Here is a 54,262-nt window from a genome sequence, read left to right on the forward strand (position 1 = left end):
TCCGAGCAAAGGGGACGGATCGGGATGATGACGCAGCAGCCAGAGAGGATTACGCCAAATTTCCACCTCGGAAAGACGATCTACATCGGAGTGAAGTGCACAAATAGCGCAGTCTTCCAAGCCAACAGGCAAATCATGAGAAGCGGCTCGATTCGGATTGGATGCCATGAAGTCATGACAGAGATCCACTCATCATCCAATCCTCTGGGAATGGGCGTCATGGCTAAAGCATTGCCGCGTCCATGAGTGAGCCCATCCAGCAAGACTGACACCTCAATAACAGGGCTGTGTGGTTGGTTGATCTCCAACCACCCCTAATGCTCAAGGCCCATCGATTCGGCTCCTAGCTGTTGTGCTGGATCATGAATCCACCGTCAACCAGCAGCATTGAGCCGGTGATAAAAGCTGCCTGATTGGACAGCAACCAGATCACCGCGTTGGCAACATCGCTCGTCGAAGCCATCCGACCCAGGGGGTGCAGCGCAGAGGCCCTCTCCCTGAGGCGCTCTGGGTTGTCGCTTGCTGCAAGGGCCTGATGGGTGAAACCGCCATCCACCCATCCCGGCGCCACGTTATTCACGCGGATCCCCCTTGGCGCCAGTTCTCCGGCCGCTGCGTAACTGAGGCTGAGCACGGCACCCTTGGAAGTGGTGTAAGCCCCTCCATCCGCTGAGCCGATGAATGCCGAGACACTACCCAGGGTCACGATTGAGCCGTGCGTCGATTCCAGATGAGGAATGGCAGCCTGCACGGCATGGAGAGTACCGTCCACATTCACAGCCATCACACGCTGCCAGTCTTCATGGCTCTGGCTGGAGAGAGGGCCAGTGCGCAGCACTCCCGCAGCGGTGACAAGTCCTCGAAGCGGGCCGAGCTCCTTGACGGCGCGGTCCATCACCTGTTTCACCACCACCTGATCGGTGACGTCCATCTCGAAGCTCTTTGCGACTGCACCGTTGGTTCTGATCTGGGCAGCAACGGCTTCCACCTCCTCGATGTTGGTGTCGCAGACGGCGATGGAGGCACCCGCTTGAGCGGCCTGCCTGGCGATGGCACGGCCAATGGATCCTGCTCCGCCGGTCACCACCACCAACCCGCCGCTGAGATCAATTGAGATCATCTCTCTGAATCGCTGACGATTAGTCAAAGGATGAATGCAACCAAAATCACTGTCATCACATGCTGTGTTGGCTTAATTAATCGGCTGATGGTTTATTTGTGATTGCAAGATTTGATGTGGTGGATGTAAGCATTCAACGTTGATTGAATCTTGTTTGGTGATTGGTGTTGGTCTGTTTGCTATCCATGCAACGTGCTTCTCGAGTCGTCAGCCAACGTCAGCCAAGACCGGACCAGGACAAGCCACAAAAAAGCCCCCGCCGAAAGGCGGGGGCTTCCTCGTTCAGTTGACCTGAACTTGGATTGGGTTCCGGATCAACCGATGGCAGGTGCCTGAAGAGCCACAGGTGTGGACTCAGCAGCAGCCAGGTCGAGGGGGAAGTTATGAGCGTTGCGCTCGTGCATCACTTCCATGCCAAGACCAGCTCTGTTAAGAACGTCGGCCCAGGTGTTCAGGACGCGGCCCTGACCATCAAGGATCGACTGGTTGAAGTTGAAGCCGTTCAGGTTGAAGGCCATGGTTGACACGCCAAGGGCGGTGAACCAGATGCCGACCACAGGCCAGGCTGCAAGGAAGAAGTGAAGGCTACGGCTGTTGTTGAAGGAGGCGTATTGGAAGATCAGGCGACCGAAGTAGCCGTGAGCAGCCACGATGTTGTACGTCTCTTCTTCTTGGCCGAACTTGTAGCCATAGTTCTGGGACTCGGTCTCGGTGGTTTCACGCACCAAGGAGGAGGTCACCAGTGAGCCGTGCATGGCGGAGAACAGTGAACCACCGAAAACACCAGCCACTCCCAGCATGTGGAAGGGGTGCATCAGGATGTTGTGCTCAGCCTGGAACACCAACATGTAGTTGAAGGTTCCAGAGATGCCCAAAGGCATGGCGTCAGAGAACGAACCCTGACCGAAGGGGTAGACCAGGAACACTGCAGATGCAGCAGCAACAGGTGCGCTGTAAGCAACACAGATCCAAGGGCGCATGCCCAAGCGGTAGGAGAGTTCCCACTCACGTCCCATATAGGCGTAGATGCCGATCAGGAAGTGGAACACAACCAGCTGGAAAGGACCGCCGTTGTAGAGCCACTCGTCGAGTGAGGCAGCTTCCCAGATGGGGTAGAAGTGCAAGCCAATGGCGTTGCTGGAAGGAACAACAGCACCAGAAATGATGTTGTTGCCATACATCAGTGAACCTGCAACAGGCTCGCGGATGCCGTCGATATCAACCGGAGGTGCGGCGATGAAAGCGACGATGAAGCAGGTGGTAGCGGCAAGCAGGGTGGGGATCATCAACACACCGAACCAACCGACATACAGACGGTTGTTGGTGGAGGTGACCCACTCACAGAACTGCTGCCAGCCATTAGCGCCGGAGCGCTGCTGGATGGTGGTAGTCATGAGAACGGAAAAGAAGGTCTCGCAAGGAGACGGTTACGGAAGGGCAGGATGCCCTGCCACACGCAATGTAAAGCAAGATTGCGCTTTGTGTTCGATCCTTAAGAACGAGGCTCCCGTTTCGCTCCGAAGCAAGCGCGACCTCGAAAGAGCAGCTTTAGAAAGGCTTAAGATTTAAACGGACCCCTCAAGGACAGTCTCGTGGTTTTGATTCGATGGCTTCAGGCTGGCCGGCGCACTGAGGAAACTGTTCCGGTGGCCATGGCCCGCCATCGGCGGAATGAGCTTGAAGCCCAAGGAGCGGTTGTGTACTGGAGCGAACGACTAGTCAACGCCTTCTAGCCATCCAAACTGGTTTCGTCGCAACAGGAACAATGACAATCAGCTCAAGGGCATCTCGCTTCCAAAGTGGTGTCATCACTGTTGCTTTAGCAAGTTGTGCAGCAATAGCTCTCAGTGCCTGCGCGTCAAAAACGGTTCCTGTCAACAAGACCCAGAGCGAAGCGATCAATCGCTTGGAACAACGCCTAGAGCAGCTCGAACGCCAAGTCGGAGAGCAGCTACCACCGCCTTCAGACAACAGCAACAAGGTTCCTGCAGGCCCTGTCAGTTCGCTCACGCTGAGGACTGGAACGAGTGATGACAGGTTGAGGATTTACTGGGCTGATGGCACACGCAGTGATCTTCCCTGCACCAAAGAACAAAACACCTGGGCCTGTGGGTAGAGCTGTGCCTGAGAAGCCAGTCACAACCTTTGACACCTGTGACCTGTTGGAAGCCTTGAACCAGTGATTGATCGCGTCAAAATGACGGGATGAATCAGTTCAAAATAGGGTTGGCGCTCATCAGCGGTATTTGGCTCTTCACGCCGAATGCAACGGCCCAGTCCACCAAGCCATTACCACTGGCCCAACCGAAGGCAGCCAATCTCGCGCGCATGCGCGCGGAGTCTCTCAATGGGGGCTTAAGTCAATACCGAGCAGCAAGCTGCATGTACGAAACCGGTGCAGGGTCCTGTCTCGAGTCCATCAGCGATGGAGGGTTCCTGTTCCGATTCCAAGGTGGTGCTCCAGGTTGGCAACAGCAAACCCCTCCCAACCCAACCATCGAGACATCGGTGCTTGTCTCCAGAGACGGTGAGCGAATCCTTGAGGTCTCTTACAACGGAACGATCCGTTAAGTGCAAAATCCAGTTGACAGATCACGTCACCGTGATTCCGATGTGGATGCAACACATGGTTCTGCATGAATCTCCATACCCTCTCGGCCATGGCCGTTATCACTGGTGCAAGCGTGATGGGCGCAACGCCTGGTCTCGCTCAAGGCACCATCCCAGCGTCACAAGTCAGGGCGATCAATTTGGCTCGCAACACTGCCGTTGCCGAAAATGGTGGCCTCAGTGTCTATCGCCCTCAGCCCTGCATGTTTCAGACCAGTTCTGGAGGGGGGGATTGCCTAGTGAATCAGGACGGCAACGGATACACCTTTCAATTTCTCGGGGGAGATCCCGGCTGGCCTGAGGACGGCAGTGCACCCACCACGGAAACAGAGATCCAGATTGCTCCAGATGGCCGATCTGTGAATGAGGTCATCTACAACGGATCACCCCGCTGATAGCTGCGCTTGCAGTGCCTCTGTCCATTCCAAAGACAGAGGCCAGCACTCCCTGAGAGTGAGGCTCAACGCAATGGCCTTCTCGGCATAAGCCGCTTCGTTAATAAAGAGCGGGATCTGGCCATCAGATCCCTCATAAACAACGCAGCTGCCATCAGCCTTCTGAAAAAGCGGATCGCCGATACGCAGGGGCTGCCAGTCCGAACCCTGCCGCCGAGGATGAAGGAAGGCGTCGGGTGAACCGGATGGGGAGCGTGGGAGATCAAGACTCCCTAGATGGCGATGAACCACCAATTGCCTTGGATAGCGGGCTCGGCAGGCCAACACATCAGAGCAGGCCTCAAGAACGGCCTCGAGAGCTAGACGAGTTTGCGTCAGAATTTTGTGGTGACGCACCATCTGAGGAACGGGCCCCACTTCGATCACCAGGCCGCAGGGCCAACTCTCCACCAGATATCCCTGCTGAACTGGATCGGCTTCATGGAGATAAATGGGTAGGCCCAAACGTCCCTGAACGAGGGCCGCCAACGCCAAATCAGCAGGGCGACGCCCATAGACCACCAGTGAGTTCCCCATCGAGGACGTGGTGGTGTGGAGATCAATCACCACCCCACAGGCATCGATGCCCCCTACTCCGTAACGGCTAACCAGATCGAAGGCACGCTGAACTTCGCGATCCACCTTGGAGGATGGAATCCGCTCTGCACCAACCTGCTGCAGAAGATCAGGCCGAAAAGAGCGATTGAGATCACGGTCGAGATAACGACAACCCTCTGCATAGGCATCGGGATTGCCGATCACCGGGAGAACCTCGCATCCATGGGTCTGAATCAAATGCGGCTGCTGCTGCCACTGTTCCAACAGCCAAGGCGCATTGATCTCATTCCCATGGGTTGCGGCCACTACAAGCACTCGAGGGCTTGGCATCAACTCTCAGCAGCCACAAACAATCTGAAGGAAGATAAGTGGAAATGGAAGAACGATGGCGATCCATCCACTGATTGTGCGCGGCGCTCGTGAAGGATGGCGCTGGCAATGGCTCCGCTTGATGGGAGGCCTAGGCCCTGCCGATCAAGAGGGCCACTATCGGCGCCCGAACAGCACGCCGATGCAAACCCTCGTCTTGGAGAAGAAGGCGCTCGAAGCGAGAACCAGCACGACCAAACCCCATTTGATTGTTGGCCGAAGTTGTCCATGGGCCCATCGTGTCTGGCTGGTGTTTCAACTGAGAGGACTCAGCTCAAGCATCAACCTGTTGAAGGCCGAGGCCAGTCACGACGAAGGGCGTTGGCGACTAGAGCCGACCTGGCTTGGTTGCAAGAGCCTGCTTGATCTTTACAAGCGGTGCGGCGCACCTCCCAGCTACCGAGCCACGGTGCCAGTCCTGGTTGATCCAGGTGCAAGCCCATCCGATCAACCCCGATTGCTGGGGAATGACAGCACCCCCCTCAGCGCAGCGCTGTGTTCATGGCCAGCAGAGGAGACAGCCCTCAATCTCGCCCCAAGTGACTTGAAACCTGCCATCGAGTCCTGGCAGGAATTGATCCAACCCTCGATCAATGACGGCGTGTATCGATGTGGATTTGCGCGGAACCAACGCGCCTTTGATCAAGCCAGCCAAGCCCTGTTCTCCGCTTTGGAGCAAGTGGAGGAGAGCTTGCAAGCCAAAGGGCCATGGCTCTGTGGCGAACAAATCACGCTGGCGGATGTCCGTCTTTTCCCCACGTTGATCCGTTGGGAACTGGTCTATGCCTCGCTCTTCGGCTGTAGTGCCAAACCGCTTTGGATGTTTCCAGCACTGTGGAGTTGGCGTCAACGCTTTTTTGTGCTTCCTGGGGTCCGTGAGAGTTGCGACAGCAAAGGGTGGACACAGGATTATTTCGGAGCACTCTTTCCCCTCAACCCCAGCGGAATTGTTCCAGATAGCCCTGACCTGAGCAGACTGATAGGGGCGGGAGTGGCACAACCGGAATGACAACCAACATCAATGCAAGAGCAGATCAATCAGAACCCTGTTTTGAAGGGGTCTATGGCACTTATTGCATCACCCTTCAGGATCAGCAGGAGGTTCAGCGCTACCGAATCTGCTTGCTGATCTGTGGCCTGAGCTTCAGTGCTGGACTCGGGCAATGGATCCTGGTAGGGCCCCAACTGGCGCCCCTATGGCTATTGCCCCTGGCCCTCTCGCTAGGCCTGGCCTTGCGCTGGATTCACATCTATTTGCGCCCTCTCCATCAAGCCCTTCAATTGTTTTGGGCTGCTGGATGCATCGGCTGGCTGGTCTTAGCCATCCAGTCAGGTCCATCTGAGGTTTTCAACGCAGTCGAGAGCCAACCGCTATGGACCCTTGCGATTGGTCCACTCTTTGCAGCCCTGGCAGGCATCGGCTTCAAGGAATTCTTTTGCTTCAGACGCCCAGAGGCCATCGGACTCACCCTGCTTCTGCCAGTGGCACTCCTTGGTCATTTGAGCGGCCTGCTTGCGGGTCCTGCAGCCATGAGCATGATGGCGATTTGCTCAGCTCTTCTAGTGCTTCTTGCGTTGCGCAAATTCGGAATGGAAGCCGCTGCCGACGTTGGAGATAAGAGCGTATTTGCTTATCTGGAAGATCTGCGTAAGGCCAAGAGCACGTGAGCCTGATCAGTCTTGTCGATGCATCCAAAGACTTCGGCATCCGCACGCTGTTTGCCGACCTCACCCTGCACATTCGCGAGGGCGACCGTCTTGGACTGATTGGCCCTAATGGGTCAGGCAAATCGACCTTATTGAAAGTGCTTGCAGGAGAGGAGCCGCTTGGGGAAGGAGAACGACGTTGCTCGTCGCGGTTGAGCGTTGAGCTCGTGGGTCAAGAGAGCAGCGTGGACCCAGGTCTCACCGTCTTGGAACAGGTGTTGGCCGGATGTGGGGAGAAACGAGACCTGCTTCTGCGTTTCAGTGAGCTCAGCGAAGCCGTTGCCGACAATCCAGACAACTCAACGCTCCTGGCTGAGCTAGGCGTACTCAGTCAAAAAATGGATGAATCCGAGGCGTGGAGTCTCGAACAACAGTGCCAGGAAGTCTTGCAAAGGCTTGGAATCACTGATCTTCATAGCCCTGTGGAAGCGCTGTCAGGGGGATATCGCAAACGGGTTGGACTGGCATCGGCCCTTGTGGCTTGTCCTGATGTCCTTCTTCTCGATGAGCCCACCAACCACCTCGATGCCGCAGCGGTGGAGTGGTTGCAAAGCTGGCTGGATCGCTACCCAGGAGCGGTCGTCCTCGTCACGCACGACCGCTATGTCCTGGATCGCGTGACCCGCAGGATCGTGGAAGTTGAGCTGGGGGAAGCACGGAGCATCGACGGCAATTACAGCGCTTATTTGCAGCGAAAAGCCGAACAAAATCTCGCCGATGCCGCAGCTGCTGCCAAATTCAAAAGCGTGCTCCGACGCGAATTGGCTTGGTTGCGTCAGGGGCCAAAGGCCCGTAGCACCAAACAAAAAGCGCGTCTGCAACGCATCGACGACATGCGGACCGCGCCTACAAAACAGAGCCGCGCTCAGCTGGAGATGGCCAGTGTGAGTCGTCGCATCGGGAAAGTCGCGATCGAGGCTGAGCATCTCTCCGTTTCGGCTAATGGCAACAAAGACGGTCCGTTTTTGCTCTCAGACTTCAGTTACAGCTTCAGCCCAGAAGACCGTGTCGGAATCATTGGTCCCAACGGCAGTGGCAAATCAACCCTGCTGGACCTCATTGCGGGACGGCGTCAGCCAACCTGCGGGTCCCTTCAGATTGGAGAGACCGTTCATCTCGGATATCTCGACCAACACACCGATGTCCTCAGCGATGGGAAAGGGTTGGAGCGCAAAGTGATCGACTTTGTCGAGGAAGCGGCATCCACGATCGACCTAGGCCATGAGCAGCTCAGTGCCTCCCAGCTCTTGGAACGGTTTCTCTTTCCGCCAGCTCAACAACACAGCCCCCTCAGCAAACTCTCTGGCGGAGAACGAAGGCGCTTAAGTCTTTGCCGCATGTTGATTCAGGCACCCAATGTGCTGCTGCTCGACGAACCAACCAACGACTTGGATGTCCAAACCCTGAGTGTGCTCGAAGACCTCCTCGAAGACTTCCGTGGCTGTGTTGTCGTCGTGTCGCACGATCGGTATTTCCTGGACCGTACCGTCGATCGTCTTTTCTGTTTTGAAAGCGGACGCTTACAGCGTTTTGAAGGAAACTACAGCGAATTTCTTGATCACCGTCGCGATCTGGAGAAAGCGCACAACGAAACACTGGCAGCGCAGGAAACAGCCCAACGCCCTGCAAAATCAGCCTCCAAACGGGTCTCACTTCAAGACAACAAGCCGAAACGGCGCACTTTTAAGGAATCGAAGGAGTTGGAGCGCCTCGACAGCAACCTACCCGCGCTCGAGGAGAGAAAGCAGGAGCTGGAACAGGCCATTGCTAGCGGGAGAGGAGATCTCAGTTCTCTGAGCTTGGAACTCGCAGCGTTGTTGGACTCGCTTCATGCCAGTGAGGAGCGCTGGCTGGAGCTCAGCGAACTGGAGCCATAAGCCCTTGTGGCCAATGATTCAGGGAGGGGTGGTGTGTTGTTACGGAAACTATTTCGCCTACAAGATCACTGGTTTTAGAAGAAACCAGCCGTAAAATAGTTGTATCGCAACTGGCTTCACGAGCCGCCGATTCCATGAAATCCATCGACGAGCACATCAAGAAAGATCAGTCTGAGATTGAAGCCGCTCGTGCTTCAGGCGACGAAGCCAAGGTGCGTCACCTGACAGAGGAACTGCATTCACTTGAGGAATACAAGGAGCACAACCCTGGGGACAAGCACGATCCAACCTCTCTGGAGCTTTATTGCGATGCAAACCCAGAAGCCGACGAGTGCCGCGTCTACGACGACTGAGCCACTAGGGGCTGCTTGGTGATGAACCTGCCCATAAGGCAGGTTTTTTTTATGCACTCTCGATCCGGCGGCAAGCCCTAAATCCCCAATTCGCTCCAGACACGATCCAACATGTCGTCCAGTCCGCGGCTCATCGCCGCCGATATCAAAAGAGGCGTGCGTCCACTGACCTCAGTCAGGGCGGAAACAATCCCGTCAAGATCCTCTTCCTGGATGAGCTCCTGTTTGTTGATCACCAGAATTCTTGGACGCTCCACCAGCCCATGTCCATAGGCTTCAAGCTCTTTTTCAACTACGCGAAGATCGAGCAAGGGATCTTCGGCACCGCCATCCACGAGGTGAATGAGTAGTCGCGTGCGTTCGATATGGCGAAGAAAATCATGGCCCAACCCCGCGCCTTGGGCTGCACCAGCAATCAAACCAGGGATATCAGCGAACACCGTGCCGTCTCCTGTCGGGCGGCGCACCACCCCAAGATTCGGAATCAGGGTTGTGAACGGGTAATCGGCAATTTTGGGGCGGGCGGCAGACAAAACGCTGATCAGGGTGCTCTTCCCTGCATTCGGGAGCCCAATAATCCCAACTTCAGCGAGAAGCTTGAGCTCCAGCTGCAACGGCCATTCTTCGCCGTCGCGACCCTCCGTACATTTTTCAGGAGCACGGTTTCGATTGCTGAGGTAGTGGGCATTGCCCAGTCCTCCACGCCCACCAAACGCCACGGTGAGGCGTTCTTCATGGGTGGTGAGATCCCCGAGCACGATGCCCGTACTCAGATGTCGGACCTCAGTGCCACAAGGCACCTTGATCACTAGGGGCGGACCTGACGCTCCAGTGCAGCGATTGGGGCCTCCCCGTCGCCCATCGATCCCCGCGAACAGACGCTTGTATTTGAAATCCAAAAGGGTTTGCAGGTTGGAATCGGCCTCCAACACCACATCCGCGCCCTGGCCTCCATCACCACCGGAGGGACCTCCCGCTGGGACATATTTTTCTCGACGGAAGGCCACGATGCCATCGCCACCACGGCCACCCCGCACGGATATGCGCGCTTGGTCGATGAACTGCACAGCAAGCCTCAGTTGGGGCCAATTCCCAACCCTAGGATCGAAGAGTACGAGGACAAGAGCTTGGCCGGGGTTCGCTTCGAAGCACTCAGCAAGAACTATCCCGGCCGTGGGGGGGGCGAGCCTGTAGAGGTCATTCGGGATCTCTCCCTGAGCATCGCTGACGGCGAATTTCTGGTGCTCGTTGGCCCTTCTGGCTGCGGCAAAAGCACGCTTCTTCGACTGATGGCAGGCCTGGAATCCCCCAGCTCTGGAGAGATCCTGGTGGGGAACCAACCCGTGTCTGGACTGAGGCCAGCGAAGCGCAATGTCGCGATGGTGTTTCAAAGCTATGCGCTCTATCCCCATCTGAGCGTTCGCGACAACTTGGCCTTCGGTCTTAGGAGAAGCCAGCAGCGCACGCGTTTGCAGCAGCTCCAGGACCAACTTCACCGCAACACACGCCGTCTCCCCGCGGCTCTAAGAATTCCCTCGCAACGAGAGCAGCAGCTCGAGAAACGCATCCAGGATGTGGCTCAATCTCTTGAATTGGATCAACTCCTCGATCGCCGCCCCAAAGAACTCTCTGGTGGACAAAAACAACGGGTAGCCCTGGGCCGGGCCATGGCCCGCAAACCAGAGGTCTTTCTCATGGATGAGCCGCTGAGCAATCTCGACGCAAAATTGCGCGGAAGCACTCGCGCGCGGATCGTTGACCTTCAGCGGCAACTCGGGACCACCACCCTTTATGTCACCCATGACCAGGTGGAAGCGATGACCATGGGCCACCGAATCGCCGTGCTCAATCAGGGACACCTCCAGCAACTGGGCACTCCGATGGAGCTGTACCGCTGGCCATCCAATCTGTTTGTGGCCCAATTCATTGGCAGCCCACCGATGAATGTGCTGCCCGTGCATGTTGGACCTGGCGCCACGTTGATGCTTCAGGACAAACGCCTCAACGTGGAGGGTCCCACTAGGGCCTTGCTGGAGACCCTTGAAGGTCAACAGATCAGCGGAGGGATCCGTCCGGAGCAGCTTCATGTTGCACCCGCAACCAACCGAAACCTCGCAGCGGAAGTGAGTCACAGTGAGGTTTTAGGGAACGAACAACTGCTCACCTGCCGCCTACTAGACGGGGACCATTTAGTACAGGTGAGAGCCGATCCAAGCCTCAACGTTTCGATTGGAGGATCGATTCATCTAGAAGCCGATCCAGATGGCTGGCGGTTATTCGATGAGGCTGGGGACGCCATTGCTTTACCAGAGCCCCCACCAGCCGATACCGATGAACCTCAACTCCCCCTGCTGAGCTGAACACAGCGATCAGCGCACCCAAACAACGCTGCAACCTGGACCACCATCTCCCTGATCGGCATCACCAACTCGTTCCACATAGGGAAGGGAATCAAGCCACTGACGCAAGCCGCGCTTGAGGCGACCAGTTCCGATCCCGTGGATGACCCAAACCGGACCATTCGCTCCACGAAGCAGCTCTTCCACAGCCGCTTCCGCTTCATGCACTCTCTGGCCGCGAACATCCACCGTGTTCCGAGCCGTACGCACCTGGGAGCCACCCACTCCTCGCCGCGCTTTCACCTGAACCACAGGCTTTTCAGAGGGTGCAGCTCGGCGGCCATCCAAGCTTTCCACCGACTGAAGGTCCACCATGCTGCGCATCACGCCACAACGGACACTCAGCTGCTGACCATCGTCTGATACCTCCAGCACCTCGGCAGCTTTGTCGAGGGCAAGCAAGCGAATGCGTTCTCCCACAGAGGGCCGCCATTCCGGATGAAGGCGACGCTCAGGAGCGGAGCGATGCTTGGATTCCAGTTTGCGCAGCCGCTGACCTGCACGGCGAGCGGTTTCACCATCGGCCTTCTGATCCCGCAATCTGCGAATCAGATGGCGCACTTCTTTTTGCCCATCTCGAATCGAGCTCTCCAAACGCTGACGTCCCAACTCCTGCTGCTGAGCGGAGTTTTTGCGTTGCTGCTCCCACCGCTGAAGGAGCTCCTCATGCAGCAATTCAGTCCGAGCCAAGAGTGCAGCCGCATCTTCAGCCGCAGCCTGTTGGCGTTGCCGCTGCTCCTCTAAGCCACGGATCACAGCGTTGACATCGCCATCGCCACTGGGCTTAAGCAGTTGCCTGGCTTGTTCGATCACGCCGCTGTCAAATCCAAGACGTGTCGCAATCGCCAACGCATTGCTGCGTCCTGGAATCCCCCAAAGCAGCTGATAGGTCGGCGACAGGGAGTCGCTATCAAAGGAGACGGAGGCGTTTTCAAAGCGTGAATCGCTGTACTTGAGTGCTTTGAGCTCCCCAAAGTGGGTTGTAGCGATCGTGAGTCGGGCGCAATCGGCCAATTTGCGCAGCAAAGAAATCGCCAAGGCCGTGCCTTCACTGGGATCTGTGCCAGCGCCCACCTCATCGAGCAGCACTAACGCCGGCGACGGTCCAGAGGCAATGGATTGAAGGATGCTGCCGATTCTTTTCACATGACCACTAAACGTGGACAAACTCTGCTGAAGCGATTGTTCGTCGCCGATGTCTGCAAGAACCTGCGCGCACCAAGGGAGTGAGGGACTGCCGTTGCAGGGAATCCACATACCGGCTCTGGCCATCAATGCCGCCAAGCCAATGCTTTTCAAGGTCACTGTTTTTCCACCGGTGTTGGGTCCAGTGATGGCAACAACCCGCAGCTGCTCCGACACCTCGACGCTCACAGGCACCACAGGAGCGCCGCCCTCCTTGCGCTGCTGCCAAACCAGAAGTGGATGGCGCAACTCCAGAATGTGGAAGGATGCATCCGCTTCAGCTTCAAGCCGAGGTGGTACGGCACCGAGCCATTGGCCATAACGGCCTCTTGCCAAGGCCAGATCTAACTTCAACAGCATGGCCATCAAGCGATTGATCACATCGTTTTGCTCTGCGACGGCAGCACTGAGCTCCGCTAGAACCCTGCGCTCCTCGTCTCTGATCCGGCCATCGAGAGCCGCCAGATGATTGCCGAGACCGATCACACTCTTCGGCTCAATGAAGACAGTATTTCCAGACGAAGAACTGTCGTGAACCATGCCCGGACATTGAGACGCAGCACCAGCCTTCACCGCCAAAACCGGACGATCGTGGCGTTCCGCGATCACGGTGTCTTGCAACAGAGTCGCCCAACGCCGCACGACCGCCTGTAAACGATCACGCCTCTCCTGCCGTGCGAGCTGCCATTGGAGACGCAACTCTTCCAACGATTCACTCGCTCGGTTCGCAACGCGCCCGCCCTCTTCCAGCGCAAATTTCAAACGCTGCTCGAGCTCCGGAAGCGTTGCCACGTTGTCCAGCAGAGCTGAACAGCGAGGTCTCAAGTCAGGGTCATCGATCTGACGGCGAAGGCGCCGGGCTGCAGCGAGTGTGTGCGCCACAGACAACAACTCCTCGCCTGAGGCTGTTCCGCCTTTGCAACAGCGGAGCAAGACCATTTCGAGGTCATACACCCCTTGAAAACTCAATCCGCCGTCAAGGAGCCCGTCCAGACTGGCGAGCTCCATACTCCTGGCTTGATAGGTCAGCGTGGTTTCCAGGTCAGCTGGCAGCTGCCCCATTAAGCAGTGCTGGCGCCCCTGTGGGGTGCTCGCAAATGTTGAAAAGTGCTGGCACAACCGCGGCCACTCCAGCAATTCCAGGGTCTCTTCCAGAATCGAAATCGAAGGAGATGCCGATGTCGCACGGGGTTCGGATGTCATCAGGAGAGACCCGCTGATGCCTCCATCTGGTTAGAGGGGATACCACCAGGAGGTTCATACAGCATCTCGAGCCAGTTCCCATCTGGATCACGGAAGTAAAAGGAGGCTGTTCCATCTCTATGGTCATGCACCGCTCCAACGCTGACCCCAGACGCTTTGAGGTGGTCATGAACCACATCAACCTCAGCGCGATCGCGAAAGTGAAAGGCAAAATGCGGCCCAGCTGCTTTGTAGTTGGGTCCCAGAAGAGCTAACCCATCTCGGCCCTCTCCCGCCTCGAGATAGCACCAGTCATCCGCCTTCCAGACCAAGCGCATGCCGAGATCACAATAAAAAGCGATCGCACGTGACATGTCCTGCACACGGATGGCGACGTGGCCAAGGCGCTGTACCGCTGGCATAGAGGCTGCGAAAGAAGACGGTCATTCTGGTCTGTCAATCGCCATCTGTGAGCGACTCCACGACCGAGACCGTCTATGGCCTAGTCGTCTTCAACGCGTCCGTAGCCACTCGGCGGCATCACAAGCGTGATACGTGAGGATTAAATCGGCACCCGCCCGCTTGAAGCTCAGCAAAGTCTCGAGAACCACGGCACGTTCATCAATCCATCCCCGTTCTGCGGCCGCTTTCACCATGGAGTATTCGCCACTGACGTTGTAAGCAGCGATCGGAAGCTCTGACTCATCCCGCAGGCGGCAGATGATGTCCAGATAAGCCAAACCTGGCTTCACCATCATGATGTCGGCACCTTCTTGCTCATCAAGCTGGGCCTCCGTGATGGCCTCGCGAGCATTGGCCGGGTCCATTTGATAGGTGTCTTTGTTCTTAGGGATCACCTTCTCAGTCGTCGCGCGAGGAGCGGAATCCAGCGCCTCGCGAAACGGGCCGTAATAAGCGGAGGAATACTTTGCGGTGTAGCTGATGATGCCGACGTGCTCGAAACCGGCGTCATCAAGCGCTTCACGTATGGCGCCAACGCGACCATCCATCATGTCGCTAGGTCCAATCAGATCAGCCCCGGCCTCCGCCTGCATCACAGCCTGCTTGCACAACTGCTCGATGGTTTCGTCGTTCAGCACGACACCTGCCTGGCTCACAATCCCGTCGTGGCCATCACAGGAGTAAGGGTCGAGGGCAACGTCGGTCATGATCGCCATCTCAGGGATCTCTTGCTTCAACTGACGGATCGCACGCGGGATCAGACCGTTCTCGTTGAAGCACTCAGCACCGTCTTCTGTCTTGAGCCCTTCAGCCACCTTGGGGAAGAGCACCACGCAGCGAATGCCCAGATCCCAGGCTCGCTGAACTTCAGAACTCAAGCGATCGAGGCTCCAGCGACTTGCGCCTGGCATGGCACCGATCGGTTCAACCTCAGCACCTTCGTGCACAAATAGAGGATAAATAAAATCGGATGGGAGCAATTGGTTTTCGCGCACCATGGCCCTGATGGCCGGAGAGCGACGCAAACGGCGGGGGCGATAGGAGATATCCATTAACAAGGGTCTGACTGGAGATGTTGAAATCGTAAATCCCGCCTCAAAGGCTGGCGTTCTGCATCCACTGTTGACGAAGGTCTCCGTCTCGGCTGCTCTGTAGCTGTTCAAGCAGCTGACGCTGTTTGTCTGACCACTGCTTCGGCCATTGAAGATCAAGGGTGAGCAACAGATCTCCACGGCCAGACTTTCCTGGCCAACCTTTTCCCCGTAGGCGAAGGCTCTTTCCTGGAGCAGTGCCAGGGGGAATGGTGACATCAGCTTCACCATCAGGCGTCATGACCTTGACCATTCCACCTAGAGCCAGTTCGTCGAAAGCAACAGGCAATTCAGCACGCAACTGATCACCATCCAGAGTCCAGATCGGATGCGCTTGAACCTCAATCACGAGATAAAGATCACCGCGACGACCAGTCCCCGGTTGAACATTTCCCTTGCCCTTAAGCCGAAGCTTCGAACCACTTTTCACGCCAGGAGGGATCCGGACCTGAACCCGCTCATCATTCACAGACAAGGTGCGCTCCCCACCTCGAAACGCTTCCGAGAACGTCACTTTGACCGCTGCTTCTGCATCAAGATTGAGGGGTGCTCTCGATCCACCTCGGGGGAAGCCGCCTCCAGGGAAGCCACCGCCGGGGAAACCTCCGCCGTATCCGGCGGGACCTGTGCCACCTCCAGCCCCACCACCAAAACGGCCCAGGAGGTCATTGATGAAGTCGTCAAAATTGCCGTAGCGGCCAAAGTCAACATCAACTCCTGCGGGGCCTGAGCCACCGCCAGGCATTCCTGCCTGGTTCCAATATTGGCCAAATTGTTCGTATCGACGGCGTTTCTCAGGATCAGAAAGCACCTCATAGGCTTCGCTCACTTCTTTAAAACGAGCTTCAGCGTCCTGATCGTCCGGATTCACATCGGGGTGATATTGACGCGCCAACTTGCGAAAAGCACGTTTCACCGTGTCGGCGTCTGCACTGCGTTCCACACCCAGCACTTTGAAGTAATCGCGGTAGCCACTGCCGGCCATGGAATTCATCAGCCCTTAAAGCTGCGTATCAGATCCGAAGCACAGTTTCGTCCGTGGATGCGGACCGGAGCAATGGCGGGATGCCCGAACGGCTCCCCGTTCTTAGATTTAGACGATGGTTGAACTCAGCAAACTGTTGCCTGTATTGGCATCCCTGGCAGCGCTCGCGCTTCCATTTCATGCAGAAGCGTCACCCGATCCGGCAGAACTGGCTGACCATCTCAGGACAAGCAAGGCGATGTACTACGGATCTTGGCGTTGTCCTGCCTGCATCACGCAAACCAAGTTGTTTGGCGATGCAGCCAACAAACTTCCATACGTGGAATGCGCAAAACCCAAGGAACTTCCAATTCAGGCGGCAGCCTGTCAAACAGCCGAGATTCGGGCCTATCCCACCTGGATTCTTGAAAACGGCGAGCGACGCGAAGGAGTTCAAACCCTCGAGCAACTCAAGGCATGGACATCCATGCCAGCCCGTCCTTAATCCATGGCGCGTCAACGACTTGCTTTCGTGCACGGCTTCAGCTGGAGACACTGGAGAGGCGATTTACTAGGCGGCCTCACGGCAGCCGTGGTGGCCTTACCCCTAGCCCTTGCGTTTGGAAACGCAGCACTGGGTCCGGGCGGAGCGATTTACGGGCTATACGGAGCGATCATTACGGGCTTTCTGGCCGCTCTCTTTGGAGGGACACCTGCACAAGTCTCAGGTCCTACAGGCCCGATGAGCGTCACCGTTGCCGGGGTGATTGGAACACTCGCAGCCGTTGGGATTTCTCGGGAACTTGGGAGCAATGAGCTACTCCCACTCGTCATGGGAGCCGTGTTGATTGGCGGGCTCATTCAGATCCTGATGGGAGTTCTGCGGCTCGGTCGGTACATCACCCTGGTTCCTTATTCCGTGGTTTCAGGCTTCATGTCTGGAATTGGGGTGATTATTCTCTGCCTACAAATAGGACCCTTATTAGGAATCAAAAGCCAGGGCGGAGTTATCACCTCGCTCGGGACTGTTTTTAGTCAATTTACACCTAATACAGCCGCATTACTGGTTGGTGCATTGACATTGGCAGTGGTTTTTTTAACACCCAAGAAAATCAGCACCTGGGTGCCATCGCCACTCATTGCCTTGGTGATTATTACACCTCTTTCAATGCTGTTATTTCAAGACGGCATACCCCGAATCGGAACCATTCCGGAAGGGGGGTTGAATTTCAGCATGCCTAATATCAGAGAGCATTTTCCCGTCTTATTACGCGCTGGTCTTGTACTTGCGGTGCTTGGTGCCATTGACTCGCTGCTCACATCACTTGTAGCTGACAACATCAGCCAAAGTCGTCACCACTCCAACAGAGAGCTGATCGGGCAAGGGATTGCCAACAGTGTGGCTGGTCTTTTCAACGGACTCCCAGGAGCTGGAGCAACGATGCGAACGGTGATCAATATCAAATCAGGAGGCCGAACTCCCATCTCAGGGATGGCGCATTCAGTGTTTTTACTTGTACTGCTCCTGGGCGCTGGGCCGCTTGCCGAGGGCATTCCAGAAGCATTATTAGCCGGAATATTAATCAAAGTGGGCCTGGACATCATCGACTGGGGATTCCTATTAAGAGCCCACCGTCTCTCCATCAAGACAGCACTAGTGATGTGGGGCGTTTTACTGATGACCGTGTTCTGGGATCTCATCGGCGCGGTCCTTGTTGGCATGTTCGTTGCCAACCTTCTGACCATTGAATCAATTACAACGCATCAGCTGGAAAGCATGAATTTAGAACACAGTTCTCAGCTCGATCAAGAAGAGCAACATCTCCTCAATCGTTGCGGAGATGCACTCATGCTGTTTCGCTTGCAGGGACCACTGAGTTTTGGGGCAGCGAAAGGAATCAGCGAACGCATGAACCAAATCAGGCAATACAAAATACTTTTACTCGACGTGACAGACGTTCCGCATCTTGGAATTACGGCCACGTTGGCGATCGAAAGAATGGTGGAGGAGGCAGAACACCATGAACGCCAAGTTCTGATCGCAGGCGCCAACGCAAAGGTCAAAGCGCGACTAGAGCAATTCCGAATCCATGAGCTAACCGGAAGCCGAAAAGAAGCCTTGGCGCATGCCGCTCATCAACTCAATCCGAACTAAGCCCATCGAAACAGCAGGCAGGTGGCAGTATTTATACCCAACAATCTGAAGTTGTAGCCATCAACACGCGGCGAAGAGCGTTTGCCGGCAAAGTGTAAAGAAGATTGAACGTCCCATGGAAATCCTCACCGCACTCGCTGTTGCCCCATTCCTAGCTGCTCTCGTACTCGGAGCAAGAGAAGCTGAGCTCGAAGAACAAAACGATCGATAAAGACAACGATAGCTAGCGAAAGAGCAAACAATTAATCAATCGACTAACCAATTACAATCAAACCCATTCAATCCATCTGAAATCCTCGAAAGATTGCCATATTTATTGTTGGCTTACATATTTCAACTACATATACCTTGCAGGCATCAATACCCAAACCGCCCACACCCTTGATTACCACCTCGAGCTTCAACATCAAACAAATCCCATCTTTATTTCAAACTTATTCCTGCGCTTTTCCTAGTAGTAACCATGAGCAGACAAGTGGCTTTCAATACTGCACGAATCAACGGTCAAAACCACCAGTATTTTGAGACTTGCCACGAAACAAGAATCAAAAGAAAACTTGACCGGAAAGCCAGTGGCCGTAGGGCCTCGACGAAGCCTCAGCGAATGCCAAAAAGATCGTGATCCCAATACCGAGAAGGGTGATGGAAATACCACCCGTAATGGCAATATCGTATGAAGCACGTATCGCAGAAGAGCTACGGCCAGGAATGGAGGAACGTTGAGCCATTCAACTAAACAACAAGCTTCACATCAGTTATGAAGCAACTGAGACAAGAAAACAGTCTGCATTGATGAAGCTCATCATTTCGTTTCATGGCGCAACATCCATTAACTCCTATTGCTGACCAAAACGGTGAGGTTAGGGGAGGACTCGTTCTGGTAACGGTAATTTCAAATATGACCTAGCCAAGAAACGAATCCTGCGCATACAACTATCAGAAACCAGGTGGATCCCAACATTGAACCGAAGCTTGAATCACCGGAACCCGAGATCAGACTTTCTGCTAACGAACAGGCGGATAACAGCGCTGCCAACCTGCCTCACGCATGGTATCCCAGGTGTCGACCGCCTGATGACGCAGCATCCGACGACGCGAAAGAGGAACTGGAGGATAGGGCGGCTTCCATTGAAACGTCCTCAACGCGATCAATTCGCCTTCAGCAGAGTTGCCAGCAGACTGAAAATGCACCAGTTGCTGTTGAAGCTCATTGGAGAGCCACCCCTCTCCACCAGGGATATCAGGCAGGCGTTTTGAATCGGGACGTAGTCGTGGCATACGCGAATCATGACAGCCTCAAGCGAAAACGGCTGGATTAGTAATGAACAACAGATATTTGTACTGATTCGGGAAGCACCCAACTAGGCCACAGAAAGCAGTCGCTAAGCAAAAGCGAACTGAGTAGCAAAACGCCTCATCGAATCACAACAGGAGTACCCACCTCAACCTGATCAAAGACTTCGATGACGTCACTGTTCAGCATTCTGATACAACCCAAACTTGCAGCCGCACGAAGGTGAACCCACCTTGGCCAAGCCGTGCCATGGACGGCATAAACCTTTCCATCTTCTGCCGACTTGAAGTAAGGCATAAATCGAACGCCAACGGGGTCATTCGGCCCCGCAGGGAAAACTTTATGATGAGACTTTGAATAATAGGTAGGGTCTTTTATTTTTTTCAAAATGCTATAAACACCGGGCATTGTGGGTGATTCGGGTGCACCGATCGCAATTGGATATCTCTTAACGACAGCTCCTGAGTCTTTAAGCCAAAGGTAGCGTTCCTTGAGGCTTACCTCGATCTCAATCTCAGCTTTAGCCGCTAAACAAGCGACACAGGTCAACGAAACCCAGCCAAAAGAAGCCGCTAAAACAACTTTCGCAAGAGGCTTTAGCTTGAACATCGAATGAATTAAACTTTAAAGCACTCTACATCAATTAACAGTCAAAAGAAGCCCCAAGGAAACCACAAAAGGCTTGCAACGCAAGAATGTAAGGCTCAGCCGCTTGGAATCTTCAAGCTCTTTGGCAATTCCTTTCTGGCTTGCTGAAACAAGAACGAACTAGACGTCAACCTTTTGCATCATCGACCAAGTGCACAGGGACCAGAACACTGCCAGCAAATGCAGTTTGACTGAAGCCAGCCAAAGAGAAGGCTGCAGCCTCAACCATGGATCAGAGCTGGCCAAAGATGACTACAGAGTTTTGTTGAAATAAAGACTCAAATCATGCCCTTCGTAACGCTCATACAAGCTGCATCACCTGCAGCGCAGTTGAGGAATCAAAAATGGGCAGTTATGCCTATCGCCGTAGGGATACTCGGCTCATTAGAACAATTAGGTGATACTTCCATGCAATGAAGCTCGATAGTGCCAACGCCCATCCAATGGGAAGCCTGATCCATGATGGAATCCATACCCCTTTCCACGCCTTGGCCTGCCCCCTGAATCCACGCATGGTGCGAATTGGGAAAAAAAGATAGGCGGCCAAAAAAGCAGAGAACCCTATTGCACTCAACAAACCACAGGGTTCCTCAGCTAAACCGTCGTTTTTGGCAGATTGCATGCAAAGCCTTCGGAAAGCAGAACTTCTTTGGCGCAATGCCGCCTGAGGGCTGGCTGAATTGATCAGACAAAAAAACCCCGCTGAATGCGGGGTGGATCTCAGAAATCGACGCGAAGCTAACTGCCGATGGAAGCAAGCTTCGTGGGAGAAAGGTGCGCAGAGGTGTAATCGATGCCCTCTGAATGGACAGCAAAACAACGCTGAGCATCCTGTAGGCGTTGTGCCTTCAGCTCTTTCTCTTTGATCAGGAGGAGGGTGTTCATGGGAACGACCGACAGCGCCTCAAACCCCGTTGCTTGTTTGAGATCGAACTGCGTCCCCTTCTGGGGACCAACGTCTCTTAACTATAGGGGACTGAACACGAATCGAACAGTCATCAACCGAATGCCCGATGGCGTAACAACCGATCCTTTGTCACGCCACAGGGCTCCGGGCCATCACAGCCAACATCAGTTAGAGCAAGGCGGATCAAAAGCAAAGCCCAATGAGGTCAAAGCGAAGCGAGAGAGGTTCTGGACTGCAGGCACACACAATCTGTGAAACGTGAGCTGATCCCTGAGATACTGGCTAATGAAGGAGGGCGCACCTCTCATGGCAGGAAAGTCTGGCTTCACTCCAAGAGAATTTGAAGAGATCAAACGCCTCTATGTTGAGGAAGGAAGAACCTATTCTCAAATCGCCAAAGTCATCGGCAAAGGCAGCGAAAATTCAGTACGGAACTCCCTACTAAAAGCACGAGTTAATCGAGCATCTCTTGGAGACAAAAAGCTCGAAAGATTTAAATCGGGACAGAAATATGGGAGGATTACTCTGCTCACAAGACTCACAAAATCAAAGAAGCTCAGGTACCACGTGGCATGTGATTGTGGTTATGAATTCGATATCGACCCATATTTCCTCACACTTCCCGATGGCCATAAAAACAACATCTCACAATGCCAGAGATGCAGAGAAGGAAAGTAAAAACCAATTCAGGGCAATGTCTTAATTCAATATGGGCACAACATCGCGTGATGCAATTAAATCACATCAAATGAAGGCGGAATGTTGCCCGATCAACCTGACGGATATTGGCCTCAATCGTTTTCCGGCCAAGACGCTTATGTGCTGTGTATCGATGGCAGCCATTAAATCCATAGTACTTGCCCTCAAACTCGATAAGGTCGACAGGCTCTTGAAGCCCAATCTCGCTAATGCTTCTCATTAGTTCATCCACTTTGTCTTCATCGATCACGCTCTCATGAGGGCGATTAATAGACTCAATCGGCACAGTGACTCGTTTTTTCATAGTTCAGCCCTTTGTTGCGATGAAGTTATCCATTACGCACAAGGAAAGAAACCCAGCCATGAGACTAAAGTTGCCATCTGGGAGGGCCATCAACGCCAAGATCGAGCCAATACAAACAGATTACGGGCTTTGTGGAGCAACTGCTGAACAAAACTGCGCTGCTGAGGATCACTGGGTCGTTGTAAGACGATGGAGTCCAGCACTGGCCCTGCGGATTTAAACCCATCGAAGGCCGTCATGGCTTCCCCAACCCCTTCCAGGTCATGCTGAAGAATTCGCTGAGTGACCTGAGGACTTTCGACTGACTGCGAGCGGTTGCGAGCGGAAGACATACTCTGCTCCTGAACTGACTCCTTTCTGACCCAAGGGGAAGGAAACGGCAAGCGGATCGAGACGCTTCTTTAAATCAAATACATTCACCGATCCGATTGGCAAGTCATTCAAAATGGTGGTGAAAAGCATCACAGATCAGCACGAGTTCTCAACCTCGCCTCACCCCTTTTCCATGAGCTGCTGATGGAACATCTCGATCGATTACACCAAGAGCGTTAGGCTTAACGAGACAAAAAGCGATGACTGCTGTTGTGCCTGAAGCATTATGGTCTTGAAGGTTTTTGAAAATCTAACTGCGTCTGCCCTGCTTATTACAAGCAATGCCCTGAATCAACAACCTCAGGTTTATAGGGGAGGTTGCTGCAGCGCAAACGGCATTGCATTCATAAGCATCATAGAAACTCTTTTCTATATGAACAGCTAACACTCTTAGAACGAATCACGAAGGAGACTCGCATACTTTTAAAGGGAAGAAGCCAAGCACTATCTACCCTCCAGGTCTGCCAAAATGCGATTGTGCTGCCGCCCTAAATCCCTAATCTCAGTAGCCATCTCACGGATCGCAGACAGGGTTTCCCTGTCAGTATCAGCCTGTTGGACAGCTACTTTCCCTTGTATATTTTGACCAACAATAATTATTGGAAGCAAAACAAGCTGCAAGAATGTTTGAGCAATCCAGGAAACAATTTTAAGTGGGTCATGACTCATAACCGCCTCAGGGAATGAGATCAATGCCAAGACGACAAACAAATAGGCACAACCCATTGTCCCCACCTTGTCAGTGATCAGCAAGGCAATTTTTCTATTTACCAGTTGTAGCTTCCGCGCCAGCATTTTTAAAACAACAACACAGTCGGAGCATAAGCGAAACCAGGCGTCTATCTAGCCGCTCTTGCGTCAAACCAGATTTTGCAACCAACCAAGACGAGCACCGAAATGTTGCTATATGCTGACAAATGATCAGGGAGTGGCATTCAAGCCCCCAGCCGTTCGGAGGATGATATACGCAAAGATCACAAATAAAGATGAACGCATCCATCTGTACCGCCACAAACAACTCAACTGGCTATAGGTACATCAAGACGTCTAGATTCAATGACGAACAATAACAAAGCTCCTATAAATTCCATTGCAGTGGCACTAATGGCATTAGCTGTCATTTTTCTTGCTATTAAAGAGCCACGTTGTAACTGCGATCAAGAAGCAGCATCAGCGGAAACACCAACCCCTCCACAGTCTTCTGTACCGGTTAGATCCAGGACTCAGATCCAACGTGAACTAGGAAAGTTCTAATCTCAGACCCATTCTCAATTTAGCCCCGGCAACTTCTGCAAGTGAAGGTGTTAGAGCGTTAAAACGAGTTGTCAATAAATTCCCCCCTACAAAACATCATCTCTTGCTCAGCAGACAAAAGAAATCCTCACCAAAGGTGAGGATTGATCAACGTCTCCCAGAGCATGTTGCCTCGTTTTTACTCCGTTAAGAGACCCTCCTCATGAGCAAATCATGCCTGAGGGATCTCGTCAAACAGGCGCCCTCGTATCAGTTCATTGACCGACGAACAGTCTCCTCAGACTATGAGCAAAGAAGGCTCGATCGCCTTCTTTGTTGATGCCTTAGCTCACTCCAACTTTGGAGCTAGTCCCGCGGTGACGATTCAGCCTCCATCGACTTGGCATCCCACCAGTGCGCCTGCAGCTCCACCAAGAGGTACTCCAACCCAGCGTCCCTCTCCTCTTGATAAGACCGCTCCGAGGCCAGCACCGATTAAGCCGCCCAAAACGCTTCCCTCAACACAACTATTGGTATCAACCTTGCTCATCGTTGACGTTTTTGGTTCTGACCATTGGCGCCTTCTGATTGGTGTCCTGTAGTCCGTCACAATCTCTCTCTCAAAGGGTTGCTCGTAAGTCCTGACGACCCTTCTCTCGCCAGGTCGTCTGTAGCGGCTGACCACTTCTCTCTCGTAAGGTCTTCTATAAGTCCTAACGACTCTTCTCTCGCCAGGACGCCTGTAGCTCGTGACGATCTCTTCCTTGAAAGGTCTCCTGTAAGTCCTAACGACTCTTCTTTCGCCAGGACGCCTGTAGCTCGTGACGACCTCTTCCTTGAAAGGTCTCCTGTAAGTCCTAACGACTCTTGTTGAATTGGGTCGAGAAGCTCTCTTCTTATCCACCCTGTTGTGGTGGGTGTAATAGGGCTCCCACTGATGACGATGGTGTGCCATCGCAGGTGTTGCTGAAGAAACCAGCAGCAGAAACAACGTGAGGATTCTTTTGGTCAAGGCTTATTTGCAAGCTCCACTGGAGACTGCCGAAATTGACCGACGCGTAGGCAACTCAATCTCTTCTTGATGCAGCAAGATATGACTGCTCTCATTCCAAAGAAGGTTTAATCAGCCACCGCTTGAAGAGAGTGATGTTTCACCACAGCCAAGCAGTGAGCGAGATAGTCCTCGGCGCTCATGTCGCCCTTTGCATCGTTGGTTTGCCAGCTAACGATCTGAAAGTCACAGACCGGCTCAGCATTGCGATGACCGACTGTTGGGAGCCGGTAGAACTCTCGTCTGTAAGCAGCATCCAACTCTTTGCTCCGAGCGTTCTCGTAGACACCAAGCAGCTCTGAATCCATTGCTTGCCCGTCATAAGGGTCAATTCCGTCTGACCGATGCATCGCTTCATGGATGGCATCCATGGCTTCTTTCACCCGATAAGTCCCCCCTCTCTTGCGGTCGCGCTTCATCAATGAGTTGGCTTTGCGGTTGAGCCAACGCTTGTACGAATCGGAACTGCTCTTGACCCATCCAGGCGGGTCGTATGAAGTTGCCATACCTCAATGATTCAGCGGAGCTCGCGTCCTTTCGGGTGAGTGGAGTTCCCAGCTTCGGTTGAAGCATCGATCGATCATGTTCTCTTGCGATTAGTGACCCATTACCTCAAGCAAGCGTTTTGGAGCGTTTGGATCAACAGGAAGACCCTGGGGATTCAACAGCCCGAGTTGAACAAGCAGTCCAGCTTGATCCCAATAAATATGCTCATAGGACACCTTTCCGTCTTGGAGGCCCACAATCACCACCACAGCCATCGTCACTTTCCGCCCTGTGGGTTCCACTGCAGGCAGTAGGTGTCCGATTTTCCGGGTATGGGTGAACATAATGACGACTTCATCGACTAGGCGCTCACCATCAATTGTTCGTGAAATTGGTACGAACTCTGCATCCGGTGGAAAGAACTGTCCTATGAGCTGTTCCGCATAAAACTGACGCACACCTTCATGCCCGACTCCACCTGTGCCTGACCCAAGACTGATGAGGTGAGGGTTCTCAACCATCGTTTCCATGGTGGCGTCCAAATCGCCGGCCAGCTCTGCCTGCATGTGAGCATCAAAAAGCTCAGAAGCATGGGTGTGAGCAGTTTCCACAGATTTTCTTACATCTCCATCAAGGATAGGAACTCAAAGACGTTCCGCAAATCAATGAAAGCGCCAACAGAGCACACATCTCATGAGCAATTTTATAGAGCGGTGATCTAACCCGAAGCATGTCGCCTGCGCCATGACCTCAGTTAAACTATGCGCAGCAATTCATGAGCCGGTCAACTACAACATACCAGATACATTCACTCCAAATAATTACAATTAGCGTCTCAGGTCAATCTGCCAAGAGTTTCAAGTGATTCAGATAAAAGATGCTGTATAGGGCTGCAAGCACCCATCCATGTAGACCAAAGAGCCAATGAATTTTTGAGGTCTTGCGAGTATCTGTGTTTTTGAAGACAGCGAACCTTGCATCGAGCCACTCTGAGCAGGAGCCAACGTTGAGGGGTAGTGGCTTAAAGCTCACACCAAAGACAGAGGATTCATCATGTCCATGGTTTTGATTCGATGGCTTGAGGCTGGCCGACGCACTGAGGAAACCGTTCCGATCGCCATGGCCCGCCACAGGCGGAATGACCTAGAAGCTCAAGGAGCGGTTGTGTATTGGAGTGAACGACTCGAGGACGGCTGCTAAAAAACAAAATTGCTGTCACCCATAGGCGATACAATTACAATGAAGGAAAACATTAAGTTTAGAACGATCAGACTGTTAACTGAGTTTGGCCTTTTTGCTGTGGAGAGATGTCACTTACCGCTGCTTCCCAAATGCGTTGTGAGTAGCTAGACGTTGACAGTGTTCTTCAAATCCTATGAAAACCACACTCACCACACTCATCATTGCTTGTGCAGCACCCATAGCTGTTATGGCTGTCCCTGGGGTGCCTGACAATGTCATGAGTGACATCACTGAGAATTGCCTCGAAAACGTTGCTGATGATGATCAAGAAACAGAATCTGATGAAGATTGCATTGCAATAGCTATAGAGAATTACAAGAAGGCGAACCCTTAGATCGACCTCTCAACAGCTGGTTCAAGCAAACCAGGAATACCGAGAAGAACGAATCTCTCAAACGCGGACATCGCCGCAAAACCTGTCACACCCGCAACGAAAGCTTCAGAGCCTGGTAGCAAGCAAAGCCATAGCTACGCGCTGCAGTTGAATTCTTTTTCAACTCTGCACCCAATTCTCTCAAGGGGATGAACCATTCCAGAGGCGACGAGAGAAGGAAAGTGTCATCTGACATGAGAGAAAATTCAATACCTCTAGTTGCTCCCAATTGAAGACTTTCCCGATTATCGATGGTGCACTTACTTAAAACACAAAGCTATCTTGTAGGCCGCATGGATAATTGTTATGCTTTGCGTAGTAGCCTACTGTCCAATGAAATATTTAACAAAAGCTAGGAATTGTACCCAGGACAGGCTCCATCGGGAACCCATCCACATTTGATTTAATGAGTCAATCATTGATTGAAGGCGATTTTCAAAACGCCCAGGGAATGGCCATTCCGACATTGCCAATCGCTCCTCATTGGCAAATGCTGGAGGCAATTCTCAGACCAATTGCCTACTACCGACGCTGCTTTCTCCGCAACTCTGGTGTCGTTCGCGTGAAAATGTCTCCCACTCTGCCTCCCCAGCAGGTGCTCATCAGCGATCCATCTGTGATTAAGGAGCTGATTAACGAAGATGGTGGTCGCTGTATCAGTGCACCAGGTGAATTGAACGGATTGCTGTCTCAGGTTTTAGGCAAACACTCCATCATTTTGCTCGCACCAGCTACGCATCGTGAGCGAAGGAAGTTGCTTACTCCTCCATTTCATGGAGAGCGTCTGAAGGCCTATGGACAGTTGATTTCCGCCTTAGCCAAGAAAGCCCTGATGGACCGAAATGTTGGCGATGTCTTTGACGCACGCGAACAAATGCAGGGCATCACCATGCGGGTGATTCTCACCGCCGTTTTTGGGCTGCATGAAGGGGATGCTTTCCGACGAATTGAACGGTCACTTGCCTCGAGCATCAGCATCCGTTCCAGTCCACTTGGGTCTCTCCTGTTGTTCTTCCCTTTTCTGCGCAAGGATCTAGGAAGATGGAGCCCAGGAAGACGAATCAAAGCAGCAGATGCCACCATCAGGCAGCTGTTGCTCGCACAGATTGCCTCACGACGGAAAGCCGTCGAACGGGATAGTGCTGAGAACCTTTCACCCGACATTCTCAGCCTATTGCTGTCCTGCAAAGATGATGAAGGCCAGGGGCTCAGTGACGATGAATTACACGATGAATTGCTGACGCTTTTGTTTGCAGGTCACGAAACAACTGCTACAGCTCTCACTTGGGCTCTCTACTGGATCCATCGGAATCCGTTGGTCCTAGAGCGGTTGATGGATGAACTCAATGGGTTACGGGATCACTCCGATCCCGAAGCGATTACAAGACTCCCTTACCTATCAGCAGTCGTGAATGAAGTACTGCGCATCCATCCGGTCGCGATGCTGACGTTCCCTCGTCGCATCGAAGCCCCCATCACATTGGGAGGGTATGCATTCCATACGGGTGATGTGGTGTTGGCTTGTATTCAGGCCGTCCATGAACGACCTGATCTTTACCCCAAACCGACACAATTTATTCCCGAACGTTTCATGGGTCGGACCTACGGTCTGCATGAATTTCTTGCTTTCGGCGGAGGCTCTAGACGCTGCATTGGCGCAGCTCTCGCTCTCTATGAAATGAAATTAATTTTAGCCGAATTACTCCGTAATAATCAATTCAAACTGACTCCCAACAGTAATCGTGAGAACAAACCACGTCGGCGCGGCTTCACACTTGGACCTTCGATTCCGGTGAGGTTAGAGATCTTGTCATGATGTCCTTCATTGCCCGACATACCCTTGCCAATCACTTTCTCTGATCGACAAAGTCCCATCCTCGTCAATATTGACTGTTCCCTGATCAGCATTCTCTACTGGCAACGATGCCCCAGGTGCTCGTGAGCCTTTCTTTGTGAGCGGTGATGAAGAGCCAGACGCGTGAACGCATGGGTCGGATCACGGGATGGGATCTGCAGGCTGAGGAACTTGAACGAGAGGCAAGAAGCTTTGAGTCAATTGCATTGACATTGGCTATGACTTGAGGACAATTCGAATATGTACATTAATTGAGGTTCAGTGAACAAGAGCATCAAGAACTGGATTGTTAAGCCCATTCGCGCCACTGTCTTCGCGGATAGAGACGCTTACTACTGGATTCAAAGCAAGCTTGGACTAGGCAACTATCAGATGGCAGCTCTTGTATGGGCCAAGGGGCTAATCATTGGCTTGTTAATCGGTGCTTTCTTTCTCTGATTTCAAGCATATAGCGATCAATAAGAGCATGACCGATGCCCATAACGAGTGGATCTAGACATAATACAGATAACATTAAACCAATTGAACGAACAACTAAAACCCGGCCCAAAGATGGCTCTCATTGAAGACCAGAACTCAGAAACCTTGACGAAAACGGGGCACCAGAACAGATCGAAAGGATTAAACAGTACAGCAAAGATTAATGTTGACATCCTAAAGCTAACTTGACAGAAGAAACTGAAACCAACTGAGTCATTCTCTAAATGAAGGCTTAACCGAATGCTAGTTAGCCTATTGTTAGTCAGCCCTGCTAAATCCTGGGATCTCAACAAAAACCCGCTCGAGGCGGGGCATGATGATTTCACCAGGAAGGCTAAGACCATGGAGGACAGACCGAAAGATAGACAACACCCACAAGGAGCACAGGAAGCTGCCTGCACTGAATATCACAACTAAGAGATTTATTTACAGGGGAAAGCCAGTACGTTTCCTTTCCATGCACTTTTCCCAGTGGGCTTGTAAAGGGGAAGATATGTGAGCATCACCTTGGGATTCTTGGCCGCCTTAAAGTTTTTATAACCCTTTTCTTTCGCAAGATTGTTCCACAAAGCATAGGCTTCTTTGACAGCTTTGTGAGGTTTATTAGAGACGGCTCCACGATTAAGAATTTTACTGGCACAAGCCGAAGGATTGGTCACTTTTTGGATGGATTGAGCATTTGCAAATGTTGTACTTGTAATCACACAAACAGATGTCACTGCAACAGCAATTCCGCTTAGCTTTGGCGTTTTCATGGATTTAGGGGGTGGTGGAAGCTTTCGCCTCCGGTGAACTCACCATCTCCGAATTCAGCAGTTCACTCGATAACCTGGCTCAACAGTGGCTGTGATTTCGCTCACAGGGTTCCTGTAGCTGGCTGCATTGGGCAGTTCTAGCTTTACTGGCAAGTCAGTAGGTCATAAAAAACCCCGCACCTGCGGGGGTTAGCGTTGCAACTAATTCAGCTAATGCTCAGCTTGCACGTGAAGCAAGCTTGGCTGGTGACAGATGAGCAGACGTGTAATCGATGCCCTCTGAATGGGCAGCAAAACTCCGCTGAGCATCATGAAGGCGTTGTGACTTCAGCTCTTTTTCTTTGATCAGAAGGAGGGTATTCATGGGAACGAACGACAGCGCCTCAAACCCCGTTGCTTGCTTGAGATCGAACTGCGTCCCTTTTGGGGGACCAACGTCTTTTAACAATACGGCAAGTTCTTGTATCGCAGAGAGTAGGAACCGAATCAGGGCTGGCGAAACAACCGAACTCAATCCCAATCAGAGCTCCGATCGAGGGCCAGACCGGCCGGGAAGTCGACAAGAACTGGATCAGGAACCATGGCTGAGATCCGCGGCAATGGTCCGATCACTTGGGCGTCTACCGGAAACATTGGAAGCGGAACCAGAGCAATTAACAGCCGCATCGCTTGATCAAGGATGGGACTGATGCAATCAGCTGGAATGAGGTGATCGGCATGAACTGACGGCTTCAAGTTCAATCAAACCATCGCCCGCCTTAACTGATATGAACAACATCTCATTGCCCCTTGAGATCCCAAACGGAAATGAGGACACAGTTCTCAAGTAATCGACGTTTGATCTATCGGTTGTGTGACCAAGGGATCACGCCAAAGAGCCCGATAAAGAGCCCACTGCGCGAGAACAGATAATCGTTTTTTCAATGCACTGAAAAACACTGCTTAGAGGTCGGGGCACCGTAGCTTCGAGACCAAATGTGTACACGGCAACCACAAAGCAATCAGAATTAACGAGCAAGAAAGATCTTCCTAGCAAACGCTATATATGGGGGCCGAAGGTATCAAGAAGGCACTTAATATGGTGCATAAAAGGGGCAAAAACAAGAATAAGCGCAGTGCCGAAAGATCTCGGCTTGGCCGCTTCCGACACTTGCCTGCTGAACGTTTGTCCCATCGATGAACAAGCTCGGGGGCGCCTAAACAAGCCAGCCTGATCTAGTCGCAGGTGGTTTTGGTGCAGCTCCGCGGTGAGGGCCAAAGCCCCGAAAAGCATCTAGACCGCCAGCCATATCGCGATGCATCGATGTCGCATCAGTCGTGCTCTACAACCGAGCTTGAGCACACCATTCCCACTATTGGTGGTTTTGCCATGGAAGGCAATGCGCGATTTGACCGATGGCAAGAAGCGTTCAACGGATAGAAAATGTGTGCATCGAGATCGGAGGAGCTAATGACAGTCGACACTCCACCAGCGCAGATCGCAGAAGCAGACTGACTTTCTGGCCCCTGCTCCAACAGTCTCAACAATGACCTGGGTTGGTCGATTGGTAGGTACACATCAGATACGTCACGCCATCGACGCTCCGCTTGCACCGCCCTAGGTGCCCTAGGAGAAACAGACCCAACACCTAGAGCAAATGGCCCCAGGACGCCTCTAGCCAGATGCTTCGACCCCTCATCTTTTCCGTAGTGATGGGTTGATCCATGCATAAACGAGCGAGTTAGGCCGTCTTTCCACTCGGAAGGGCGGCCTTCCTCTTGGTTTGTTGCGCTGGGGCTCTGTCTCGTTGTTGGAGTGGATTGAAGACAACGATCTGCTCTGGATCCACGCGCTGAAAAGGTCTAGTGGAAAGGAGAAGGACACAATCAATATTGGTGCCAGGACACCTCCTGCAGAGGCTTGCTGACCTCAGATCGGTTGAAGGGCACTGATGAAGAAACGGCTGTGGGAATTGATTGCTGCCCCGTTTAGCGAGTCAAGCCGTACCAGCGAACTGAGGGTCCGGCGCATGGAGGGTTTGAGGTCTTGCGGCAAACTGCTCTTCGAAGGTCAGCAAACCAGTCATGGAGCCATCTTGAAAAGGAGCCAACGCTGGGGAGCAGTGGTTCAACCTCACACACCAAGGCGGAGGACTGGAGAACCTCTGCTTTTTTGTGTTTGAGTGGTTTGGCGGAAATGCGTTCAACTGTGTTCTTTATTGACAATGATTTAATACATTCCATTCTTATAGTTCCCCATCACCCACCCCGTTAGGCATCTGCCCTACGGGGTCTTTTTATGGCTCAACATAGTGCTCCGCAGCAGCGCATTGAACAGCAACTCAACTCACCAAACAAAAGGAAGTACGAAAACCTTGGGATTTGACAGACCTATGGGACAACCTTTGAAGGAAGCAAGACAGGACAACTGAAATTCGACCCCCATTAGCGGCATTACAGCGATGGAGCTCCGATCCAAGGGGCTGTATTTGAGCAAATGCACGCTGACCAGATGGAGCAACCACTGGGGACTGACGGCGAGCCCCAAAGAAGAAATAGAAGTCGCCATATCACTTTGCCATTAATGTTATCGAGGCTTGCAGTACACGAATTCCTCCAAGCAACTTTAATCAACTATGAATAAATCATTTACCTAGATAGCGAACAGCCCAGACCTGAGTAATCTTAAAATAACCAAGAGCTTCAAATGCCCTACCAATTGCGCAAGATATTGACTCTTGCCTTGCTTGCATGTGGCGCTGGAGCGATTTCGCTGGCTGCTCCAGCTCATGCTGAATACTGCAATAACGAAGGGAGGCAGGCTTGGTGTGGCGGCGGTAACACCGCAGGGAATGTTATTGATCAAATGAGTTGCTCGCCATTTGCTTACAAGCCATGGAGCTTTAACAATCAAAGCGGAGTCGGAAACCCCAACAAAAAAAATAATTTTTGTATGTCACCTACGGTCAAAGATATAGCTGGCGGACCATATCAATCTCAGGCCTGGATGTATCAAAGGGGTGATGGTCATAAAGACACTAGTTATTGGGTGTTTCACGGCTGCGATGGAGCCGGCATTATGCCAGATTGCAAAGGTGATGTTCTGTTCTTAGAGCGTTTTTACGGCTGGGCAAAAGACCAATCAACAGTCTGGTGCCAAGGTGAAAAGGGTGGACCAGCAATCAGGATCGACCAAGTGGCTTCGCGAACAAACGAGCCAAACTCCAACCGCAGACAATGTAAGTTCAAGCATCCAGGGACTGGCAAAATTTACGAGAATTACGAAGCTGGCATGTGGCAATGGGGAAATGGTTCAACTCAAATCGATTTGAGTAATTTTACATCGGCGGCAACAGGAGGTTGGTCTCAACGTGCAGAGAATGCAGTTACCTCCGTTCGAAATCCTTTTCCTAACAGCAAAGGGCCAGTTCTTTATATGATGACATTTCCTTGGGTATGCACAGGAATCGACAAAGGAGGAGCCAGGCAAGGCGAAGGAGATGCGACTAATGGCTTGTTTACGCAAACCAATACTGCCGGCGTCAAGTGCTACTGGGACAATGAAAGCGGGGCCCCTGGTGAGGTCGAAGACAAGATAAAAAGTACTGGAAACAAATCATTACTGGACCCATATTGGCCACCACAAATGAATCTTTATTGGATGAATCTCATAACAGACAACGGCAAGAAATATCTTGACGTCAGAGGCTATACCTTAGACAACAACAGCATGACAATGAGATCATTAGGCCAATGGACCATAGAGCCATACGGAAGCCCTTGGTAAAATAAAATCAGATAGCAATTAAGTCCAGATTCCTAGAGAAAGAAATAACCCAAGAGATTTTTACATTTAAATAGCCCCCTCCCCATAATTGATCATTGACTTTTTTGTTAAAGCACGCTTGAACGTTCAAACCTTTATTTTGCCATATCGATTAATACAAATCATCTCAAGACGCATTTTCTCCTAACTGTTCCATTATGCGCCTATAAAATAGGTAAACTATCGTCAAAATCTTGGTTAGCTCAATGCGATCGATTCCTTTAGCAGCCTGCTTGGTTCTTGGCATGTTCAGCTTCACAGCAAGCCCCAGGGCTTCTGCCGAAATTGGAATTGATTTAAAGCTTGGAGGAGGGAAGCCTAGGCTTGAAATCAAAGATGACAATTCAGACTCAAACATAAACAACGATAATTCGTACTCAAACTCGAACAACGACAACTCAAATTCGAGTTCGAATGACGATAACTCAAATTCGGGTTCGAATGACGACAACTCTGACTCGAACAACAACAACTCGAGTTCGGACTCAAATGACGACAACTCTAACTCCAACAACTCATCTGTAGATGGGAATTACGACCCATGCTTCATACATACTGACTGCAAAGCTGGTGCTGGATATAGCAACAATACGGACAACAGCATGGGAGTGGGTTGGTATTGCAAAGACGGAAAACCCGTCAATACAAATACTAGTTTTGATAAATGCAATATTCGCAAGGGCTGTACAAGCGACAAAAACTATGTCGGCTATGTAGCGGATAGCAAAAGCTGGGAATGCCTAGAGAAGGCATACATCCACAAGGGTTGCTCTAGCACTCCAGGATTTTCAAGCGAAGGCTCGTTAGGTGCAGGGTGGTATTGCAGTGACAAAAAGCAAGTTAATCAATCAACTCAATTTGATCCAGCTGCAATTAAAACTGGCTGCTCCGAGCAAGGTTCAGGAATTAAATTTACGGATGGAATCTGGCGATGCAATTAACTCCTCTGCCTTCTTGAGCAATGGCAGAAGCCAAGAGCACTGAAGAGAAACAATGCAGAATAAAGTTTATGAATTGCTCTAACAAGCCCCGCTCTTTGCTTTGTGGGTGGCCACTCACTGATGCCATTGGTTAATCTGGCCGTCTGAGATAGCGGCTAGCTAGCCGAATGACGACTGCCGTCCATGACACCGGCAGGAGCTAAATACAAGTTTCCTTGCCCGCCCAAATTTGAGAAGATTGGCATCAAGTTGCGCCAAGTTTAAGAAGAGCTAATTGGCATCCGTAAGAGACATTAGTGTTAAACCTGATCTACAGACTCAAAGTTTAGGCATAGCCAATCATTAACGAAATTGGAAACCATTAGTGGTCGTTCCCAAATCAAATTATGCCCACATGATTCGAGAATCACTGTTTGGAATATGGCCTGGTCTTCCAATAATTTAAATTGATCAACTGGAGTTAGTAGTTTATCTAAGGCCCCCGCAATCGCAAGTGAAGGGCATTGAATATCAGGTATACAGTGACTTACATTTGGATTTTCAAGGATGGCATTAGTTTGCCTAAGGAAGATCTCAGGACCTACACGATTAACCATTGAAACCCAGCGATCAGCCATAGCATCTTGTGTTTGCTGACGCACAAATCCTTCAGCCACAATTGATCTTAGTGAATCCAATGTTTGACCAGACTGAATTTTTTTGCGAAGACTTTTGATGATCTCAAGATATTGAGTAGGCGCCTCTGTCCATGAAGAAATCAAAATCATGCCCTTAAGGTTAGATCTCAACCGACTTGCCACTGCCTGTGCAACCCAGCCTCCCATTGAAAAACCAACCAAAAGAAGTTCTGAATCCTGAAATTTATTCTCGATTTTGTGAACCATTTCTTCTAATGAGGTTTCTGTCGTGAATATCATGCGCTTCGTATGCTTAATGCAAGGATGACCATTTAGAGCATTATCTAATTCCAACATAGAATCAAGATCACAGCCAAATCCAGGCAGCATTAGCGCTATTAATTCAGAGTCGCACGAGACCATCTCAATTCAATCCTATAAAAAAGACTATTGTGATACCCATGCCAGCAGATAACTTCCAAAGTGCTGCATCTCTATGGTACATAATAAGAGCTAATGCACATTGATGCGGCTAAAATTGTGAGCTTAATCGTACCAGGCATTCGACGAGCAATGTCAAGCACTACGGAGCAACACAATGAAGATGGAATTGATCGCTGCGAATTAGCCAAAAACGACTGATTTTGCTAATCAATAGGAGGACACCACTACGTTGGCATCATGAGTATCTTGGCGATGATTTCACTATTGGCAGGTGGTGCCATTGCTGGAGCGCTGAACACCCTTGCGAGCAGTGGGTCAGCTATTACTCTGCCACTCTTAATTTTATTGGGGATTCCACCTGGAATCGCTAATGGAACTAACAGGTTATCAGTTTTGTTAGGGTCATTGTCAGCTGTGTTGAGTTTTCAGCAGACTAGATCTATCCCTTGGAAGAAAACATTTAGACTATCAATCCCCCTTGCAGCAGGTGCAATTCTCGGGGCTGGCTTTGCAACTCAACTGAATGACAATAAAATCCAAATGGTCATCAATGTTGCGATAGGGCTTGCATTGGTTGTTCTTGTCATTGGCTCTAAACGTTTTATCAACAAAACCAGTACAAATCAAAAGCCAGAAAGTCTTTACATAACTCCTGCTCTTGCTTTAGTTGGATTTTGGACCGGATTTATAGTTCTAGATTCTGCCACATACATGATACTTGCATTGGTAATGCTTGGGTCAATGGATGTCACTCAAGCCAATCCAATCAAGGCCGTATTCTTATTAATAGCCTGTATGCTGTCCATACCAATCTTTTTTTTGCAGGGGCAAATTGCATGGGCTCCTGGAATCATTCTGGCCATCGGGAGCTCTGCTGGCTCATGGTGGGCAGCCAGAATTGCCATTCAGCCATGGATTAAGCGATGGGTGTATTTGCTATTAGTCGGGATAGTAATCCTTGAATTAACTGTAATGGTCGCATTGTAATCAATGCATCCAATCTGTGGACAAATCACTATTCAACCGACTAGAAAATTTGAAGCCGTTGAAAGCAATCATGGGGTTTCAGAACATCATTTCTTAAAATACAGAACACTTCTAATGTTGATTGAAGCAGCCCTTGCAGGCCGCTATCGTCGGCCATTAGCCGGAGGCAGTAGGGGGTTAACTTAATTTCTGAAAGCAATGCTTAGGGCAAACGGCGAAACGATTGGCGCAGTCCGTGAATGAGAGTGTTGAGGTTGAGAGCAAGATCGCTGGGTTCTTCATGGAGACAGCTGATTGTGCTCGCTGCGGTTCAGACGATGACATGGATTCTTCCACCACAGTGGTAACAGGTCTAAGCACCTAGACCGCGGATGAGGGTGATCGTGAGATCGACGATCTGTCGGACGAGGCTCAAGACCGGGATTGGTGGATGGGTCACGGATCCCAGCATCCGCAACCTCTGTCAAATGGCTGATGTGGACTACGCTGCGATCCGATAGGTCAATACCGAGCTTGTGACCCAAATTCTTCCTAGTTGCTATAACTATTGATAGCGCTGGCTTTTAAGACATGAGTGGCTATTGGACAAACCGCATGACCGTTCCTGTCGTACGTGCGAAAGAGTTTGCAGAGCTATCAGCTTGCTATCAAGAAGCACTGAAGGACCGAGGTGCACTGGATTGCACCTACAAGCTTTGGTCTGAAATGACTCCTGCCGAGAAAGCCAAAGTCACTAAAAATCTGCCGAGCACAGCTAATAACTGGTATGTGAATTGATTGGATAGCTACAATCTACTAGTTCTGGTAAAAGAAGGAAGACTGATTATTATATCCTTGATAGTTCACCTATCTCATACTTACAGGATGAGAAAAGGTCCTAAACGATTAACCATTGATTAATACACAAGGCAGTGGTCTCCCTATTGATTTTTGTGCTTCCCGAAGACAACTGGCACGATGAAATCAACAAAGAGCCTGAATGTCATCAATAGGCGACGACTACTGAAGCGACCCCCCACTTTCAACAAAATCCCCACTCGTGGGCATGTCAATAGATATTCGAACTGGGAGGTTGATATTGATTGGAATTATATCAACCTCTTAAAAAATCAAAAAAGCTTGATATTAATAGAAGGTTTGGATGGTGCAGTCTTGGCAGGACTATTGGATCCTTGACTTGGATTGCCTGTTTTCTTGGATGAATCCTGATAACAGCTTGTGGTGACAGCTTGATCTCCAGCCAGTACATCACGGAAACTAGTATTTAGATTGATTGTTGAGGGATCAAGCATTACAGCTTGAGTTGCAAGTACTGCATATTTTCCTTTTGGTGTGCCATCTACGATTGTTCCTTTTGGGGGAGCCCATGTGGCCGAAAATGTTCCACGGGTTACATTAGTTCGAATAGGTTCTTCGCAATATCCTGCTTTTGTAAGGTCGGCACGAATCATCGACAAAAGGCTCTCTAACGTTGTTTTCTTATATTGACTATTGAGCGAAAGTTGTCCAACCGTATTGGCACTAAATATGGTTTGAGAGTTTTTCTGTAAAGACGAAGGCAGGGTATTCAGAAGACGCTTAGCTGATTCGGCGTGAGCTACAGGTAAAAAACCGAATGAAGCAGCAAGAAAAGCAAGAAGAGTCGCTCTTTTCATCATCAGCACAATGCAGACCTTTTTTATAGCCATGACTGGCAAAAGAGTCACTAAACAAAGACCATTTTTTAAGACGATCAACATGGTGAGTCATGGCTGCTCCGCTGCTCTATCCCCCCCCCCAAAGGAGTAGAAGCTCACGCCCAGCTGCCACGCCATCAGCCTGCCCCTCTCCAATTCAACCAATAAATCACCATCCACTCAGATTCGACCTCTGTAACGGCATCCATTCCAAGCTCTTCAATGGCGAGCATGAGGCAAGTCTTTTTCTATCTACTTGATTAGCTCTTAGTGCCATCAACAGCTTTAGCAGGAGAGCCAGCATCATCTGAGTGTTAAGGGTTATTGGTTGAGGGCAGACGCTTAAAGCATTTCTCGCTGATAAAAAACCCCGCTCGTGGCGGGGTCGCTAAAATCTTCTTCACAAAATACTAATGATCCGACGAAGGCTCCAGTGAATTAAAAGAAGCGATTGTTCTTCACTCTCTAATCTAATGACTAGATGTTTTATTTTTAAATTTAGCAAATCTTGAAAGAGGGCGACTCGAAGACGATGCTTCATCGACTTCACAAAATACCCCTCCGTTTGGGGTTGAGCCAACTCCACCATCGTCATTCTCGCAGAGTGTGACAAACTCATCACATCGGCTGCTGCCTGCAGGTGTGCATTCCGCGTAGTCACGTGTGCGCGCTACATGATTGGCATTTTTAATAACGCCAACGCTTAATGCATTTCCTCTACTTGGCCTAGGGGTAAGACGTCTTGTTTGGGCACTTGCAAGACTAGAGAAATCAGCCGTCATGATAAGCAATAAAAAGCCAAGTGCTGTTTTTGTTGCCAATAATGATGAATTCATTTGCTTGAGATGTTGTTAAATGTTGGAGGCTTTCGCCTCCTTGCATTCACCATCGCCGGGCTAATCGTTTATTGCATTGATAACAATCAATAGCTTGCGTGATTTTGCTCACAGGGTTCCAGTAACCCTGCTGCATCTAGCAATTTCAGCTTTGATTAATCAATGAACTGTGTCGTAGGCATACCTTCAACAGAAGCAACTGTGACCCAAATAACTGTTGGCTTTTCGCCTACATTCTCAACAAAGTGAGGCTCATTAGCACCTTCCACAAAAGCCTCACCTGGCTTAAAAACAGTTTTAATCTCACTTCCATCTGGCTTTACCCGGGTATTGAGCAAAGAACCAGACTCGACACCTTGCACATAAACCATCATGGGCGCGGAATGCGTATGAAGGGGAATTGTTCCACCAGCAGGAATTTCAACACGGTAAAGGCGCAACTCAGGCTTACCATCTGGGTACTTGATAGGAGTTCCATTCAGCGTTTGAGAGCTTTTGAAAACTTCCTGAATGACTGGCTTGACTGACGTTGCGGAAGGATCAATTTTCTTGTCAGGACTGCAAGCAACTATTGCCAAAGCGATTGTGCCCAATGCACATAGGCGCTTCATAGACATGCCATGTCTCATAACTGTTTGGCTCAATTCATCGCAACTTTACTTACGACAGAACTGGGCATTAACCCAGCCGCAAAGAAGAACTGTGGCCAAGCTCAGCAGCAACGTCATGACCTGTCGTCCCAGATGAACTCTGTCCGAGGATTGCTTGAAACGTGAAGACACCGACACCTCTTCTGATCGCATGGGTGGCGCTGGCACGGCGGCACCGGTGCGGCCCAATGACTCGAATAGCTCCAGCGTTGCGAAGCTGACGCGGATGATGCGGGGCTTGTTGCCCTTGCCCAAGAGCCGAATGTCCTCGCCATCCTCCAACCGCCCAATGAGCTGCCAACAGAGGCGACACAACTCAAAGACGCGTCAGCCAACAAAGAAGACCCACGCACGATCACGTCATCCCACGCCGCGATAGCCGAACCGTTTACCTTTATTTTTTTACACCAAGAACTGATGTCAGATCAGACTCAGATAGCGGCTTGGCCAGCTTTGGTGCCGACATTCCTGTTCTTCGGGGGATTGGTTTCCGCAGCTCTCTTGACACAGCTCATCTCTTAGCCTCGCGAGGCCAAGCGGCAGAATGTGCTTTGAAGGCATCGGTCTTGTTTGGTAAGACCTGTGTCTATCTATTCATCCCTAAAAAGCCGACTAAGCGCCGAAAGTAGAGCGATGAAACTCGAAGCCTCATTTTTGGAAGATGCTTACCCAGGTGTTGACTTCTGGGAGGTTGACAAGACCTTTGAACTGAAGGTCAGGGTGATCGCTGAGGCTGAGACGCCAGAAGAGGAGCCATCAGTCTCGTTTGCCAGAGCCGTCCTTGATAAAAAACTGATAGGTGATGTCGAGTTGCCGGACGAGGTCAACCGATGGCTTGCGGACTATTTTAAGCGGCATCCAGAAGCAGCAGATGTCTTTGATGAGATGTGCAAAGAGCTGGTGTTCAAGACTGGTGGCAAAATTGCCGTGGATGGAGCGACAAAGGGATCAAATAAAGCCATTGAAGAAAACGACCGCATAAGCCTCAGGCTCAAAGCCATGGGTCTTGATGGTGGTGACGACGGATAAGAGTTGAGAGGTGGCCTGCCGCCTAGACAAGATTATTGGAATTGTTTTAGTTAGACGGCTGAGTCTGCAATACAAAAACCCACTCGAAGCGGAGCGAGTGAATAGCTGGTCCGGAGATGAAGGTGGATAATCGACCTCATCCTGGATCAACGCAAAGGCTTAGAAACGGAACCGTAAGTAACGACAAAAAATCAAGCTTCTTTCGCCACCAACCAGTAAAGCTGATCGATGCAAGAGGAATGATTCGTTGTTTGCTTGGTATTTCTGCACACTTGATTGAAGATAGTCCAACACCTTTCGCGCTCGATGACCTAGCTATCCTTATGTCGCTGAATATCAATACACCAATGTTTACTATTTTGTTTTTCGCCTATCTCTCTTCGGTTGTTGTGATTGGATATATCTTCTCAAAAGCAATGGCCTGACGCAAACTGATGAGATGGCATGAAAAACTAAAGACGTGCTCTGGCTTAGAGGATTACTTGAAATGAAGGTTGACTGCTCTTAAACTTGTGATGCAGCACAGCCGGGTGAGATTGGTCGACTGATCAAGTGAACTGAATGATTGTTGACATCAGATCGAATCAAGCTTCAGCGTATTGACGGCAAAACTCTTCTAACACCGCAAGAAATTCTGATTCCTCTGGTGGATCATCAAACCGTGTAGCGCATTGCACACAAAACCTGATCCAGGTATTGGCTGGTGTATCGCCTGCAGCGATGACCAAGGAATAGGCCTTGTCGAATTCGGCACCATCCTTCAGAAGCTCCCCGATGCATTGATAAAGCGCCTCCATGCCGTCAACTTGTGGATCAGCGAAAACAGCGCGGATTTTTTGTTTAGTTGCCATTGATGTGATGCTTAAAGAACGCTGATTAAGCCTTTGCTGGACTACACGAACAACAGGCATAGGCATTAATTAGCAATGATCAATAACCACCTGGCTCACGGGCTGGCTTCTGCCAGAACACGTTCAGGGTGTATTGACCCTCTCGAGTGAAGGAGATGCGCTCTGACTTGTTATCGCGCTGGTAGGTCTTGCCCTGCTCAGCAGCTGAGAAGGCGAACTTGTAATAGTTGAAGTCGTCCACGTAAACGTTTCCTTGGTACTGACTGAAGGTGCAAGGGCCCTCGATCATTGGCACAGCCATGTGCATTCTTTTGACGGTCTCTTCATGCCAAGCCAGGGTGCAATAGGCCTTGGTGCTATCAGCCATGGCGACTGGCGGATCAAATGGCTCACTAACTGCGAAGAGCGCAGCAGCTGATGCAATGCCAGTGAATGTGGTGCGGATCATTGTTGTGGTTATGAGTCATCTAGTCCATGGCCACTGATTGGCGTATCGCCAATAGACCTGGGTATGTATCGCCGCCGTAGCAACTGCTGATCGCGACCACCGGCCAGCACAGGGACGACTGTAAACGCCACAAACAAAGAAAACCCCCGCCGAAGGCAGGGGTTCGTGGCTTCTTGTTAGGCGTGTTGCCTAGTTTCCACTCCGTGAAGAAGCCCTCCTCACGAATCAATCATCCCTCAGAAATTCCACTGAGCAAGGCCCTTTTGCCTGAGTTCATTGTTTAATACGACCTATCCCGTAACCGACTACCAACCCAAAGGCGCCGGAAAGAGTGCCAGCGCTCAGCGAATCGATATTGTCATTATTGAGAAATTTGATCATTGGGAGCAGAAAAGAAGCAGCAACCAGTGCAACAACGCCTATCAGTACTGCATCTAAATGCGGCTGCTTGCGATTCACTCTTGCAATGCGACTTTCTTCTGCGGGTGGCGCAGCTTTTGCATTCAGCCGCTCTTCATTGCAAGGAATGCACAAACCGAAGCACCTATTAACCAGTACCACTGTCCTGTTTGACCAGTTGCAGCACCAAAGAGTCCGCATCCAACCCACAGCCAAGTCTTTCTTCGACTTGTTGTCTTGCTCATTGGATTGACCTGACTTGCCTCAAGCTTGCCCAGTAGGTGCCCAGAGCTTGCAAGTGTTGGTCAGGTTCTGCCCCTACTGGAACCACTGAGCCTGCCTCCATGGATCTTGGTGTCCAGCAATCATCAGATCATTCAACGCTGCAGTGGTGTTTTGCTTGTCGTCGCGTTTTCACTCAAAGAGCCTCTGGATGAACTTGTAGGCGGTAACCCCAACGCGATCGATGTTTGACCGAGCGATTGTGTTAATAATGGATTACGCCAAAGAGCTTGACAAAGAGCCCACTGCGCGAGAACAGATAACTGTTTTTTTCAATGAATCGAAAAACATTGCCCACCGAGAGGGGGCACTCAGCTTCAAGACCCAACATGTCCAAAACAACCAAACAGCAACCAGAATTAATCACCTGGGAAGAGCTATTCGGAAAACGCTAAATATGGTGCCTGAAGGTGACGAGAAAGTACTAAATATGGTGCTTACAAGTCAAATGTCATCGCCTCCCTTGCCTCTGTTTTGATTGCCTCCTGCTACGGCGGCGACACCTGTCGCAGCAACACCGGATCAGCCATCAGACGCATCACGGTAGACCGCCGCTATGGCCGCATCGTGGCTGAGCTGTTTGTGGATGGCTCAACCGTGCAGTGGTCGTGAATCAAGTTTTCGGCAATTCTTGATGGACTGCTTCCAAAGGCGATCATCCGCGCTGGCACATTCCGCACAACTGGGAATTTGAGCAAGATGCGAAGCAGCAAAGACAACCTGAAGGGTTCGGCACCGTTGAGAGCGTTCTTAATGATGCGGTTCTGAACCATGGTCTGGAACCCCTGAATCGTGTGAACGGCCCCCTCCCGCTGCAATTGCACAGTCGCCAACTGATCTAAGCCGATGGATTCCCGTCTCAGCGGTTCTGTCAGCAGATTTGCAGCCGAGATCGCATCCTGAATCGCCACATTGATTCCTACCCCTCCGATTGGGGACATCACATGGGCAGCATCGCCGATCAGCAGAAGCCCTGGCTGATGCCACGTCTTCACGAAACTGGATTCAACGGATAAAACCACAATCTGTTTCCAGGTCTGCAGCACATGCACCCGATCTGCAAGCCAAGGCACGTGGCGACTCAGATCCGTGCGGAAGGCGTCAAGCCCAGCGGCCTTAGTGGCCGCAAACTGTCCTTTTAAGAGCACATAACCCACCTGCCACTCCTGGGCACGTTCCAGAAGCACAACCAAATGCCCTCCGCCAACATGGAAACGGAACTGATCATGGGGATCGTCTGACCTGCGAGGCACACGAAACCAAAGCACATCCATCGGTGGTGAGGTTCTCTGCAATTCAGCACCGCAGAGACTGCGAACCTTGGAAAATCGCCCATCTGCTCCCACCGTGAGAGTGGCACGAACCTCATGCAGTGCATGCTGCCGATCCCTGTAGCGCACTCCATGAGTGGAGCCTCTCTCCTGAATGAGTTCCTCGACCCGAGCCCCCATGACCAGCTCGAAACCGGAATAGCGGCTGGCCTCCCCAGCGATGCATTGAAGAAACTCAACTTGCGGAAGCACCGCGACAAACGGGTAGCGCGTGTTCAGGCGACGAAAATCGGCAAAATTGGTAACGATTCCCTCAGAACACAGCTGGGCCATCTCCATTCGGCCATGTGGAATCTCAAGAACACGATCAGCCAGGCCGATCTGATCGAGGGCCTCAAGAATCGCGGGGTGAATCGTGTCTCCACGGAAATCGCGATCGAAGTCGAGCTGCGACTCCAACACCGTGACCTTGATCCCCTGTCGAGCCAACAAAAGAGCAAACATCAGTCCGGCAGGCCCGCCCCCCACAACGCAGCAATGAGCAATGCGATGCTCGATGACGTTGTGACCCATGCCAAATCGATCAACTCACAACTGCATCATGAGCCGAAAAGCTTGCGGTGGAATTTTGCCAATTGCTCAGGTCATCCGTTGATTCAATGCTGCATCCATCTGCCGAGACATATTTGGCAAGACCCTCTCAGCCTTCACTCAGGCGCAATGCGTTCTAAGCAAGTGAAAATTGAGACGTCGAAAGCAAGACACCTTGGGAGGAGTTAGCACCCTCCCATTTTTATGACCGTCAAACCGTCGTTAAAGATTTGCGGGATTGCGTCTAACTGCGGGTTCAAGGTCAGCGAACAATCACCCGAGCCATCTTGAAAGTGAGCCAACGCTGGGGAGCAGTGGTTCAAACTCACACCACCAAGACAGAGGATTAAACCCCTCTGTTTTTTATGCCCTTGAACGAAGATGAGTATGTATCACTAGGGACAGAGACGCACTCACACGCTTGTATTGGCGAGGGTCAGGATGTTGGGAGGCATCCTATGTTGAACGGTCGGCTGCAGGGGCGGGCGTCCGTTCTTTTTTATGGCTCAACGGCATCACCGCACACAGGTATCGCCTGTCTTCGGCTGCCATTGGCCTGTCGCCATGAAAAAGGCCCCCTTGCGCGGAGGCCTTTCCTTTGCGGATCCTGCTCAAAGGTCGCTTCAACTAACTTAATACCCTCGTAACGGTTTGTAAAGCCAGCTGGCTAGTGTCCGCTTGCTAAGGATCTGCAAATGAACCACTCCCCAAATATCGCTTTCTTTGGCGGCACTGTGATCATCGCGATCATGGTCATGTCGGCCTTCGCAAACCTGGCAAACGCCTAAGCGACCGCCAGCGTTTTCAGCGGGTTCCTCCCCGAGCAATTGGCGCTGTTGTGCTGCTCAAAAAAAAGGGCGGCTTCCCAGACCACCCTCTTCTGCGACGCATCACCAAGGACCACCTCCTTGGATGCGGAGACTGTCACGCAGCCTCACGAATTTTTTTGTAGGAATAATTACCTAAACCTCCCCGAAGTCAGTGGTTCAAAGCAATCGATCCAATGACCGCAAGACCTGCGTTATTTCATTTGCATTGCCCCAAGAGATTCACCCGACATCCACATTTGAGACCTGAAACAGCGAGTTCAGTCGTGGATCCCTTGGGCGATAAAGCAAACATCACGATCAAAAAAAGGGGCGATCTAAAAATGTGGCACCTTTCTCAATCCGCCATAGCAGTAAAAGCATGCCGACGAAGAGAGTGGCGAATGGCGTGAGATAGGAGAAGAAATCCGGAACAGGCCCAATCATCCTCAAACGTTTCAACTTTTTTGCCAATACCCACCTTCACAGCACAATATCAACCCATTCCCGCAATGCTGAAGAGACCTTTTGACACTACAATTAAAACAAAAACAGAGGTGAATAGAATCAGATTAATACCAGCTAGATCAAAGATTTTCGGGCTATCCCAAACTTCAATCGCTAATTCATTTGGCTCAGGCTCACGATCCCAATAACCAAAGACAAAACCACGTTTGGCATAAAATTTTCCTTTCGATGGCTTAACAGAGACGTATCCGTGTTGCTCTATCGCTAGATTTTGAGTATCGATTTTGGATGATTCATTGTTTAGCAAATCTTGAATCCACCTTGCGTGCGCAACGGCTCCTATGACGACCCAGAAAATTAAACTTGAACCCGCCAATCCAGAAAGTAGCTCAATTGCACCCATAACTGCATGCTTGAATTAGTCATGCAGTATGAGCTGGGCACCACCAGCAGTATGTTTATTTTTTACTAGGCATGTACGTGAAATGAACATATTGCGAATTCAACCGCTCACGATTCCACGATTGTATGAATTGCTCATTAATTCGATTCATTTGTCATCCTGTTTTGTAAATCGTGGAGAGATTCAGATCTAATTCGCTCCCCCCCCCATTCATGGCGGTTTTTATTTCTATGGGCTCATTAGCAAAGTGAAATCATTTAAAGCAATACGACGCGCATTTGTATTGCCATTCTCAGCCGCTTACGTGCTGTTGCTTGCGCTGGGTTCAGCTCTCCCCTCTTGATTCATTCATTGACTGGTCCAGTCAACCCTCTCATTGGCAACACCGTCTCGACAAAAGAGAACCCCTCAACAGTGCTTTTTGGGTTTGGAGAGCGGGCTCTAGTTGATTTGACTGAGTGAGTTGTTGATGGAGGAAGGCTTTTTATTCGATATTCATTCCATCCAACTGACTTATTGGATGGCACTTGACAGTTCGATGATGCGTTCGCAGCCACTTGCCCCCTCGCTTGTGGCTTTTTCTTGTCTTCTGTCATGACTGATCCCAACTGGTCCAACGCCCTCCTCATCGTCTCAAGATCCCCCGAGCCATAGACACCATTGATCGATGTCTTTGAGGGACTGTGACCAAACAGCTTGCAGATGGTCCTCTCGTTGATGCCCTTTCTGCGTAGACAGGATGCTGCCCAGTCACGTGTCGCCTTCGAGCTGACACCAATCACTCAGGAGCAGGGAAGAGAATCACAGCACCTAGCCTGCTTCTCTTAGCAAACCCAGGGGAACATCAAGCCTGAGTTATCGGCAGCATGGGAACCCTGGTCGGTTCGCTTTAGATCACAACGAACAGCTCTTTGACCCGCGTACAAATATAAATATGCGAGCAGCTAGACAGATCTATGAGGCTCAAGGATGAAATGCTTGGGGAGCTTTCAGCAACGGATCATACGAACAATTCATAAGGAGACAGATGCAACATTGAGATTGAGTTATTAGACAGAATGCAGATTTGATCTAAGCTTGAGTCGAAAGAAGGAACACACCCATCTGCATTAACATGACAACTACAAGCACAATCAAGGTTAAGATTAATGTTCCATTCAGCGAATGGGTCAAAGAATTTGATTCTGAGCTAACACTAGAACGCCACTCAGAATTTGGTATTCAGCCGTTGTTTCGTGGTGTGAGCCAATCAGATCCCAGTCAAGTCTTGATTGTTCACCAGCATCCCGAGGGGGCCGCAGAGAAGTTCATGGCTAAGTACGCAGATTGGATTGCAAGCCATGGCGTCATGCTTGAGACAGCAGAGGTTTCTACATGGTCAGCAGAGTAGAAACTTTATTCAATCCTAGAAAGTTAAGGCGGCAATATTTAAGCCTTTTTAGCAATGGCAGCTATCAGCCGTTCATCTAACGATAGCTGTCTTTTTGATGTGGCGGCGGTGGTTACTGCTGTAGATCATTCAAAAACTACCAACCTGAGGTGAAGTTGAGCGATCGATTTCAGGAGAAACAATAGCCTGACGCATAGCTATTTCAGAGTAAAAAGTTTGATGCCCTTGTCCTTACATTTGTTAATAAGTAAGATTTGATCCCCTACAAGCAAGTCAAAATCTCCAGCGCACCATTCTTGGTAGGTGCTACTCAGATCAAAGTCTGATGCATCGTTTACCCACAATGCAAAACCAGCTGGATCGTCAAACATCTCAAGCTCCTGACTGACATTGGTTCACTTTCAAATTAATCGGCATAAGCATGATCGAGTATTTATTGCATTAGTCCGCTAATACTTTTTTGTGCAAATGCGCAAATACAAGCGGTCGCTTGGGGGCCTAGATGAAAGGTTAAGACCGGAAAAAGCAGTGACCTTTTGCCTAAGCAACAGCAAAAGCATGAACAGGAGGCTTACCAGCTACATCCCTTCCAAGCTCCTCAATGCCTAGAGCAAGCCATGCCTTGTAGCCATCAGCGGCATTAGCCCAGAGTGCCATCAGCAGCTCCTGCAGTAGAGCCAGCGTCATCTGAGTGTCGAGGGGCATTGGTTGAGGGCAACTGCTTGAAGCATTCCCCGCTTCAGAAAGCCTCAGTCAAGTAAGGCTGCAATGTCCCTAGCTGACACCCTTATTTTAGCGATCTCGTTTTATCTATTTTCTGCTCAATCGTGCCAGGGAGTCGGAGTTGATCGCTGCCGCTGAACGAGTATTGGCCGGAGTTGTTATTTATTAAGGGTATTTTTTCAAGCAAATATCATAATTAGCAGGATCAATAGCTGAGCTAATGGGAAAAACTACATTGTTCAGCAAAGTGCCTTTAGCATCATCTACTTGCTCCACTGCTTGTACTGCTAAACCAGCCAAGCAAGTTTCGTTATCGTCATGAATTCTTATATCCCGGTTGCTCGGTGATGCTATTAAAGCATTGATTACGGGCAGTTTCGGAACTTCTTTAGCGGTTGCAGTTGTACTTGGTCCACCAAAGCGAACTTCAATATCAGCTGAAACTCTGGTCTCGAATGATTCGTCGTAGGAGATGTTCACTCCTGCTGTTAATCCGTTGCTGATTTCATAAGCAACTCTTCCAAGCACACCAGACCCATCAGCAGATCCAAGGTCACCATTTTGGTAGTAGTACCCAACAGAAGCATTCAGCTCAGGCGTGATGAAATAACCAACATCAAGCCCGTAGGTGTTAAGTGCACCGCCTTGGTAAAAGAAGTTGAGATCTTGCTCGGTATCACCTATAGGAAGTAAGGCATAGGCATTGAAGTTCCAGTCATTGGAGACCGCTTCTGCATTGACTGCCACCTGCTGGAAGAAAGCACTCTTTTCTGTTCCAAACAACGGAATGCCGGTATCGGTTCCACCTGTATTCATTGGGCGGCTGTCATAACCAGCATTCAGCCCGTACATCCAACTGCGGTCACCATTCAGCCAGCGGTAACCAAGCCTTGATGAGGTTGAGATGGTGGTGCCAGCGACATCGGTGTTAATGATGCTGCTGTTGTTCTCGTAATCAGCGAAATTAGCGTTAGCGAGGACATCAAGAAACCAGACGCTGTTGTCGCCGACAGACAGTGGAAGGAAGCCACCAATACCTGCTTGGTTAGGCGTGCCAGCACCCTGCAACGCCCCTTGAAACCCAAGAGTTGGCTTGACCACATCCTTAAGGCTGATGCTCATCACACCAAGCTCATCAGCACTGCCCTCTTGCGCAATGGCAGGTAGAGAAGCAACAGAAATGGCAGAAGCCAAAAGCCCCAGGGAGAGACGACGCAGCATGGGGCGTTAATTAGATGCCTGAAGGATGCCTCGCTTGTGCTGGTGATGCCAGATGCAGTAGGCAGTTTCAGCTTTGCTGATATTCAGTAGGCAATAAAAACCCCGCTCGTGGCGGGGACAGCATCTCTAAATCATCTCAAGTAAGCCAACGGGTAATAACCGTGCCGTCGTAAATATGACCTGAAGCTTCAACAACGGGTTTGGTTTCTGGATTTATAAAGATGTCATAGAGGACATTTTCAGGTCCTTGAAACATCACTGTTGCTCTACCAGGATCGTCCTTGGAGACTCCGATATAAAAAGTCTTAACTCCCATTTGGGCAAACATTGCCTGCTGCTCAGGCGCATTCATATGCGTGCGAAATTCCTCGAATGTATTGCTGAGCTTGAAGTCCAGAACAGTTGTTTCGGTCATCTCATAAAAGCAGCTAGATAATTTCAACACATTTTTTTTAGTTATGGAGTAGTTCGCCAAACAGGTAGTCAGTTCTGAGGAGCTAAGCAGCGTTCCCAACCAATCTTCTGAAGGTTGATCCACATCTCGATGCCTAGGTGTCTGAGCATCCGCTGCTGCCTAACAGGTTTCCCAATGCGAGCTGACAAGTGGTAGTAGCTCACCAGAACGAACTGTGCATGTTGCGTTGGTGTGTCGGGCTTGATCTGCAAGAGCATCCCTTCTTGCCTGTTGACCAGCCAGCCCTCACCGTTGAGCTTCTCCTTGTATCGGGCGTAATCAGGCTGCTGCTGCCACATCACTGCAATTTGGCGAGATTGCTGATTGGGTGAATGGCGTTCCCACCGCTTTTGCGCCGTCTACATCTGAAGTCATTTTCGAATGCGACCTATCCCATAGCCGACTGCCAGCCCAATGGCACCACCGAGAGTGCCAGCACTAAGCGAATCGATATTTTCATTATTCAATGACTTGATGATTGGAAGAAGGAACGATGCAGCAAGTAGAGCAATAACGCCAATCAGCACTGCATCCAAATGCGGCTGCTTTCGGTTGACCATTGCAATGCGGCTTTCATCTGCTGGTGGAGCAGCTTTGGCATTCAGCTCCTGCTCGATTCGCTCAAGTTCCTTTTGTGCGTCTGTTCTGGTCATTTCCAAAAAGTAATCGCATCTCCCAGCAATCACATCCCCCATACGGGTAGAGACCCATTCATTCACTCGAAAGGATGAGTCAAGGCATAAAAAAGAAGGCGACTAAGCCTTCTTCGGGGGGTGTGAGGAGCCAAACCTTGTGAGGAGTTGGCCGAGCACATGTTGAGGAAATTCCGCAGAACAGTCAATCAACTGATACGAAGGGACTTGCTCAGTAGGATTTCTGAAGCATTATTCATCTGTGAGGAGGGCTTCTTCACGGAGTGGAAACTAGGCAACACGCCCAAAAAGAAGCCGAGAGACCCTGCCTTTGGCGGGGTTTTCTTTTGTCTATTGCAGTGGGTAGTTTCAGCTTTGCTGGTGGTCCTGATGCATTGGAGTGGAGTGAAATCCTTGGTCGGAAGTGATCGCCAGCTCTGAATAGCCTTGGGAAGACTCACCAACAAACATGCTCCACGCTGAACGTGTCGCCTTGCAAGGCATCTTTGAGCTGGATTGTGCAGAGGAGGTTTATCTATCTGTGATGGACAGCAAAAACCCCGAAGCCGTAGCCGCGGGGATGCGATTGTTGCTTACTCAGATGCACTCATGGAGCCATCAGATGTTGGCTCGAATGACGGTGGACCTATGGATGCAAGGGCTGCCCTAGAGGTCAGTTCTGCCTATCAATAACCGCCTGGCTCGTATGGCTTCTTGCCTGACTCGTAGACGGTCAGCGTGTATTGCCCCTCACGAGTGAAACGCTTGAAGTCTTCGGTGTTCTGGCGCTCGTAGGTCTTGCCCTGCTCAGCAGAGGGAAACTTGAACGCCCAGCGGTTGCTGTCGATGTAGACGTTGCCCTGCATCTGAGTGAAGGAGCAGGTGAAGTCCTCCATCGGGATGGAGTCGTCATGGCGTGACAGCTCACAGAGAGCGCCTCTGACGGTGTCGGCTTGAGCGACAGGTGGATCAAGCGGCTCGCTCACTGCAAAGAGTGCTGCAGCAGACGTGATGGCGGTGAGGGTAGTGCGGATCATGAGCGTGCCTTCTTGATGAGCAGGTAAACACCGGTGGCAGCGGTGGTCATTGCCGCCGCTCCACCGAGAGGAATCAGCGCGAATGGTTCACGCAGGACGCCGTCCTTCTCGACATAACTGGGGCTGGCCTCCCAGCCGATCCAGGCGGCCGGTGTGAAACCGACGGCGAATGCGCAGATGGTGCGGGTCATTGCGATACCTCAAGCGTGTACTGACCAGTACGGGTGAAGGTGAGCGGTATCCGGTTAATGCGGATGAAGCTTTTGCCTTGCTCGGCGATGGGGAACTCGAAGTTCCAACGATCACTCCAGACCTGGACGTTGCCAAATGCTTGGCGAAAGTCGCAGTTGAAGGTTTCAACTGCGTTGGTGTCGCCGTACCTGATGAGTCGGCATTTGGATGGGCTGATTTCAGCCATGGCTGGTGAGGTAATGCTTAGAGCTATAGCCGCAGTCATAAGCGAAGGAATAAATCGAGTCATCTGTTTGTAATTGGTTTGTTGTTGACTGTTAGTGCTTGGCTTTGTTGGCAAGCTGTATAGATGTTGGGTAGTTTGAGAGTTTTGCCTTTCAGCTCATTTTTAGGAGATAAAAGAAAGACTTCTTGTAAATCACTTCTTCGTCAGGTGTGTAGCCATTGCTGACTTGGTTGCAGATGGCATCTCCCTCCTTTGCCCCTTTGTTATGGGTGTGTCCGGCCTTGAGGCTTCCCGACATTGAATTAATCAATTGATTGAAGACGAGCGCGCTCTTTCTCTGCCATAGCAGGGTTCAATTCCGCCCACTGGTTCATTGCAGGATTTGCAACAAGGTATGCGTCATAGCTGCAGTCATATGCTTTGAGCTTGAAGTCGCATTTTGGGCCCTCTCTTTTTGCTTTCGCAGCGGCTGCAGCGAGCAGTCTCGGCTTTGCTGTTCTGCTCTCCCAAGCGGGTTAAAGACTCACACCCAACTGCCAAGCCATCAGTCTGTTGAACAGTTCTCTGCGCTGTGCGGCGACTAAGCACCTTTAATTCCGCCAGCTGCGTCACCACTGCAGTGGAGCTGTAACCCTCTAAAAGCTGGGCGTGCGCTTGCTTGACCCGATCAAAAACCTCTACTCGATGAGCCAAGAAAGAAGCTCCCAGCGTTTCAAGGCTGCTTTCAGCTTTTTGCTTGATCAAAGCCCAGCTCAGCAAGAGTTGCCCAAAGACGATGCCGGTAGTCCTTTTGATCAAGCCTGTTGATCGCGTAATCCAAAACGCTGATCTCAGACCGATAAGCCGCGGCCAAAGTACCCATGCATTTGTCCTGAAATTTGTCCTGAATGCATCAAGCAGCAAATTCAGTGCAGCAAAGCCCTTGTCCTGGAATGGTTTAAGGGGGCATTCCACCCCCACGAGTCACTTGGGTGATAAGGCTGACTTCACCCCATCTCCCTTAAAAGGGTCAGGCAGCAACAGGGGCTGCTTGACGGGAGAAACGTACGATGTTGTTCGCAGTTACGGGATTTGCTCTGACCGAGCAGGCTTCAGTCACCCTCCTTATGCCCCGTCGAAACCATTGCAGCCCCGAAGGGAGAATGGAGCTGAGCGGAATCGAACCGCTGTCCGAAACACCGGTGTGGACCACCTAGTCCGTTCAAGAACGGACTTTTTCATTCTGGCATCAAGAGCGCAGCAATGCTCGACCAAGCGATCCTCAGATGCAACAAGTTATTGCACAAAACCTTGAGAGGACTATCAAAAAGGCACTGAAACCACTTCATAGATCCCTGCTGAATCGGCACGAACGCCTGCTTCCCTCTTAAGGAATAAGGAACGTTTAACTGATTACCACCAACCACCAACGAAGAAGCTTTGGACATGGAAACTTGCCAGCGACTAGAACCAATAGTGACCTCCCCTCGAATCACCTTGGCCACCTTCACGGAATCACCATAAAAAACAAACAAAAAGCCAATAATGAACTTTATCGAGCCTGGCAACGCAGCAACAAACAACGATAGTGGCTCAGCATTTGCATGAAAGAATATGAGGCCAGCAAGAAAACATCAAAACCAAACCATATCAATAAAATCAAACCAAGAGTGTCGCCGAAAAGCAGCAAAACACCTGGGCAACACACAAACTAGAAAATCCAAAGAAAATCCCAAAAG

The 54,262-nt window shown here is 50.9% G+C and carries 66 protein-coding genes and 1 pseudogene (1 of these 67 running past the window's edge); 25 read left to right on the forward strand and 42 right to left on the reverse strand.

Annotation, left to right across the window (positions count from 1 at the left end):
* The 3 genes from SIC18_RS00290 to psbA all read right to left on the reverse strand — a co-directional run.
* Window positions 1–168 carry the beginning of an HIT family protein gene (locus tag SIC18_RS00290; protein ID WP_048347200.1) on the reverse strand. 339 nt of this gene lie to the left of the window's left edge, so 168 of the gene's 507 nt are visible here — the first part of the coding sequence; the start codon lies at window positions 166–168; its stop codon lies beyond the left edge, outside the window.
* A 175-nt stretch (window positions 169–343) separates the two neighbouring features.
* Window positions 344–1,120 carry an SDR family NAD(P)-dependent oxidoreductase gene (locus SIC18_RS00295; RefSeq protein ID WP_053068556.1) on the reverse strand — a complete coding sequence of 259 codons (777 nt, stop codon included), beginning with the start codon at window positions 1,118–1,120 and terminating at the stop codon, window positions 344–346.
* Window positions 1,121–1,434: 314 nt separating this feature from the next.
* A complete protein-coding gene (gene psbA / locus SIC18_RS00300) occupies window positions 1,435–2,514 on the reverse strand; it encodes a photosystem II q(b) protein (RefSeq protein WP_006854385.1) in 1,080 nt (359 codons plus the stop codon).
* A gap of 198 nt (window positions 2,515–2,712) precedes the next feature.
* Here psbA and SIC18_RS00305 point away from each other — a divergent pair, with 198 nt between their 5' ends.
* From SIC18_RS00305 to SIC18_RS00320, 4 genes are all read left to right on the forward strand, one after another.
* Window positions 2,713–2,853 carry a hypothetical protein gene (locus SIC18_RS00305; RefSeq protein ID WP_167897223.1) on the forward strand — a complete coding sequence of 47 codons (141 nt, stop codon included), beginning with the start codon at window positions 2,713–2,715 and terminating at the stop codon, window positions 2,851–2,853.
* 32 nt (window positions 2,854–2,885) lie between these two features.
* Window positions 2,886–3,236 (forward strand): hypothetical protein, encoded by a 351-nt coding sequence (locus SIC18_RS00310; protein WP_053068557.1) that lies wholly within the window; start codon window positions 2,886–2,888, stop codon window positions 3,234–3,236.
* Window positions 3,237–3,325: 89 nt separating this feature from the next.
* A complete protein-coding gene (locus SIC18_RS00315) occupies window positions 3,326–3,691 on the forward strand; it encodes a hypothetical protein (RefSeq protein ID WP_053068558.1) in 366 nt (121 codons plus the stop codon).
* Window positions 3,692–3,756: 65 nt separating this feature from the next.
* On the forward strand, window positions 3,757–4,125 hold the full coding sequence (locus SIC18_RS00320; protein ID WP_048347201.1) for a hypothetical protein: 369 nt from the start codon (window positions 3,757–3,759) through the stop codon (window positions 4,123–4,125).
* On the opposite strand, the gene SIC18_RS00325 is transcribed toward SIC18_RS00320, so the two are convergent.
* The gene (locus SIC18_RS00325; protein WP_048347202.1) at window positions 4,114–5,052 is read right to left on the reverse strand and encodes an aspartoacylase; all 939 of its coding nucleotides are present in this window, start codon (window positions 5,050–5,052) and stop codon (window positions 4,114–4,116) included. The two genes, SIC18_RS00320 and SIC18_RS00325, sit on opposite strands and share 12 nt — an antisense overlap.
* A 55-nt stretch (window positions 5,053–5,107) precedes the next feature.
* Here SIC18_RS00325 and SIC18_RS00330 point away from each other — a divergent pair, with 55 nt between their 5' ends.
* From SIC18_RS00330 to SIC18_RS00345, 4 genes are all read left to right on the forward strand, one after another.
* Complete coding sequence (locus tag SIC18_RS00330) at window positions 5,108–6,100, forward strand: glutathione S-transferase C-terminal domain-containing protein (RefSeq protein ID WP_413429881.1); 993 nt, start codon at window positions 5,108–5,110, stop codon at window positions 6,098–6,100.
* On the forward strand, window positions 6,097–6,759 hold the full coding sequence (locus SIC18_RS00335; RefSeq protein ID WP_048347204.1) for a DUF2301 domain-containing membrane protein: 663 nt from the start codon (window positions 6,097–6,099) through the stop codon (window positions 6,757–6,759). The genes SIC18_RS00330 and SIC18_RS00335 overlap by 4 nt, the downstream gene beginning before the upstream one ends.
* Window positions 6,756–8,675 carry an ABC-F family ATP-binding cassette domain-containing protein gene (locus SIC18_RS00340; protein ID WP_413429882.1) on the forward strand — a complete coding sequence of 640 codons (1,920 nt, stop codon included), beginning with the start codon at window positions 6,756–6,758 and terminating at the stop codon, window positions 8,673–8,675. The genes SIC18_RS00335 and SIC18_RS00340 overlap by 4 nt, the downstream gene beginning before the upstream one ends.
* 134 nt (window positions 8,676–8,809) lie before the next feature.
* Window positions 8,810–9,028, forward strand: coding sequence for a CP12 domain-containing protein (locus tag SIC18_RS00345; RefSeq protein WP_048347206.1), 219 nt, complete (start codon window positions 8,810–8,812; stop codon window positions 9,026–9,028).
* 77 nt (window positions 9,029–9,105) lie between these two features.
* Here the strand turns inward: SIC18_RS00345 and cgtA are convergent, their stop codons facing one another.
* Window positions 9,106–10,095 carry an Obg family GTPase CgtA gene (gene cgtA, locus SIC18_RS00350; RefSeq protein ID WP_413429883.1) on the reverse strand — a complete coding sequence of 330 codons (990 nt, stop codon included), beginning with the start codon at window positions 10,093–10,095 and terminating at the stop codon, window positions 9,106–9,108.
* Between the two features lie 60 nt (window positions 10,096–10,155).
* On the opposite strand from cgtA, the gene SIC18_RS00355 reads away from it, so the two are divergent.
* A complete protein-coding gene (locus SIC18_RS00355; RefSeq protein ID WP_250396006.1) occupies window positions 10,156–11,388 on the forward strand; it encodes an ABC transporter ATP-binding protein in 1,233 nt (410 codons plus the stop codon).
* A gap of 9 nt (window positions 11,389–11,397) precedes the next feature.
* Here the strand turns inward: SIC18_RS00355 and SIC18_RS00360 are convergent, their stop codons facing one another.
* From SIC18_RS00360 to SIC18_RS00375, 4 genes are all read right to left on the reverse strand, one after another.
* Window positions 11,398–13,815: an endonuclease MutS2 gene (locus tag SIC18_RS00360; RefSeq protein ID WP_413429884.1), complete on the reverse strand. Its 2,418-nt coding sequence runs from the start codon at window positions 13,813–13,815 to the stop codon at window positions 11,398–11,400.
* A complete protein-coding gene (locus SIC18_RS00365) occupies window positions 13,815–14,216 on the reverse strand; it encodes a VOC family protein (protein WP_048347209.1) in 402 nt (133 codons plus the stop codon). The genes SIC18_RS00360 and SIC18_RS00365 overlap by 1 nt, the downstream gene beginning before the upstream one ends.
* Window positions 14,217–14,306: 90 nt before the next feature.
* Window positions 14,307–15,308 (reverse strand): porphobilinogen synthase, encoded by a 1,002-nt coding sequence (hemB, locus tag SIC18_RS00370; protein ID WP_413429885.1) that lies wholly within the window; start codon window positions 15,306–15,308, stop codon window positions 14,307–14,309.
* A 43-nt stretch (window positions 15,309–15,351) separates the two neighbouring features.
* Entirely contained in the window at window positions 15,352–16,332 is a 981-nt protein-coding gene (locus SIC18_RS00375) for a DnaJ C-terminal domain-containing protein (protein ID WP_048347211.1), read from the reverse strand.
* 115 nt (window positions 16,333–16,447) lie between these two features.
* Here SIC18_RS00375 and SIC18_RS00380 point away from each other — a divergent pair, with 115 nt between their 5' ends.
* Entirely contained in the window at window positions 16,448–16,816 is a 369-nt protein-coding gene (locus SIC18_RS00380; protein WP_048347212.1) for a hypothetical protein, read from the forward strand.
* Window positions 16,817–16,819: 3 nt separating this feature from the next.
* Complete coding sequence (locus SIC18_RS00385; protein WP_413429886.1) at window positions 16,820–18,466, forward strand: SulP family inorganic anion transporter; 1,647 nt, start codon at window positions 16,820–16,822, stop codon at window positions 18,464–18,466.
* A 545-nt stretch (window positions 18,467–19,011) separates the two neighbouring features.
* On the opposite strand, the gene SIC18_RS00390 is transcribed toward SIC18_RS00385, so the two are convergent.
* From SIC18_RS00390 to SIC18_RS00405, 4 genes are all read right to left on the reverse strand, one after another.
* Entirely contained in the window at window positions 19,012–19,194 is a 183-nt protein-coding gene (locus tag SIC18_RS00390; protein WP_071841234.1) for a hypothetical protein, read from the reverse strand.
* 277 nt (window positions 19,195–19,471) lie between these two features.
* The gene (locus tag SIC18_RS00395; protein WP_048347214.1) at window positions 19,472–19,744 is read right to left on the reverse strand and encodes a DUF1651 domain-containing protein; all 273 of its coding nucleotides are present in this window, start codon (window positions 19,742–19,744) and stop codon (window positions 19,472–19,474) included.
* Window positions 19,745–19,880: 136 nt separating this feature from the next.
* The gene (locus tag SIC18_RS00400) at window positions 19,881–20,369 is read right to left on the reverse strand and encodes a L,D-transpeptidase (protein WP_413429887.1); all 489 of its coding nucleotides are present in this window, start codon (window positions 20,367–20,369) and stop codon (window positions 19,881–19,883) included.
* Window positions 20,370–21,146: 777 nt separating this feature from the next.
* Window positions 21,147–21,293 carry a hypothetical protein gene (locus SIC18_RS00405; RefSeq protein ID WP_413429888.1) on the reverse strand — a complete coding sequence of 49 codons (147 nt, stop codon included), beginning with the start codon at window positions 21,291–21,293 and terminating at the stop codon, window positions 21,147–21,149.
* A 307-nt stretch (window positions 21,294–21,600) separates the two neighbouring features.
* On the opposite strand from SIC18_RS00405, the gene SIC18_RS00410 reads away from it, so the two are divergent.
* A complete protein-coding gene (locus tag SIC18_RS00410; RefSeq protein ID WP_250394938.1) occupies window positions 21,601–21,993 on the forward strand; it encodes a hypothetical protein in 393 nt (130 codons plus the stop codon).
* 61 nt (window positions 21,994–22,054) lie between these two features.
* Here SIC18_RS00410 and SIC18_RS00415 read toward each other — a convergent pair whose 3' ends face one another.
* The 6 genes and pseudogenes from SIC18_RS00415 to SIC18_RS00440 form a co-directional block, all read right to left on the reverse strand.
* On the reverse strand, window positions 22,055–22,318 hold the full coding sequence (locus SIC18_RS00415; protein WP_048347216.1) for a sulfiredoxin: 264 nt from the start codon (window positions 22,316–22,318) through the stop codon (window positions 22,055–22,057).
* Window positions 22,319–22,407: 89 nt separating this feature from the next.
* A complete protein-coding gene (locus tag SIC18_RS00420) occupies window positions 22,408–22,650 on the reverse strand; it encodes a hypothetical protein (protein WP_048347217.1) in 243 nt (80 codons plus the stop codon).
* Between the two features lie 484 nt (window positions 22,651–23,134).
* A complete protein-coding gene (locus tag SIC18_RS00425; RefSeq protein ID WP_250394937.1) occupies window positions 23,135–23,485 on the reverse strand; it encodes a hypothetical protein in 351 nt (116 codons plus the stop codon).
* An 823-nt stretch (window positions 23,486–24,308) separates the two neighbouring features.
* Window positions 24,309–24,464 (reverse strand): annotated as a pseudogene (locus tag SIC18_RS00430) (glycine zipper 2TM domain-containing protein); the annotation flags it as partial.
* 578 nt (window positions 24,465–25,042) lie between these two features.
* Window positions 25,043–25,480, reverse strand: a complete 438-nt coding sequence (locus SIC18_RS00435) for a hypothetical protein (protein WP_250394936.1) — start codon at window positions 25,478–25,480, stop codon at window positions 25,043–25,045.
* A 90-nt stretch (window positions 25,481–25,570) separates the two neighbouring features.
* Window positions 25,571–26,026, reverse strand: coding sequence for an ester cyclase (locus SIC18_RS00440; protein WP_250394935.1), 456 nt, complete (start codon window positions 26,024–26,026; stop codon window positions 25,571–25,573).
* A 493-nt stretch (window positions 26,027–26,519) separates the two neighbouring features.
* Here SIC18_RS00440 and SIC18_RS00445 point away from each other — a divergent pair, with 493 nt between their 5' ends.
* The 4 genes from SIC18_RS00445 to SIC18_RS00460 all read left to right on the forward strand — a co-directional run bounded on the left by SIC18_RS00445 (window position 26,520) and on the right by SIC18_RS00460 (window position 29,368).
* On the forward strand, window positions 26,520–26,660 hold the full coding sequence (locus tag SIC18_RS00445) for a hypothetical protein (RefSeq protein WP_245407134.1): 141 nt from the start codon (window positions 26,520–26,522) through the stop codon (window positions 26,658–26,660).
* Between the two features lie 175 nt (window positions 26,661–26,835).
* Window positions 26,836–27,036 (forward strand): hypothetical protein, encoded by a 201-nt coding sequence (locus SIC18_RS00450; RefSeq protein ID WP_250394934.1) that lies wholly within the window; start codon window positions 26,836–26,838, stop codon window positions 27,034–27,036.
* 445 nt (window positions 27,037–27,481) lie between these two features.
* Window positions 27,482–28,891: a cytochrome P450 gene (locus SIC18_RS00455; RefSeq protein WP_413429889.1), complete on the forward strand. Its 1,410-nt coding sequence runs from the start codon at window positions 27,482–27,484 to the stop codon at window positions 28,889–28,891.
* A gap of 300 nt (window positions 28,892–29,191) precedes the next feature.
* On the forward strand, window positions 29,192–29,368 hold the full coding sequence (locus tag SIC18_RS00460; protein ID WP_157028609.1) for a hypothetical protein: 177 nt from the start codon (window positions 29,192–29,194) through the stop codon (window positions 29,366–29,368).
* Between the two features lie 464 nt (window positions 29,369–29,832).
* On the opposite strand, the gene SIC18_RS00465 is transcribed toward SIC18_RS00460, so the two are convergent.
* The 3 genes from SIC18_RS00465 to SIC18_RS00475 all read right to left on the reverse strand — a co-directional run bounded on the left by SIC18_RS00465 (window position 29,833) and on the right by SIC18_RS00475 (window position 30,900).
* On the reverse strand, window positions 29,833–30,165 hold the full coding sequence (locus SIC18_RS00465) for a hypothetical protein (RefSeq protein WP_413429890.1): 333 nt from the start codon (window positions 30,163–30,165) through the stop codon (window positions 29,833–29,835).
* Between the two features lie 217 nt (window positions 30,166–30,382).
* Window positions 30,383–30,529: a hypothetical protein gene (locus SIC18_RS00470; RefSeq protein WP_413429891.1), complete on the reverse strand. Its 147-nt coding sequence runs from the start codon at window positions 30,527–30,529 to the stop codon at window positions 30,383–30,385.
* 146 nt (window positions 30,530–30,675) lie between these two features.
* A complete protein-coding gene (locus SIC18_RS00475; RefSeq protein WP_048347226.1) occupies window positions 30,676–30,900 on the reverse strand; it encodes a hypothetical protein in 225 nt (74 codons plus the stop codon).
* 1,951 nt (window positions 30,901–32,851) lie between these two features.
* Between SIC18_RS00475 and SIC18_RS00480 the strand changes: the two genes are divergently transcribed.
* Complete coding sequence (locus tag SIC18_RS00480; protein WP_413429892.1) at window positions 32,852–33,931, forward strand: hypothetical protein; 1,080 nt, start codon at window positions 32,852–32,854, stop codon at window positions 33,929–33,931.
* A gap of 284 nt (window positions 33,932–34,215) precedes the next feature.
* Window positions 34,216–34,911, forward strand: coding sequence for a hypothetical protein (locus SIC18_RS00485; protein ID WP_413429893.1), 696 nt, complete (start codon window positions 34,216–34,218; stop codon window positions 34,909–34,911).
* Between the two features lie 299 nt (window positions 34,912–35,210).
* Here the strand turns inward: SIC18_RS00485 and SIC18_RS00490 are convergent, their stop codons facing one another.
* Window positions 35,211–35,918: an alpha/beta fold hydrolase gene (locus tag SIC18_RS00490; RefSeq protein WP_413429894.1), complete on the reverse strand. Its 708-nt coding sequence runs from the start codon at window positions 35,916–35,918 to the stop codon at window positions 35,211–35,213.
* Between the two features lie 291 nt (window positions 35,919–36,209).
* Here SIC18_RS00490 and SIC18_RS00495 point away from each other — a divergent pair, with 291 nt between their 5' ends.
* Together SIC18_RS00495 and SIC18_RS00500 are read left to right on the forward strand one after the other, a co-directional pair.
* A complete protein-coding gene (locus tag SIC18_RS00495; protein WP_413429895.1) occupies window positions 36,210–36,959 on the forward strand; it encodes a sulfite exporter TauE/SafE family protein in 750 nt (249 codons plus the stop codon).
* A 594-nt stretch (window positions 36,960–37,553) separates the two neighbouring features.
* Window positions 37,554–37,736 carry a hypothetical protein gene (locus tag SIC18_RS00500; RefSeq protein WP_157028611.1) on the forward strand — a complete coding sequence of 61 codons (183 nt, stop codon included), beginning with the start codon at window positions 37,554–37,556 and terminating at the stop codon, window positions 37,734–37,736.
* Between the two features lie 332 nt (window positions 37,737–38,068).
* On the opposite strand, the gene SIC18_RS00505 is transcribed toward SIC18_RS00500, so the two are convergent.
* From SIC18_RS00505 to SIC18_RS00520, 4 genes are all read right to left on the reverse strand, one after another.
* Window positions 38,069–38,698, reverse strand: a complete 630-nt coding sequence (locus tag SIC18_RS00505; RefSeq protein ID WP_413429896.1) for a hypothetical protein — start codon at window positions 38,696–38,698, stop codon at window positions 38,069–38,071.
* Between the two features lie 407 nt (window positions 38,699–39,105).
* A complete protein-coding gene (locus tag SIC18_RS00510; protein WP_413429897.1) occupies window positions 39,106–39,471 on the reverse strand; it encodes a hypothetical protein in 366 nt (121 codons plus the stop codon).
* A 155-nt stretch (window positions 39,472–39,626) separates the two neighbouring features.
* On the reverse strand, window positions 39,627–40,088 hold the full coding sequence (locus tag SIC18_RS00515; protein WP_413429898.1) for a cupin domain-containing protein: 462 nt from the start codon (window positions 40,086–40,088) through the stop codon (window positions 39,627–39,629).
* Window positions 40,089–40,127: 39 nt separating this feature from the next.
* Window positions 40,128–40,403 carry a hypothetical protein gene (locus tag SIC18_RS00520; protein ID WP_413429899.1) on the reverse strand — a complete coding sequence of 92 codons (276 nt, stop codon included), beginning with the start codon at window positions 40,401–40,403 and terminating at the stop codon, window positions 40,128–40,130.
* A 351-nt stretch (window positions 40,404–40,754) separates the two neighbouring features.
* On the opposite strand from SIC18_RS00520, the gene SIC18_RS00525 reads away from it, so the two are divergent.
* On the forward strand, window positions 40,755–41,150 hold the full coding sequence (locus SIC18_RS00525) for a hypothetical protein (protein ID WP_413429900.1): 396 nt from the start codon (window positions 40,755–40,757) through the stop codon (window positions 41,148–41,150).
* Window positions 41,151–41,272: 122 nt separating this feature from the next.
* Window positions 41,273–41,575, forward strand: a complete 303-nt coding sequence (locus SIC18_RS00530; protein WP_413429901.1) for a hypothetical protein — start codon at window positions 41,273–41,275, stop codon at window positions 41,573–41,575.
* A gap of 159 nt (window positions 41,576–41,734) precedes the next feature.
* Here the strand turns inward: SIC18_RS00530 and SIC18_RS00535 are convergent, their stop codons facing one another.
* From SIC18_RS00535 to SIC18_RS00545, 3 genes are all read right to left on the reverse strand, one after another.
* Complete coding sequence (locus SIC18_RS00535; RefSeq protein WP_413429902.1) at window positions 41,735–42,001, reverse strand: hypothetical protein; 267 nt, start codon at window positions 41,999–42,001, stop codon at window positions 41,735–41,737.
* Between the two features lie 79 nt (window positions 42,002–42,080).
* Complete coding sequence (locus SIC18_RS00540; protein WP_413429903.1) at window positions 42,081–42,449, reverse strand: hypothetical protein; 369 nt, start codon at window positions 42,447–42,449, stop codon at window positions 42,081–42,083.
* Window positions 42,450–42,722: 273 nt separating this feature from the next.
* A complete protein-coding gene (locus SIC18_RS00545) occupies window positions 42,723–42,908 on the reverse strand; it encodes a hypothetical protein (protein ID WP_413429904.1) in 186 nt (61 codons plus the stop codon).
* Between the two features lie 210 nt (window positions 42,909–43,118).
* Here SIC18_RS00545 and SIC18_RS00550 point away from each other — a divergent pair, with 210 nt between their 5' ends.
* Window positions 43,119–43,322, forward strand: coding sequence for a hypothetical protein (locus SIC18_RS00550; protein ID WP_048347240.1), 204 nt, complete (start codon window positions 43,119–43,121; stop codon window positions 43,320–43,322).
* Between the two features lie 362 nt (window positions 43,323–43,684).
* Here the strand turns inward: SIC18_RS00550 and SIC18_RS00555 are convergent, their stop codons facing one another.
* Window positions 43,685–44,974 carry an FAD-dependent oxidoreductase gene (locus tag SIC18_RS00555; RefSeq protein ID WP_413429905.1) on the reverse strand — a complete coding sequence of 430 codons (1,290 nt, stop codon included), beginning with the start codon at window positions 44,972–44,974 and terminating at the stop codon, window positions 43,685–43,687.
* Between the two features lie 1,320 nt (window positions 44,975–46,294).
* On the reverse strand, window positions 46,295–46,669 hold the full coding sequence (locus SIC18_RS00560) for a hypothetical protein (RefSeq protein WP_413429906.1): 375 nt from the start codon (window positions 46,667–46,669) through the stop codon (window positions 46,295–46,297).
* Between the two features lie 1,114 nt (window positions 46,670–47,783).
* Between SIC18_RS00560 and SIC18_RS00565 the strand changes: the two genes are divergently transcribed.
* Window positions 47,784–48,059 carry a DUF3764 family protein gene (locus tag SIC18_RS00565; RefSeq protein ID WP_186523546.1) on the forward strand — a complete coding sequence of 92 codons (276 nt, stop codon included), beginning with the start codon at window positions 47,784–47,786 and terminating at the stop codon, window positions 48,057–48,059.
* Window positions 48,060–48,599: 540 nt separating this feature from the next.
* Here SIC18_RS00565 and SIC18_RS00570 read toward each other — a convergent pair.
* The 5 genes from SIC18_RS00570 to SIC18_RS00590 all read right to left on the reverse strand — a co-directional run bounded on the left by SIC18_RS00570 (window position 48,600) and on the right by SIC18_RS00590 (window position 51,176).
* Window positions 48,600–48,764: a hypothetical protein gene (locus tag SIC18_RS00570; protein WP_413429907.1), complete on the reverse strand. Its 165-nt coding sequence runs from the start codon at window positions 48,762–48,764 to the stop codon at window positions 48,600–48,602.
* A 183-nt stretch (window positions 48,765–48,947) separates the two neighbouring features.
* Window positions 48,948–50,003: a carbamoyl-phosphate synthase gene (locus SIC18_RS00575; protein ID WP_413429908.1), complete on the reverse strand. Its 1,056-nt coding sequence runs from the start codon at window positions 50,001–50,003 to the stop codon at window positions 48,948–48,950.
* A gap of 136 nt (window positions 50,004–50,139) precedes the next feature.
* Window positions 50,140–50,418 (reverse strand): DUF3764 family protein, encoded by a 279-nt coding sequence (locus SIC18_RS00580; protein WP_048346112.1) that lies wholly within the window; start codon window positions 50,416–50,418, stop codon window positions 50,140–50,142.
* Window positions 50,419–50,486: 68 nt separating this feature from the next.
* Entirely contained in the window at window positions 50,487–50,756 is a 270-nt protein-coding gene (locus SIC18_RS00585) for a DUF1651 domain-containing protein (protein WP_048346111.1), read from the reverse strand.
* A gap of 72 nt (window positions 50,757–50,828) precedes the next feature.
* Window positions 50,829–51,176: a hypothetical protein gene (locus tag SIC18_RS00590; protein ID WP_157028528.1), complete on the reverse strand. Its 348-nt coding sequence runs from the start codon at window positions 51,174–51,176 to the stop codon at window positions 50,829–50,831.
* 382 nt (window positions 51,177–51,558) lie between these two features.
* On the opposite strand from SIC18_RS00590, the gene SIC18_RS00595 reads away from it, so the two are divergent.
* Window positions 51,559–51,759, forward strand: a complete 201-nt coding sequence (locus tag SIC18_RS00595) for a hypothetical protein (protein ID WP_048346108.1) — start codon at window positions 51,559–51,561, stop codon at window positions 51,757–51,759.
* Window positions 51,760–51,775: 16 nt separating this feature from the next.
* Here the strand turns inward: SIC18_RS00595 and SIC18_RS00600 are convergent, their stop codons facing one another.
* The 5 genes from SIC18_RS00600 to SIC18_RS00620 all read right to left on the reverse strand — a co-directional run bounded on the left by SIC18_RS00600 (window position 51,776) and on the right by SIC18_RS00620 (window position 54,106).
* Window positions 51,776–52,126: a hypothetical protein gene (locus SIC18_RS00600; RefSeq protein ID WP_048346107.1), complete on the reverse strand. Its 351-nt coding sequence runs from the start codon at window positions 52,124–52,126 to the stop codon at window positions 51,776–51,778.
* Window positions 52,123–52,317, reverse strand: a complete 195-nt coding sequence (locus tag SIC18_RS00605; protein WP_413429909.1) for a DUF3955 domain-containing protein — start codon at window positions 52,315–52,317, stop codon at window positions 52,123–52,125. The genes SIC18_RS00600 and SIC18_RS00605 overlap by 4 nt, the downstream gene beginning before the upstream one ends.
* On the reverse strand, window positions 52,314–52,544 hold the full coding sequence (locus SIC18_RS00610) for a hypothetical protein (protein ID WP_413429910.1): 231 nt from the start codon (window positions 52,542–52,544) through the stop codon (window positions 52,314–52,316). The genes SIC18_RS00605 and SIC18_RS00610 overlap by 4 nt, the downstream gene beginning before the upstream one ends.
* A 724-nt stretch (window positions 52,545–53,268) precedes the next feature.
* Complete coding sequence (locus SIC18_RS00615; protein ID WP_413429911.1) at window positions 53,269–53,406, reverse strand: hypothetical protein; 138 nt, start codon at window positions 53,404–53,406, stop codon at window positions 53,269–53,271.
* A gap of 355 nt (window positions 53,407–53,761) precedes the next feature.
* On the reverse strand, window positions 53,762–54,106 hold the full coding sequence (locus tag SIC18_RS00620) for a hypothetical protein (RefSeq protein WP_048347249.1): 345 nt from the start codon (window positions 54,104–54,106) through the stop codon (window positions 53,762–53,764).
* Window positions 54,107–54,262: the final 156 nt, after the last annotated feature.

It is taken from the genome of Synechococcus sp. Cu2B8-bc1011, from assembly GCF_047302735.1.
Lineage (GTDB): Bacteria > Cyanobacteriota > Cyanobacteriia > PCC-6307 > Cyanobiaceae > Synechococcus_C.

Coding starts and splice junctions, on each gene's coding strand:
- SIC18_RS00400 (WP_413429887.1), bottom strand. CDS start 20,369: ATGTTCAAGCTAAAGCCTCTTGCGAAAGTTGTTTTAGCGGCTTCTTTT.
- SIC18_RS00525 (WP_413429900.1), top strand. CDS start 40,755: ATGAAACTCGAAGCCTCATTTTTGGAAGATGCTTACCCAGGTGTTGAC.
- SIC18_RS00615 (WP_413429911.1), bottom strand. CDS start 53,406: ATGGGTACTTTGGCCGCGGCTTATCGGTCTGAGATCAGCGTTTTGGAT.
- SIC18_RS00600 (WP_048346107.1), bottom strand. CDS start 52,126: ATGATCCGCACTACCCTCACCGCCATCACGTCTGCTGCAGCACTCTTT.
- SIC18_RS00485 (WP_413429893.1), top strand. CDS start 34,216: ATGTTCAGCTTCACAGCAAGCCCCAGGGCTTCTGCCGAAATTGGAATT.
- SIC18_RS00295 (WP_053068556.1), bottom strand. CDS start 1,120: ATGATCTCAATTGATCTCAGCGGCGGGTTGGTGGTGGTGACCGGCGGA.
- SIC18_RS00595 (WP_048346108.1), top strand. CDS start 51,559: ATGCTCCACGCTGAACGTGTCGCCTTGCAAGGCATCTTTGAGCTGGAT.
- SIC18_RS00510 (WP_413429897.1), bottom strand. CDS start 39,471: ATGAATTCATCATTATTGGCAACAAAAACAGCACTTGGCTTTTTATTG.
- SIC18_RS00470 (WP_413429891.1), bottom strand. CDS start 30,529: ATGAATACCCTCCTTCTGATCAAAGAAAAAGAGCTGAAGTCACAACGC.
- SIC18_RS00465 (WP_413429890.1), bottom strand. CDS start 30,165: ATGAAAACGCCAAAGCTAAGCGGAATTGCTGTTGCAGTGACATCTGTT.
- SIC18_RS00500 (WP_157028611.1), top strand. CDS start 37,554: ATGACCGTTCCTGTCGTACGTGCGAAAGAGTTTGCAGAGCTATCAGCT.
- SIC18_RS00445 (WP_245407134.1), top strand. CDS start 26,520: ATGGTTTTGATTCGATGGCTTGAGGCTGGCCGACGCACTGAGGAAACC.
- SIC18_RS00610 (WP_413429910.1), bottom strand. CDS start 52,544: ATGGCTGAAATCAGCCCATCCAAATGCCGACTCATCAGGTACGGCGAC.
- SIC18_RS00490 (WP_413429894.1), bottom strand. CDS start 35,918: ATGCTGCCTGGATTTGGCTGTGATCTTGATTCTATGTTGGAATTAGAT.
- SIC18_RS00330 (WP_413429881.1), top strand. CDS start 5,108: ATGGCGATCCATCCACTGATTGTGCGCGGCGCTCGTGAAGGATGGCGC.
- SIC18_RS00315 (WP_053068558.1), top strand. CDS start 3,326: ATGAATCAGTTCAAAATAGGGTTGGCGCTCATCAGCGGTATTTGGCTC.
- SIC18_RS00480 (WP_413429892.1), top strand. CDS start 32,852: ATGCCCTACCAATTGCGCAAGATATTGACTCTTGCCTTGCTTGCATGT.
- SIC18_RS00325 (WP_048347202.1), bottom strand. CDS start 5,052: ATGCCAAGCCCTCGAGTGCTTGTAGTGGCCGCAACCCATGGGAATGAG.
- hemB (WP_413429885.1), bottom strand. CDS start 15,308: ATGGATATCTCCTATCGCCCCCGCCGTTTGCGTCGCTCTCCGGCCATC.
- SIC18_RS00560 (WP_413429906.1), bottom strand. CDS start 46,669: ATGGGTGCAATTGAGCTACTTTCTGGATTGGCGGGTTCAAGTTTAATT.
- SIC18_RS00570 (WP_413429907.1), bottom strand. CDS start 48,764: ATGCCCCTCGACACTCAGATGACGCTGGCTCTACTGCAGGAGCTGCTG.
- SIC18_RS00540 (WP_413429903.1), bottom strand. CDS start 42,449: ATGATCCGCACCACATTCACTGGCATTGCATCAGCTGCTGCGCTCTTC.
- psbA (WP_006854385.1), bottom strand. CDS start 2,514: ATGACTACCACCATCCAGCAGCGCTCCGGCGCTAATGGCTGGCAGCAG.
- SIC18_RS00415 (WP_048347216.1), bottom strand. CDS start 22,318: ATGAAAAAACGAGTCACTGTGCCGATTGAGTCTATTAATCGCCCTCAT.
- SIC18_RS00345 (WP_048347206.1), top strand. CDS start 8,810: ATGAAATCCATCGACGAGCACATCAAGAAAGATCAGTCTGAGATTGAA.
- SIC18_RS00565 (WP_186523546.1), top strand. CDS start 47,784: ATGACAACTACAAGCACAATCAAGGTTAAGATTAATGTTCCATTCAGC.
- SIC18_RS00605 (WP_413429909.1), bottom strand. CDS start 52,317: ATGACCCGCACCATCTGCGCATTCGCCGTCGGTTTCACACCGGCCGCC.
- SIC18_RS00410 (WP_250394938.1), top strand. CDS start 21,601: ATGAAGGAGGGCGCACCTCTCATGGCAGGAAAGTCTGGCTTCACTCCA.
- SIC18_RS00395 (WP_048347214.1), bottom strand. CDS start 19,744: ATGCCACGACTACGTCCCGATTCAAAACGCCTGCCTGATATCCCTGGT.
- SIC18_RS00335 (WP_048347204.1), top strand. CDS start 6,097: ATGACAACCAACATCAATGCAAGAGCAGATCAATCAGAACCCTGTTTT.
- SIC18_RS00405 (WP_413429888.1), bottom strand. CDS start 21,293: ATGAACACCCTCCTCCTGATCAAAGAGAAAGAGCTGAAGGCACAACGC.
- SIC18_RS00365 (WP_048347209.1), bottom strand. CDS start 14,216: ATGCCAGCGGTACAGCGCCTTGGCCACGTCGCCATCCGTGTGCAGGAC.
- SIC18_RS00360 (WP_413429884.1), bottom strand. CDS start 13,815: ATGACATCCGAACCCCGTGCGACATCGGCATCTCCTTCGATTTCGATT.
- SIC18_RS00435 (WP_250394936.1), bottom strand. CDS start 25,480: ATGGCAACTTCATACGACCCGCCTGGATGGGTCAAGAGCAGTTCCGAT.
- SIC18_RS00535 (WP_413429902.1), bottom strand. CDS start 42,001: ATGGCAACTAAACAAAAAATCCGCGCTGTTTTCGCTGATCCACAAGTT.
- SIC18_RS00380 (WP_048347212.1), top strand. CDS start 16,448: ATGGTTGAACTCAGCAAACTGTTGCCTGTATTGGCATCCCTGGCAGCG.
- SIC18_RS00580 (WP_048346112.1), bottom strand. CDS start 50,418: ATGACCGAAACAACTGTTCTGGACTTCAAGCTCAGCAATACATTCGAG.
- SIC18_RS00450 (WP_250394934.1), top strand. CDS start 26,836: ATGAAAACCACACTCACCACACTCATCATTGCTTGTGCAGCACCCATA.
- SIC18_RS00455 (WP_413429889.1), top strand. CDS start 27,482: ATGAGTCAATCATTGATTGAAGGCGATTTTCAAAACGCCCAGGGAATG.
- SIC18_RS00555 (WP_413429905.1), bottom strand. CDS start 44,974: ATGGGTCACAACGTCATCGAGCATCGCATTGCTCATTGCTGCGTTGTG.
- SIC18_RS00505 (WP_413429896.1), bottom strand. CDS start 38,698: ATGTTGATCGTCTTAAAAAATGGTCTTTGTTTAGTGACTCTTTTGCCA.
- SIC18_RS00495 (WP_413429895.1), top strand. CDS start 36,210: ATGAGTATCTTGGCGATGATTTCACTATTGGCAGGTGGTGCCATTGCT.
- SIC18_RS00440 (WP_250394935.1), bottom strand. CDS start 26,026: ATGCAGGCAGAGCTGGCCGGCGATTTGGACGCCACCATGGAAACGATG.
- SIC18_RS00585 (WP_048346111.1), bottom strand. CDS start 50,756: ATGTGGCAGCAGCAGCCTGATTACGCCCGATACAAGGAGAAGCTCAAC.
- SIC18_RS00420 (WP_048347217.1), bottom strand. CDS start 22,650: ATGTCTTCCGCTCGCAACCGCTCGCAGTCAGTCGAAAGTCCTCAGGTC.
- SIC18_RS00310 (WP_053068557.1), top strand. CDS start 2,886: ATGACAATCAGCTCAAGGGCATCTCGCTTCCAAAGTGGTGTCATCACT.
- SIC18_RS00320 (WP_048347201.1), top strand. CDS start 3,757: ATGAATCTCCATACCCTCTCGGCCATGGCCGTTATCACTGGTGCAAGC.
- SIC18_RS00575 (WP_413429908.1), bottom strand. CDS start 50,003: ATGCTGCGTCGTCTCTCCCTGGGGCTTTTGGCTTCTGCCATTTCTGTT.
- SIC18_RS00515 (WP_413429898.1), bottom strand. CDS start 40,088: ATGTCTATGAAGCGCCTATGTGCATTGGGCACAATCGCTTTGGCAATA.
- SIC18_RS00390 (WP_071841234.1), bottom strand. CDS start 19,194: ATGGCTCAACGTTCCTCCATTCCTGGCCGTAGCTCTTCTGCGATACGT.
- SIC18_RS00385 (WP_413429886.1), top strand. CDS start 16,820: ATGGCGCGTCAACGACTTGCTTTCGTGCACGGCTTCAGCTGGAGACAC.
- SIC18_RS00375 (WP_048347211.1), bottom strand. CDS start 16,332: ATGGCCGGCAGTGGCTACCGCGATTACTTCAAAGTGCTGGGTGTGGAA.
- SIC18_RS00425 (WP_250394937.1), bottom strand. CDS start 23,485: ATGCTGGCGCGGAAGCTACAACTGGTAAATAGAAAAATTGCCTTGCTG.